Source organism: Pseudovibrio sp. SCP20 (assembly GCF_057774105.1).
On the sequence record NZ_JBYMDH010000001.1, the window covers coordinates 1,840,532 to 1,898,202 of the forward strand.

General features: G+C 52.5%; 55 protein-coding genes (2 of these 55 running past the window's edge). 14 read left to right on the forward strand and 41 right to left on the reverse strand.

The genetic code is table 11. The annotated features are described in order from the left end of the window. The 23 genes from sctN to AC3CB2_RS08235 all read right to left on the reverse strand — a co-directional run. Positions 1–877 carry the 5' portion of a type III secretion system ATPase SctN gene (gene sctN, locus AC3CB2_RS08125; protein WP_352929344.1) on the reverse strand. It extends 500 nt beyond the left edge of the window, so 877 of the gene's 1,377 nt are visible here — the first part of the coding sequence; its start codon is at positions 875–877; the stop codon falls past the left edge of the window. Next, the gene (gene sctL, locus AC3CB2_RS08130) at positions 877–1,524 is read right to left on the reverse strand and encodes a type III secretion system stator protein SctL (protein WP_352929341.1); all 648 of its coding nucleotides are present in this window, start codon (positions 1,522–1,524) and stop codon (positions 877–879) included. Before sctL ends, sctN begins: the two co-directional genes overlap by 1 nt. After that, complete coding sequence (locus AC3CB2_RS08135; RefSeq protein WP_352929339.1) at positions 1,503–2,231, reverse strand: hypothetical protein; 729 nt, start codon at positions 2,229–2,231, stop codon at positions 1,503–1,505. The genes sctL and AC3CB2_RS08135 overlap by 22 nt, the downstream gene beginning before the upstream one ends. A 13-nt stretch (positions 2,232–2,244) precedes the next feature. After that, positions 2,245–3,048 (reverse strand): type III secretion system inner membrane ring lipoprotein SctJ, encoded by an 804-nt coding sequence (gene sctJ / locus AC3CB2_RS08140; protein WP_352929336.1) that lies wholly within the window; start codon positions 3,046–3,048, stop codon positions 2,245–2,247. A 38-nt stretch (positions 3,049–3,086) separates the two neighbouring features. Next, complete coding sequence (locus tag AC3CB2_RS08145; RefSeq protein WP_054783331.1) at positions 3,087–3,575, reverse strand: EscF/YscF/HrpA family type III secretion system needle major subunit; 489 nt, start codon at positions 3,573–3,575, stop codon at positions 3,087–3,089. Positions 3,576–3,626: 51 nt separating this feature from the next. Beyond that, the gene (locus tag AC3CB2_RS08150; protein ID WP_008546421.1) at positions 3,627–4,031 is read right to left on the reverse strand and encodes a hypothetical protein; all 405 of its coding nucleotides are present in this window, start codon (positions 4,029–4,031) and stop codon (positions 3,627–3,629) included. A gap of 103 nt (positions 4,032–4,134) precedes the next feature. Then, on the reverse strand, positions 4,135–5,229 hold the full coding sequence (locus AC3CB2_RS08155) for a hypothetical protein (protein WP_352929332.1): 1,095 nt from the start codon (positions 5,227–5,229) through the stop codon (positions 4,135–4,137). Positions 5,230–5,477: 248 nt separating this feature from the next. Beyond that, positions 5,478–6,212: a hypothetical protein gene (locus AC3CB2_RS08160; RefSeq protein WP_352929330.1), complete on the reverse strand. Its 735-nt coding sequence runs from the start codon at positions 6,210–6,212 to the stop codon at positions 5,478–5,480. A gap of 24 nt (positions 6,213–6,236) precedes the next feature. Next, positions 6,237–7,406 carry a hypothetical protein gene (locus AC3CB2_RS08165; protein WP_352929327.1) on the reverse strand — a complete coding sequence of 390 codons (1,170 nt, stop codon included), beginning with the start codon at positions 7,404–7,406 and terminating at the stop codon, positions 6,237–6,239. A 113-nt stretch (positions 7,407–7,519) separates the two neighbouring features. Continuing rightward, positions 7,520–7,978 carry a type III secretion system chaperone gene (locus tag AC3CB2_RS08170; RefSeq protein ID WP_014286160.1) on the reverse strand — a complete coding sequence of 153 codons (459 nt, stop codon included), beginning with the start codon at positions 7,976–7,978 and terminating at the stop codon, positions 7,520–7,522. Positions 7,979–8,220: 242 nt separating this feature from the next. Beyond that, positions 8,221–10,494, reverse strand: a complete 2,274-nt coding sequence (gspD, locus tag AC3CB2_RS08175; protein WP_352929325.1) for a type II secretion system secretin GspD — start codon at positions 10,492–10,494, stop codon at positions 8,221–8,223. A gap of 100 nt (positions 10,495–10,594) precedes the next feature. After that, positions 10,595–11,590, reverse strand: a complete 996-nt coding sequence (locus AC3CB2_RS08180) for a hypothetical protein (RefSeq protein ID WP_352929322.1) — start codon at positions 11,588–11,590, stop codon at positions 10,595–10,597. A 235-nt stretch (positions 11,591–11,825) separates the two neighbouring features. Continuing rightward, the gene (locus AC3CB2_RS08185; protein WP_352929319.1) at positions 11,826–12,503 is read right to left on the reverse strand and encodes a hypothetical protein; all 678 of its coding nucleotides are present in this window, start codon (positions 12,501–12,503) and stop codon (positions 11,826–11,828) included. Further along, entirely contained in the window at positions 12,500–13,084 is a 585-nt protein-coding gene (locus AC3CB2_RS08190; protein ID WP_352929316.1) for a hypothetical protein, read from the reverse strand. Before AC3CB2_RS08190 ends, AC3CB2_RS08185 begins: the two co-directional genes overlap by 4 nt. Positions 13,085–13,132: 48 nt before the next feature. Continuing rightward, positions 13,133–13,600, reverse strand: coding sequence for a tetratricopeptide repeat protein (locus tag AC3CB2_RS08195; protein WP_014286165.1), 468 nt, complete (start codon positions 13,598–13,600; stop codon positions 13,133–13,135). Between the two features lie 54 nt (positions 13,601–13,654). Continuing rightward, positions 13,655–14,035 (reverse strand): hypothetical protein, encoded by a 381-nt coding sequence (locus AC3CB2_RS08200; protein WP_488390221.1) that lies wholly within the window; start codon positions 14,033–14,035, stop codon positions 13,655–13,657. Positions 14,036–14,252: 217 nt separating this feature from the next. Beyond that, the gene (locus AC3CB2_RS08205) at positions 14,253–15,239 is read right to left on the reverse strand and encodes a hypothetical protein (protein ID WP_352929311.1); all 987 of its coding nucleotides are present in this window, start codon (positions 15,237–15,239) and stop codon (positions 14,253–14,255) included. 12 nt (positions 15,240–15,251) lie between these two features. Continuing rightward, positions 15,252–16,316 carry a type III secretion system translocon subunit SseC family protein gene (sctE, locus tag AC3CB2_RS08210; protein WP_008546475.1) on the reverse strand — a complete coding sequence of 355 codons (1,065 nt, stop codon included), beginning with the start codon at positions 16,314–16,316 and terminating at the stop codon, positions 15,252–15,254. 41 nt (positions 16,317–16,357) lie between these two features. After that, positions 16,358–16,909: a hypothetical protein gene (locus AC3CB2_RS08215; RefSeq protein WP_008546676.1), complete on the reverse strand. Its 552-nt coding sequence runs from the start codon at positions 16,907–16,909 to the stop codon at positions 16,358–16,360. Between the two features lie 233 nt (positions 16,910–17,142). Next, positions 17,143–17,517 (reverse strand): hypothetical protein, encoded by a 375-nt coding sequence (locus tag AC3CB2_RS08220; RefSeq protein ID WP_014286168.1) that lies wholly within the window; start codon positions 17,515–17,517, stop codon positions 17,143–17,145. Between the two features lie 5 nt (positions 17,518–17,522). Next, on the reverse strand, positions 17,523–17,903 hold the full coding sequence (gene sctX / locus AC3CB2_RS08225) for a type III secretion apparatus assembly protein SctX (RefSeq protein ID WP_008546577.1): 381 nt from the start codon (positions 17,901–17,903) through the stop codon (positions 17,523–17,525). A 77-nt stretch (positions 17,904–17,980) separates the two neighbouring features. Then, on the reverse strand, positions 17,981–19,627 hold the full coding sequence (locus AC3CB2_RS08230; RefSeq protein WP_352929306.1) for a hypothetical protein: 1,647 nt from the start codon (positions 19,625–19,627) through the stop codon (positions 17,981–17,983). A 15-nt stretch (positions 19,628–19,642) separates the two neighbouring features. Further along, the gene (locus AC3CB2_RS08235) at positions 19,643–20,041 is read right to left on the reverse strand and encodes a hypothetical protein (protein ID WP_352929303.1); all 399 of its coding nucleotides are present in this window, start codon (positions 20,039–20,041) and stop codon (positions 19,643–19,645) included. A gap of 212 nt (positions 20,042–20,253) precedes the next feature. Between AC3CB2_RS08235 and AC3CB2_RS08240 the strand changes: the two genes are divergently transcribed. The 6 genes from AC3CB2_RS08240 (at position 20,254) to AC3CB2_RS08265 (ending at position 26,076) form a co-directional block, all read left to right on the forward strand. Continuing rightward, positions 20,254–21,540, forward strand: coding sequence for an HrpJ domain-containing protein (locus AC3CB2_RS08240; RefSeq protein WP_352929301.1), 1,287 nt, complete (start codon positions 20,254–20,256; stop codon positions 21,538–21,540). A 66-nt stretch (positions 21,541–21,606) separates the two neighbouring features. Beyond that, on the forward strand, positions 21,607–21,981 hold the full coding sequence (locus AC3CB2_RS08245) for a CesT family type III secretion system chaperone (protein ID WP_014286173.1): 375 nt from the start codon (positions 21,607–21,609) through the stop codon (positions 21,979–21,981). Between the two features lie 372 nt (positions 21,982–22,353). Further along, entirely contained in the window at positions 22,354–23,139 is a 786-nt protein-coding gene (locus tag AC3CB2_RS08250) for a Crp/Fnr family transcriptional regulator (RefSeq protein WP_352929297.1), read from the forward strand. A 34-nt stretch (positions 23,140–23,173) separates the two neighbouring features. Beyond that, positions 23,174–23,413 (forward strand): EscE/YscE/SsaE family type III secretion system needle protein co-chaperone, encoded by a 240-nt coding sequence (locus AC3CB2_RS08255; protein ID WP_352929294.1) that lies wholly within the window; start codon positions 23,174–23,176, stop codon positions 23,411–23,413. Between the two features lie 27 nt (positions 23,414–23,440). Continuing rightward, positions 23,441–23,731 carry an EscF/YscF/HrpA family type III secretion system needle major subunit gene (locus AC3CB2_RS08260; protein WP_352929292.1) on the forward strand — a complete coding sequence of 97 codons (291 nt, stop codon included), beginning with the start codon at positions 23,441–23,443 and terminating at the stop codon, positions 23,729–23,731. A 179-nt stretch (positions 23,732–23,910) separates the two neighbouring features. Then, entirely contained in the window at positions 23,911–26,076 is a 2,166-nt protein-coding gene (locus AC3CB2_RS08265) for an FHA domain-containing protein (protein WP_352929289.1), read from the forward strand. A gap of 401 nt (positions 26,077–26,477) precedes the next feature. Here AC3CB2_RS08265 and AC3CB2_RS08270 read toward each other — a convergent pair whose 3' ends face one another. The 3 genes from AC3CB2_RS08270 to dctP all read right to left on the reverse strand — a co-directional run bounded on the left by AC3CB2_RS08270 (position 26,478) and on the right by dctP (position 29,482). Next, the gene (locus AC3CB2_RS08270; protein ID WP_008546510.1) at positions 26,478–27,767 is read right to left on the reverse strand and encodes a TRAP transporter large permease; all 1,290 of its coding nucleotides are present in this window, start codon (positions 27,765–27,767) and stop codon (positions 26,478–26,480) included. Further along, on the reverse strand, positions 27,764–28,366 hold the full coding sequence (locus tag AC3CB2_RS08275; RefSeq protein WP_008546401.1) for a TRAP transporter small permease: 603 nt from the start codon (positions 28,364–28,366) through the stop codon (positions 27,764–27,766). Before AC3CB2_RS08275 ends, AC3CB2_RS08270 begins: the two co-directional genes overlap by 4 nt. 81 nt (positions 28,367–28,447) lie before the next feature. Continuing rightward, complete coding sequence (dctP, locus tag AC3CB2_RS08280) at positions 28,448–29,482, reverse strand: TRAP transporter substrate-binding protein DctP (RefSeq protein WP_352929285.1); 1,035 nt, start codon at positions 29,480–29,482, stop codon at positions 28,448–28,450. A 605-nt stretch (positions 29,483–30,087) separates the two neighbouring features. On the opposite strand from dctP, the gene AC3CB2_RS08285 reads away from it, so the two are divergent. The 3 genes from AC3CB2_RS08285 (at position 30,088) to AC3CB2_RS08295 (ending at position 32,778) form a co-directional block, all read left to right on the forward strand. Further along, positions 30,088–30,966: a MurR/RpiR family transcriptional regulator gene (locus tag AC3CB2_RS08285; protein WP_008547237.1), complete on the forward strand. Its 879-nt coding sequence runs from the start codon at positions 30,088–30,090 to the stop codon at positions 30,964–30,966. 24 nt (positions 30,967–30,990) lie between these two features. After that, a complete protein-coding gene (locus AC3CB2_RS08290) occupies positions 30,991–31,842 on the forward strand; it encodes a carbon-nitrogen hydrolase family protein (protein WP_352929281.1) in 852 nt (283 codons plus the stop codon). 138 nt (positions 31,843–31,980) lie between these two features. Next, positions 31,981–32,778, forward strand: a complete 798-nt coding sequence (locus tag AC3CB2_RS08295; protein ID WP_352929278.1) for an enoyl-CoA hydratase-related protein — start codon at positions 31,981–31,983, stop codon at positions 32,776–32,778. Positions 32,779–32,852: 74 nt separating this feature from the next. Here AC3CB2_RS08295 and AC3CB2_RS08300 read toward each other — a convergent pair whose 3' ends face one another. The 7 genes from AC3CB2_RS08300 to AC3CB2_RS08330 all read right to left on the reverse strand — a co-directional run bounded on the left by AC3CB2_RS08300 (position 32,853) and on the right by AC3CB2_RS08330 (position 41,055). Beyond that, positions 32,853–33,071 carry a formate dehydrogenase subunit delta gene (locus AC3CB2_RS08300; protein ID WP_352929275.1) on the reverse strand — a complete coding sequence of 73 codons (219 nt, stop codon included), beginning with the start codon at positions 33,069–33,071 and terminating at the stop codon, positions 32,853–32,855. Positions 33,072–33,171: 100 nt separating this feature from the next. Further along, positions 33,172–36,042, reverse strand: a complete 2,871-nt coding sequence (gene fdhF / locus AC3CB2_RS08305) for a formate dehydrogenase subunit alpha (protein ID WP_352929272.1) — start codon at positions 36,040–36,042, stop codon at positions 33,172–33,174. A 4-nt stretch (positions 36,043–36,046) separates the two neighbouring features. Further along, positions 36,047–37,603 carry a formate dehydrogenase beta subunit gene (locus AC3CB2_RS08310; protein ID WP_352929269.1) on the reverse strand — a complete coding sequence of 519 codons (1,557 nt, stop codon included), beginning with the start codon at positions 37,601–37,603 and terminating at the stop codon, positions 36,047–36,049. Next, positions 37,603–38,079: a formate dehydrogenase subunit gamma gene (locus AC3CB2_RS08315; protein WP_008546629.1), complete on the reverse strand. Its 477-nt coding sequence runs from the start codon at positions 38,077–38,079 to the stop codon at positions 37,603–37,605. The genes AC3CB2_RS08310 and AC3CB2_RS08315 overlap by 1 nt, the downstream gene beginning before the upstream one ends. A 104-nt stretch (positions 38,080–38,183) precedes the next feature. Next, the gene (locus tag AC3CB2_RS08320; RefSeq protein WP_054783308.1) at positions 38,184–39,080 is read right to left on the reverse strand and encodes a LysR family transcriptional regulator; all 897 of its coding nucleotides are present in this window, start codon (positions 39,078–39,080) and stop codon (positions 38,184–38,186) included. Between the two features lie 184 nt (positions 39,081–39,264). Then, a complete protein-coding gene (locus AC3CB2_RS08325) occupies positions 39,265–40,104 on the reverse strand; it encodes an EamA family transporter (RefSeq protein ID WP_174519183.1) in 840 nt (279 codons plus the stop codon). Between the two features lie 177 nt (positions 40,105–40,281). Continuing rightward, positions 40,282–41,055: a DeoR/GlpR family DNA-binding transcription regulator gene (locus AC3CB2_RS08330; RefSeq protein WP_352929264.1), complete on the reverse strand. Its 774-nt coding sequence runs from the start codon at positions 41,053–41,055 to the stop codon at positions 40,282–40,284. A gap of 214 nt (positions 41,056–41,269) precedes the next feature. On the opposite strand from AC3CB2_RS08330, the gene AC3CB2_RS08335 reads away from it, so the two are divergent. Further along, the gene (locus AC3CB2_RS08335; RefSeq protein ID WP_352929261.1) at positions 41,270–42,784 is read left to right on the forward strand and encodes an alkaline phosphatase family protein; all 1,515 of its coding nucleotides are present in this window, start codon (positions 41,270–41,272) and stop codon (positions 42,782–42,784) included. Between the two features lie 60 nt (positions 42,785–42,844). Here the strand turns inward: AC3CB2_RS08335 and blaPSV are convergent, their stop codons facing one another. Further along, the gene (gene blaPSV, locus AC3CB2_RS08340) at positions 42,845–43,711 is read right to left on the reverse strand and encodes a PSV family class A beta-lactamase (protein WP_425328932.1); all 867 of its coding nucleotides are present in this window, start codon (positions 43,709–43,711) and stop codon (positions 42,845–42,847) included. Between the two features lie 266 nt (positions 43,712–43,977). Here blaPSV and AC3CB2_RS08345 point away from each other — a divergent pair, with 266 nt between their 5' ends. The 4 genes from AC3CB2_RS08345 (at position 43,978) to AC3CB2_RS08360 (ending at position 48,490) form a co-directional block, all read left to right on the forward strand. Further along, positions 43,978–44,862 (forward strand): LysR family transcriptional regulator, encoded by an 885-nt coding sequence (locus AC3CB2_RS08345; protein ID WP_352929255.1) that lies wholly within the window; start codon positions 43,978–43,980, stop codon positions 44,860–44,862. A gap of 109 nt (positions 44,863–44,971) precedes the next feature. After that, entirely contained in the window at positions 44,972–47,122 is a 2,151-nt protein-coding gene (locus AC3CB2_RS08350) for an FUSC family protein (RefSeq protein WP_352929253.1), read from the forward strand. 13 nt (positions 47,123–47,135) lie between these two features. Beyond that, positions 47,136–47,348, forward strand: a complete 213-nt coding sequence (locus tag AC3CB2_RS08355; protein ID WP_014286195.1) for a DUF1656 domain-containing protein — start codon at positions 47,136–47,138, stop codon at positions 47,346–47,348. Then, a complete protein-coding gene (locus AC3CB2_RS08360) occupies positions 47,345–48,490 on the forward strand; it encodes an HlyD family secretion protein (protein ID WP_352929251.1) in 1,146 nt (381 codons plus the stop codon). Before AC3CB2_RS08355 ends, AC3CB2_RS08360 begins: the two co-directional genes overlap by 4 nt. 67 nt (positions 48,491–48,557) lie before the next feature. On the opposite strand, the gene AC3CB2_RS08365 is transcribed toward AC3CB2_RS08360, so the two are convergent. The 7 genes from AC3CB2_RS08365 to AC3CB2_RS08395 form a co-directional block, all read right to left on the reverse strand. Further along, positions 48,558–49,643: a glycerol dehydrogenase gene (locus tag AC3CB2_RS08365; protein ID WP_352929248.1), complete on the reverse strand. Its 1,086-nt coding sequence runs from the start codon at positions 49,641–49,643 to the stop codon at positions 48,558–48,560. Positions 49,644–49,944: 301 nt separating this feature from the next. Beyond that, positions 49,945–52,341 (reverse strand): phosphoenolpyruvate--protein phosphotransferase, encoded by a 2,397-nt coding sequence (gene ptsP, locus AC3CB2_RS08370; protein WP_352929246.1) that lies wholly within the window; start codon positions 52,339–52,341, stop codon positions 49,945–49,947. Between the two features lie 5 nt (positions 52,342–52,346). Beyond that, the gene (gene dhaL, locus AC3CB2_RS08375; RefSeq protein ID WP_352929244.1) at positions 52,347–52,970 is read right to left on the reverse strand and encodes a dihydroxyacetone kinase subunit DhaL; all 624 of its coding nucleotides are present in this window, start codon (positions 52,968–52,970) and stop codon (positions 52,347–52,349) included. An 11-nt stretch (positions 52,971–52,981) separates the two neighbouring features. After that, a complete protein-coding gene (gene dhaK, locus AC3CB2_RS08380; RefSeq protein WP_352929242.1) occupies positions 52,982–54,046 on the reverse strand; it encodes a dihydroxyacetone kinase subunit DhaK in 1,065 nt (354 codons plus the stop codon). A 284-nt stretch (positions 54,047–54,330) separates the two neighbouring features. Beyond that, complete coding sequence (locus AC3CB2_RS08385; protein ID WP_352929240.1) at positions 54,331–56,346, reverse strand: alpha-glucosidase; 2,016 nt, start codon at positions 56,344–56,346, stop codon at positions 54,331–54,333. A 127-nt stretch (positions 56,347–56,473) separates the two neighbouring features. Continuing rightward, on the reverse strand, positions 56,474–57,529 hold the full coding sequence (locus AC3CB2_RS08390) for a TRAP transporter substrate-binding protein (protein WP_008547109.1): 1,056 nt from the start codon (positions 57,527–57,529) through the stop codon (positions 56,474–56,476). 72 nt (positions 57,530–57,601) lie between these two features. Continuing rightward, on the reverse strand, positions 57,602–57,671 hold the final stretch of the coding sequence (locus AC3CB2_RS08395) for a TRAP transporter large permease (protein ID WP_352929237.1). It continues 1,220 nt past the right edge of the window; the window shows 70 of its 1,290 coding nt (coding positions 1,221–1,290); the start codon falls outside the window, past its right edge; the stop codon is at positions 57,602–57,604.

Here is a 57,671-nt window from a genome sequence, read left to right on the forward strand (position 1 = left end):
CAAGACCGATCTCACGTTGAGCACGGGCAAAACGGGTCACAGAATCCATGAGCAGCAACACACGCTTGCCCTGATCGCGGAAGTACTCTGCAATCGAAGTCGCAACAAACGCCGCTTTAGATCGCTCCAGCGAACTCTTGTCTGACGTTGCTACTACAACAACAGACTTCTTCATGCCCTCAGGTCCAAGATCATGCTCAATGAACTCGCGCACCTCACGGCCACGTTCACCAATCAGCGCCAGCACGGTCACATCTACAGCTGCGCCCTTCACCAGCATCGCCATCAGCGTGGACTTACCGCCACCCGCCGACGCAAAGATGCCCATACGCTGGCCTTCACCAGTGGTGAGCATCCCATCAATGGCCCGCACACCCATTGGCAAAGGTTTGTCGATGATCTGACGCTGCATAGGATCTGGCGGATCCTGATTAACCGGATAATGGGTTTCCGGCACGAACTCCTGATCAACCCCATCAATGAAGTTGCCCATGCCATCCAGCACGCGGCCCAGCAGTCCCTCACCTACGGCAACAGTTTGCACATGCCCGGTTGGGCGCACCTCGGTATCAGGCCCAACACCATAAAGCTCACCAATTGGAGACAGCAGCGCTTCATCATCATGAAACCCAACCACTTCGGCCATGAGCCTGCGACCGGTTGAACGAGTGTAAAGCTCTGCAATCTCGCCAATTTCCACCTTGGGTACGACTGCATGGATGAGCGTACCCACCACTTTGCGCACCCGGCCAGTCAGCGGATAGGGCTCCACATCCGTTGACGCTTTAACCAATGCACGACCAAGCCCCGGCAACCGGGAGCTGATCTGCTTGCTGCGTTCTTCAACATGCTCTGCAGGTTCAATGATGGAGGCCATTATCCCTCCGCGAGCTTGTTGGAGGACACTTGGCCAGACGATGTTCTGCGCAGGATCTCTTCAATCTCTTCCAGCCGAACCTGCAAGTTGCCATCCACACGGCCAACAGGCGCATCCAGCGCGATATGCGCACCTTGAAGTTCACCATCCTCAACGATCTCAAGAAACTCAATCTGCTTGAAACCATCGGTGATCGCACGGGTCATCGCCGTAGCCTTGGCGTACATCTCCGGCGCCACATGCAAGCGAACACGCTTTTCAGCGCGCAAGGACTTCAGCATGCTGCGCGCCATCAAGCGCACACGCTCTGCATCATCAAACTCATCCAGCAAACGACGCAGCAGAGTAATAGTGACGGTGACAACATCGTGTTCCACCTCACGCAGGCGCGTATCCAGCAAAGCTTGCTCCGCTATAATACGTTCACACGCCTCCGACTGCGCTTTGCGAACGCCGTCTTCGTATCCCTGCTTTTTCTGCTCTTCATAAACACACGTCGCATCCTGCAGAATTTCCTCTGCCCTGCGCTGCGCTGTTGCGATGATCTGATCAGCCGTTTCAACAGAAGCGAACTCAGCTTCCTTGATAATGTGAGTGCCTGGCGTCAGCTGAGCGCCCAGCTCTTTCAGTCTATAAATGCTCGCCATTGTGGCAATCTCCGACGTAAATACTGGACAAAATGCTCTTGCTGCTCTGCTCGCATCACCTGCAAGCGAGCGCTGAGTTTCTCGTTAAGCTCATTGGAAAAACGTAGGCGCACCAACGGCTCAAGCTTCTCATCAACCGCACTGACAAAAGCCAGGATACCTTCAGCACCAATCAAAGTGAGAGCCTGCAAAGCCTCCTCATCACTGCCGCTACACAGCTGATCAAACGCATCATCTTCTTCAGCCGAATATCCAAGAGTGCCGAAGAAAAACGCCACATCACGGATGGCGATATCAAACACATCCTCACCGAACAGAGCTTCCATCCGTTGGCAATGGCTCTTGAGCACAAGACGCCCTATCATGTCATGCACGCGGGCAATCGCGATGATGCGCAGCACGCCGCCAAAATCCTCAGCTCCCAGACTACACAGCATCAATGCCAGTCGCGCCTGATCAGAAACCGAAAGCTTGTCAGTTGCAGCAATATCAACAGCAAGGCCGTTGAGCCCAAGCAAACGTGATACATGTGTGTTTAAGGGGCGGCGGAAATCATCATGCCCGGAAAGGCCACGCAACACGCCAAGCTCCAATCCGGTTGCAGCCAGATGGTCATCATGCGCAAAGGCGAGAGGGTTCAGCAAAGATGCAGCAAGTCTGGCCTGTAAAGGCCAGACTGCAGAGTGATGTGGAGTACCCGTCATCATGCCCTACCCTGCACTAAGCAAGTTCTTCAGGCAGAAGCTCGTCGTCTTCTCCACCTTTGGCTTTTTTACCGCCAGAGCTAAACTGCTTGAACAGCAGGAAGCCAACGCCACCAATCAGCAGCAGCAGCACAACACCAACCCCGCCAAGGATCTGCCAGAAGACACCGGCATCATCACGGGCAATGCGCAGTCCAGGAAGCACAGCTTCATACTCTTGTGCAGTACGCTGAGAAACAGGCTTCAACTCACGAGCTGGTACAAGCGCAACCGAGACACTGGCGTACTCAACGCCCTCAATCGCATTGCTGACCAGACGCTTGATCTGCGGGATCAGAAATTCGATATCAAATTCAGGACGATGCTTGATGAAGATCGCAGCAGAAGACGGCTTCACCTCTTCACCCAGATCTGCCTTTTCCGGCAAAACGATGTGAACACGCGCAGAAACGATACCGTCAATCTCGGTAATGGTCTCCGAAACTTCCTCACTCAGCGCATAGATAAAGCGAATGCGCTCCTCAAATGGGGAGGAAATAATGCCAGACTTTTGGAAGACCTGACCCAGCGTATCACGCGCACGCTTTGGCAACCCGTTTGCATTCAGGATTGTGACCGCACGCTGAATATCGTCGTCATCCACCTGCAGGGTCACGAGCCCGTCACCCAGACCAACTTTCTGAGCAGACACACCATTTTCCAAAAGCAGGCTCAGCATGGTGTTTGCTTCCTGTTCGGACAAGTTGGTGTACAGATCCGTGTTGCAGGCGGCCAAACCAATCACCATGCCTACAATTGTAATAAAACGCCGAATATTCATTTAGACTTTCACTATACCTATTGAATGCGCAGTCTTAATCAACGCATCAAAGCGTCCATACCTTGCGTGGTTTTGCCCGCAATCTTCGAGCTCACATCAACCAGCAAAGAATAGTTCGCCACTTCAATCTGCATGTTGATCAGCTTGTCGAACTGGCTGAGCTGCCCACCTTCAGAAATCGCATTGATGCTGTCGCTGGTCTCAGCAAAAACACCCCTCACCTTGGCAAGGCCATCAATGAGGAAGTTGCTGTCCGTTGGATTGACAGAAGCAACCTGAGTAGGCGCCTGAACCGCAGCCACGTTTTGCGCTGCGTTCACCTGATCCACACCACCAATAACCACATTGCCATTGACGATCTGGCCTGAAACCGGCGCTTGCACACCACCAGCAGCACTCAGCGCTGTCTGAAACTGATCTTCAAGACCCGTCACGTCGCCCGCTGCTGCGGCGCCAGTCGATCCTGCCCCACCCTGCAGCGCCTGCTGCAGCTGAGAGGTGAGTGAACTGTCCAAAAATGTTGTCATGAATGCTCCTCACTGTTTGCTGAAACTCGTTTCGCCTGAGGTCAACGCTTCTTAGCGGACCATCATCGCACTGACAGGATTGGCAAGCTCATCCCTGGAGGAAAGCGCCTGAGCCGCGATCTCCGCACACGGCGTGCCCGCAGCCATCTCGCAAACTTCACTCAGGATTTCGCAGGCCGTATCAATCTCGCCCTTCCGCAACAGCGCAAGACCGCGATACGTCTGGATCGTGTCAGTTGGCGGCGCATTTTCAAGGCAAGCAAGCGCCTCATCAACATTGCCACGCGTCATAGCAGCAAGGCTACGACCCAAGGGACCAGCCTCCTGATCAGGGCGCATCACCTGAAACGCCTTGAAGATGGAGTCAGCATGCTCGGCAAGACCATAGGAGACAGCGATAAAGCCCAGCTCTGCCAGCATCTTGACGGTTTCACTATCAAAATCTTCTGCGTTCATTCCACCCTCATTCCAAAGCCTGCATGCGACTTGCTCCAATCATTAAGCAAGCCGCATACGAATTCTTGTTCTCAGTCGACCAAGCAGGTCTCCCTACTCAAACCTAACGATTTTCCCAACGCGCACCCTTATGGGCCGGCACTGGCGGAGGAGTTTCCCCTAAAGGTGTTCCATCCCTCGAGATGTTCCCATAAATCGGCTGATCATCACCAAGAAGCACATCAGGATAATCGCCGCTGTTCTCTACAGCACTCTCTGCCTCTGAATTTGCGTAGAGAGGTTCATTGTTCACAGTGCCACCGGTCTCCAACCTCGCGTAGGTTGGATCAAGCAGGAAGCTCCCCGGCTCAGCCAACTGCCCATTGTTATGGTCCAATCTGCTGTAAGGGTTCTCATTCTCAATGACCTGGCGATCAATATCAGCCAGCACCCGTGCGGCTTCCTTACGCTCATTTGCTTCTGCAGCACGTTGCTGATTTGGCGTGAAATGCCGAAGGATCGGAGCACCTTCTTTATCGCCGCCGCGCTTGTTAACTTCTGCGTACAGTTGCTGACCAAGTTCTGGCGTATTCTGCTCACCTTCAGAACGAACAGACGCCCCCTCTTTGCCGCCCGGCAGCTCTGAATATGCCAAGCCGTAAATAGAGTTCGGCAGAACCACTGCACCGTCCCTATCAATGAAGCGGCCACCTGTTGGGTTGATAGACACCTCTTCGTAGGCAGCGTCAGACAAAGCTTCATTCACCAGCTCATTGATTGTGGTGCCAAGCTCCTTCAGCGCACCAAAACGCACGTCATTGTCATGAAATGTCGGATTTTTCTGAATACGCTCAAACGCAGCACTAAGAACCTCATCAGTCTTTGCCTGATGGTTTTGAACGCCACCCTGTTGTAAGCCCGCCGAAATTTCATTCTTCGCCAGCTGGGTAAACACAGGCCAGTTGTTCAGCTTCTTATCGTGAGTTTGCAACGCATTGCCAAACAGCTTACCGCCTGTTAGCTTCGCGACAGATGCTTTGGAAACCTTACTGTTTCCATCCTTTGTATCTGCCTGATAAATCGTTTCACCGCCTTCGGTCCTTTGACCTCCAATACGAACCTGCGCATTATCTTTAACAAAATCTTTGTTGGCTTGATGATCGATACGATCCAAAACAGCTGACAAGTGATCTGTGCTGGAAAAGCTAACTCCGGTCATGATTGCCTCGCCTTCCTTTTAGCCTCAAACGGCTAGTGATTTGATATCTCTTGAGTTTAGAATGCACGCTTAAGGCGATGAGGTGAGTGCCGTTGATTACAGGCAGAAGAGATTCTTTCAAAAAAAAAGCAAAACACGAATTGGTTATTCTTCGTGATCTCAATGACTTAAGCTCAGATATCAAACAGCACAAAGGCCGGTCCGTTCAGAACCGGCCTTGCTGACACAGCATGATTTCCGCTCAAGATCTAAGCAACCGCCATCTGACGAGCAATCGCTCGCATCTCCAGCTCATCCCAGGCCTTCATCTGTTCTTTGAAGCTTCGCATCTGATCATTGGATGCCGAGATACTCCCCCGATCTGCCGACCCGAACGCTTTGAGCATGATCTCTGCCAGAACCTCTTCCGCAGTCTCGTCCTGAACACAGCCACTGGTCCGGGCCAGATAAATGAGCCCCAGCTCAATCGTCTCTTCCGCAACATCAAACATCTTTGTGGCAATAGAAAAGACCGGTGCCGGTGGCAGCACATCTTTGACGATGTCATTGATGCGCGTCAGTTCACCAAAACTCAAAGGCACATCTGATGGATCTCCTTCACCAAACAGCTCTTTGAGGATCAGCTCCCTGTACTCCACAACATCACAGTCATGCGCTTTGATCTGGTTTTCAATCAACACCACAAAATCGAACCAGCTACCAGCATCCTCAAGATCAAGCTTTTGCTGCTCAAGTGCTTCAATTTTGCGGGTCACAAATGAGCCTTTAAGCCCAAGCTTCCAAAGCGGAGTGAACCAACTGAATGTACGTGGTTTCACCAGCTTGGTTTGAAAGACAAGCTCATCCTCACTGCGGGCACGTGCCTTCTTCAGCGGTGGGATAAGCAGATCGGACTTCTTGATTTTCAGATTCAACTCACTGCTGAGAAGTCCACTCAGCAAGTCGTCCAGTGTTGGCCTTGATGGAAGAACAAGGTCAATCATAAAGCATCATTCCAGTTGTTTTTGTTATTGAGTAGGTGCGGTTTGTGAGCTGCTCACAGTGCGAACCGCATGCGCATTTTTGCTTTGATATGCCCGGTCAAAAGCATGCACTTTCACCCGGCGCTCAGCACGTTTTTCTTCCTCGCTCTGGCGCTCCAGAGCATCTTCTTCAGCACCAGCAAACGGATCCTCAACCTGCACTTCCATGCCGCCTTCGCTTGCAGGATCACTCTCCTCTCCAAGCGGAGTGATCTTGGCAGCTTTGGTTTTCAGCTTGTCGCGGCTGTAGGCTTTGTCCCGCACCGCCTCATCCTCATCAGAACCACCCGTCTCGACCTCGCCCTTCTCATCAAGAAGGTCACGGGATTGCTGTAGGGAAAGCTCTGATGCAGCAGCTTCATTCATGCTGTTGAAGACAGCCTCATAAGTCGGCTGCTCCTCATGCGGCATTTCAGGTTGAGAACCATCCATCGGATGAACCTCATCACCATGGCCCTGATCACCAGTTGGCTGCACAGTGTCGTCCAGCGAAGGACGTGTATCCAGATAGTCATCCAGGTCCCGCTTTCCCACGCCAGCATACGCAAAGCGGAAATTGTCATCGCTGACATACCGCATTTGGTCCCCGGCAAGCTGAAAACCGAGAGATGACATCAACAACGCACTGGAAACACCAACGGTTGCCTTCGGCTCCTCTTTGATTGACTGCGGCAAGGACACCACAGAGCTCTGGCCTTTGAGGTAAGAACTCAGATTCCTCAACGAAGAAAACTTCAGACCTCTTGGATCGCTCTTTTCTTCCTCATAGACAAACTGAGAAATATAGCTGATGGCCTCCTCAAAACGATCCTGCCGCTGCTCACGCGCATGCTCATAAAGGCTCTGCGCCGCTTCATTCCGGAGCAGCTGATAGAACACATTCCAGTTGGAGACCTTTTGCTCAGGCCTTTCAGCTTTGTTCTGCAAAAACCGGGTGTGCCGCGTCACCGCGCGGCAAAGGCCAAGCACCTTTTCGCTCAAGCCATCTTTATTGTCCTGAGACACAGTTGCCTTGTAGAGCACCTCACCATTCTTGCTGGCGCTCTTGGTCAGGCTCACCCGCGCATCCTGAACCGATTTGCCGGAAATCGCAGCTTCAAGACGCGCAATAACGTTGGTGTAACGATCATTTTGAGAAAAGAGAATTTCTGTCATGGTGGCCCGCCCGGTACAGGCAATCGCCTCTGACCCTCCTCGGTATCAGATGAATGGCGTTGCCTTATGTTTTGAAAAGGAAATTGCGGCCCGATGGGGATGGGCCGACACGCTTAAAGGCTGATCAGTGTTGCTGGTTCAAATGTGTCCTGAGACAGATCATCAGATGAGGCTTCAGCCTGAGCACCCATCTCACGCACGATCTTCAGCCAACCAGCGGAAACATCAGCAAACGCCAGCACAAACTTGGCCAGCTTTTCAGCATCCCAGGCCACAGCCCGCAGATCGTTATGCATCACGAGAGCATCATTTTCGATGAGAACCAGACGCATCCCGCCTGACTGGAAGCTTTGAGTATTGTAGACGAGAACAAGCTCAAGAATACGGTCTCGTTGAACTGGTGTCAGCTCGCACAGACAGGCAGAAACACAGATGCGATCACTGTCCGGAACGAGTTTGAATTTCAGAGAAAAAGCATCCAGATCAACAATACGAATAGATTGATCCTGTTCATCTTCTTTTGGCTCAACACCTAATATCTGACATGCATCACTGAGCAATTTCTCGAGCATGATGGGACTCCGCTTCCTTACTTTCTTAGCCATGACATTGCCAGAAAGCGGAGCAACCTAAAGTGTCAAACGATACAGTTTGAGTAAGATACAATCGCAATTAGCATTTATTTTTCCGCCGGTTATGGAAGCACTTACAAGCGCGCGAAAATGAATTTCCCTCACCTGTCTGCAACTTAAAAAAGAAATCCCCCAGAACGCAGAAGCACTCCGGGGGATAGGTGTTGCAGCTGTCGCTAACCTTAGAAAGCTGAAAGCTCGCGGCGCAGTTTCTGCGTAATGTTCTGCAGCTCAGACTGCTTGCGAACAACACGCGGTGTGATCATCACCAGCAGTTCCGTCCGCCGTGTATCGTTTGTAGTGTTCTCTTTGAACAACTCACCAAACACTGGGATCTTACGCAGGATCGGCACACCAGACTCACCATTTTCTTTACGTTCCTGAATGAGGCCGCCCAGCAAAATGGTACGGCCGGATTCAACCACGATGTCCGAGTTGATGGTACGTGTTGCAATCGTTGGCGTCAGCGAACCTTCTTCGGTCTTGTTCTGTACAACGTTACTCACCTCCTGCTGGATCTGCAGCAGAACGGAGTTGTTGGAACGAATATTCGGCTCAACCTGCAAAACAATACCAGTGTCTTTCACGTCCACTTCATTGGTCACAGTCACATTACCATCATTGCTGGAAGACTGACTGCGGGACGCAAACGGCACCTGATCACCAATCACAAGACGCGCCTTACGACCATCCAGAACAGTCAGGTAAGGAGAAGAGATCACCTTAACTTTCGTAATGTTCTGCAGTGCCTTCAACACCACATCAACACCAACAGTGTTCAGAGAAAGCGCTCCACCAGCCGCTTTGGTTGGACGAGACGCACCATCGGCCACAGCACCAATGCCACCTGCAAAGTTGCCCTTGGCCAGATACCACTGCACACCGTAGGACAGGTTATCGTTGATGTTCACTTCCGCGATGGTCGCTTCAATCACCACCTGAGACAGCGGCAAATCAAGCGCCTGCACCACATCCCGGATGTGCTTGAACTCTTTATAGGTAGAGTTCACCAGCAAAGCATTGTTACGGCTGTCAGCCACGATGCCGACTTTACTGCCCACTGCAACGCGATTGCTAGGAGCATCAGTCAGACCATCAAACAGCTTATTTGCATTACTGAAACGATTGCTGATGGAATCCTCTGCTGGCCCGACAGACTCACCATTTGCTGAAACCGGGAACTTACGTGCAGAAGAACCATTCCCACGAGAAGCCTGCTGACGCTGCTCTACTGGCGGCGCTGCAACACCACTACCGCCCTCACCTTCAAGGATCTGCGTCAGCTGTGTCGCAATCTCATTTGCAGGCAGGTACTTCAGAGTGATGATACGAACCTTCGGAGTATCCAGCAGGTTGTAGTCAACTTCCTTCGTAATCCGGCGCACACGCTGCAACATCTCACGGCTCTGCACCGCGACTAACAATGACTGCTGCGTTTCCAGCGGAATGATCGTCAGCGGTGAGGTCAGCTGATTAGGATAAAGCTGCTGGAACAGAGTGGTAATCTGCTTCGCCACCTGGCTCGCAGAGCTCTGCTGCAGACGCAACACAGAAACAATCGTCTTGTCATTGTCACGGTTGTAAAGGCTGTTCACCAGCTCCTCAGCCGCTCCAATATCTTCCGGACGAGCGCGAATAGCGATCTTGTTGGACCCTTCCACAGCAACAGCAGAGGCACCAGCTGGCAGAATAGCCTGCAAAACCTTCGCTGCATCATCAGAGGATGCAGAACGGACAGGCAGAATGCGCAGCTTCAGATCACCAGCAGAACCAACACCGGAAAACTGCTCAATCGCCTGGATGGTCTCAGGACGACCAATATGGAAGATCTGGTCAATCAGCTTTAGAATGTAACCATTACGTCCAAGCAGGACACGCACCAAAGACAACATCTGATCTTTGGCGATAGGATTTTCTGTCTGGAAAGTAACCGTGCCTTCCAGCGGCTCATCAATCACATAGTTGACCTGAAGAATGCCACCCAGCGTCTGCTGAATGAAATACTCCAGCGATTCACCGCGGAAGTTCAGGCGCACCACATCAGAGGTTGCCTTGGCATCACTGGCCTGAGCAACACGGATCTCTTGACGGTTGGTACTGTTAAGACGAGCATCAGCCAGCAGAACCTTGGCTTCTTCATCATTGAAGTAGAACGCCGTACCCGGTCTGCCCTGCGCCGCATTTTCACTGTTCACCCAGCGGGTGTTGATCGAACGGCCCAGAGTGCCGCGTGAGTGAGATGCCAGTCGCGGTTGGCCTGAAAGGGCAAGATGAACATCACGCTGGTTCTCTTCTGAGAAGAAGTATTGCAGCTGTTCTGTAAGCCCCGCTGGCGGAGCTGTGTCTTCCCATTCCTGATCAGCCGGCTGGGTCGTTGTACAGCCCAGCAGGATCACGGAAATTGAAAATACGCCTGCTGTCTTGCGCAGCATTGAACTTAGTTTAGCACCAATCATTTCAAACCTATGCGTTCAGCACATGCGCCCAACACGAACCCCGGGGCTAAACGAACCCGGGGCAATCGCACCTGTGCTGCCCGAACTTTCTTCGATTAAGTTAGACGCGGCCGTTATCCAAAAGCAGCTGAACTCTGCCAGCAGCGTCTGATGCATCCTGACCACCCACTGACTGCTCTGCCACAGAAAGCGATTTGGAGATGGAATTGGATACAAAGCCAACCAGACGCAGCGCATATTCCGCTTCAAGAAGGGTCATGAGTGCCTTCTCGTCTTTCACGCGTTCATCAGCCAGCTCACGCACTTCTTTGCGCAGCTCTTCAATGATGGTGTGGCGCTGATCAAACTCAGGCTTGGCTGCATTGAGCTTAGTCGCTGCATCCGTCAAAACGCCTTCCAGAGTAGATTGACCGCTCTCATCCATCTCGCCAGTCTTTGGTGCACCAGCCATCTCTTCAAGCGCAGTGCGCAGCAAGGACTGCACGGCATCACTCTCGCTGAGGTCTTCCAGCTTCACGTCAAGCTGCGCAACAGTGTCAGCAATCGCTGTTTCCACTTCGCCGATGGATGTGTTGATCTGCGCAATCTCACCATTCAGACGTGCAACCTCTTTCGGATCCTGAATCAGTTCGCTGTCTGGGTCATCAGGGTCGCTCGGCACAGTCGCTGGCAGGTTCGCCAACTCGTCCTGCTTGGAGGCAAGGCTAGTTTGCAGATCAGACAACTGACCTTCCTGTTCCTGCTGTTGCAGATCCAGCGCCTCAATGTCGGCAGCAATATCTTCCTGCAGCGCCAGCGATTGCAGCAGTTCAGTGCGTGCAGAGCGAACCTTTTCAGATTGCCCAATCAGGTTTTGCTCTTTCAAAGAAGTCTGAATTTCTTCAAAGCGCGCAACGACCTGCCCTACGAGCACTTCAAGGTTTGCTGTGTCTGGCGGGGGCTGCAAACCAAACGCTGCTGAAACGCCAACTGAAAGGAGCTGACTGGCAGACGGAATAGCTTCAACACTCTTGGCCGCCACCGGACGATCAAGCTGGATATTGCCATCTATTGCGTTGGATGCAGGTGTAGAACCAATCGATGATACTGCAGTCATGTCAGACTCCTTGAATTATCTCCACCTATATGTCGCAGATAACCCAGCGGTCATGTTGTGCCTTAAAACACAGAGCCCGCCCTCTAATGGACATTATTGGGGTAATTACGGAGTGAAATAATCGTTACTGTCATGTGTGTGCTGAACGTACAACACCTGCAGCATCCAACTGATGCAAAACAAAGAATAAGATCGGCTACAGATCAAAGGAACAACTTCCCCTTAGATGATCAGGTCACACCGGCCCATCATCTCCAGTGGTCGCATCCTGCTTCGCAAGCGCCGCTCTCAGGGCTGACAAAACACCATCCGTGAGCAACATGAAAGCATAGGCATACCCAGGTCGCCGCTTGTGCTCACTCAACCTTGGCAACTGCGTGTATAGCCGTTGCAGCAGGTGATACCGGTTTTCAATCTGTGCAATCAGTTCATGAAGGTCAGTCGGAGAGGAAGACCCGACCGAAAACGCCTCCAAGCCAACCCGCGTTTCATCCGAGAACGTCAGGCTCGGTTTTTCATAGGCAAACCAACGGGATAAATCAAACTGCGCGCTGTATTTCAGATAAAGATGTTCAGCATCCCGCAAACGATTGACCGTCTGGACAGCCCGCTGAGAATACTCAAAACTATGATCTTTGGGCAGTACTCTGGTGCGCGCCAGCTCAGTGCCATATTGCAGCGCCAACTGCCGCTCGACCGACATGCTACCCGAACCGCGCGGCTTCACAGCCTCAATCCTGCGCGCAGATTTCAGCAAGCCCGCAGTAAATGACAGATCCCGATACAGGATCCCGATATCGCCGGAAATCTTGGAATATTTCTCTGCCTGCGCAGGAGCTGTCAGCTCAACAATCCCGTTCTCATCCTCACCCAGCTCATAGGGCAGATGCAGATATCCAGAGGTTGCGATCATGACGCATCGCTGTCGCGCACCGCGGCTTTCTTCTGCGCCTCCAGCGCGTAGGCAAGGCGCTTGGAATAGTCGATCAGGCTAGGCACAGGCCGCGTCTTCATCAGTTTATAGAAGCGCACCAACTCAGAGGTCGCCTCATCCAGCTTGCGGGACCATAACCAATGCTCGGCCAACCGCAGAGCAACAGCGGGATTGGCCTCATCAACCTGCTTTGCCTGACGAAGCGAGGTCTCAACCTCATCACCACCCAGCGGCCAACTCGAATGACTCAAAGCCAATCCCAGCCAGTACTCAGCATTCTTAGGATTGAGCAAGCAAAGTACCTTGAACTGCTCTTCAGCAGAAGCCTTCTGCTGCAAATGCAAGGCTTGATACGCAAACTGGTAAAGTACCTTCTCCAGCTTACCATCTGCGTTGAGAGCTGCCGAAAGCCCCTGCCCTGAGCGCAGAGCATCAAGCACAGCACGTGCGCTTACATCGCCGCCGCCAAGCGCTCGGAAGACCGCATCAAGATCAACCTCAACATCGGCTGGCAGCTCGTCAGAAGCCGGAGCATTTTGTGTAGCAGGTGCTTGTGACATCGTTTGTCCCCGGCCTCAGATTTTTATGAAAATATCAGCGCAAAGACGCTAGGCGTTGTTCAGACCAGACAGCAGCTTCTGCGCCGCCTGATGGATCTCAGCATCCTTACGTTCCAGAGCGTACTTCAGAGTATCTTCCAGATCTTCTTTCGCCTCAGTGATATGACCGAGAGCAAGACAGGCAACGCCAGAGAAGTAGTATGGACGCGGATTGGTCGGATCGAGCACCATAGCAGCAGAGGCTGCCTGAACTGCCAGCGTGTACTGCTGCAGCTGCACCGCGCAGTTTGCCAGACCAAGCTGAACATCAACGTTGATCGGCTCAAGCAAAACCAGACCAGTGTAGATCTCAAGAGCCTTCTCTGTTCGGCCTGTATCCATCAATCCCTTGGCCATCACCAGCCCCGGATTGATATCGTCTTTTGTCAGCCCCAAACTCCGGCCAATCGCGCCCTTTGCAATTGCCTTAATGTCTTCTTCTGGAGATTTGCCCAGTTCTGGAACAAGCTCAGTCATAACGTGCCTCTTTGCGGCTCTAAAATTAGTTTGATTTGAAGGATATCGGCGAGCTTAAAGGTGAAACACCATAGCGCCATCCAGCTCATCAGAGAGCGTCGTCTGCCCCGCGCCCAACAAAGGATTGCTGGCATACCCACCTGCATCTGCTGAAACCAGCGGCTGATAAAGACTCACAACCGACAGCAACTCTTCAACCAGCACTGTCAACTTGTCCAAATCCGTGTAGCCACGGCAGCTCACGGAAAGCACCAGTTCCTCTGCGCCTTCGCTCGTCTTGCGCAGGTTTGCCAGACACCGGAATTGAGAAAGACAAGCCAGATTGAGATGCAGGATCTCTTCGATCTGCCGGTTTCGCGTTCCAACCGTTTCACTCAGCACACCAATCACAGTGGTGACATCTATGCCCCCGCCATCAAGCGCGTCTGAAAACACAAGTTGAACCCCGTCAACATTCATTGAAGCGGTGTTCTGCTCGGAGAATATCGGAGCACCCAACCCCAGCTTTCGCCAGAGCTTATCCAAGCACCCTGAGTAGTTTATGGCGAACACGAGCAATCCTCTCTGAGATGCGCAAGATCAGCAGCCAATCAGCAAACGCAGAAAAACAGGTGTGCGTTGAGGGTAATAAACGCACACCTGCTTTTTCGGCTTAACCGCGAGTAATCGCAGCCGCCCGTTCGTTTTCGATTTCCCGGGATTCTTTCAGGAACTGAATGATCGCACGGATGATGTCATCCAGAGCTTTCTGGATGGATTCAGCCTGATCATTCTCCTTACGAACCTCTTCTGCCGCAGCAGCCAGTTCCTGAGAAATCGCTTCATCTTCTTTTGCATTCGCCTGAGTAAACGCACTCGCAGCCTGCGAAGTCGTGTTACCCAGAGTGTTCGCAACACCACCGATTGTGGCGATGGACTGTGCACGGGAACCAGATGCACTTGCAACAGCATCAAAGCCTTTTGCCTGAGAGCGGAAGTCACCTGCACGCTGAGAGTAGAAGTCACCCAGCTTGCCGCCTTTACCAGGCGCAACATCCGCAGCTTTGGCATCCATCTTCGCTGCCTGCGAGTTCGCATTGGCTGAGTTCTTTGCAGCACCCAGACCTTTAGCAGCACTACCAATCGCAACAGCAGACATCACGATGGAAACAGCGGAAGAAACAACAGTCACAACAAGACTGATGATCGCACCCGTACGGGTCTCTTCAGCTGCATCACGGCTTTTGCCAGCCTGTGCATGCATCTGCGTCTTCACGGTTTCACGCGCAATCAGACGAGACTCAAGCTCATTGTTACGCTGGTTGATGGCTGACTTGAACAGCGCCTGAGCAATCAGACGGGACAGATTACCAGTGCTGTCGATCTTATCCAAAGAACCGATTGCAACAGTCGCAGCTTCCAAACGCCCCAGAACTTCATCAGTGGTCGCCTGATCAAAATCTGCACTTGCAGCAAACTGCGGCAAGGAGACGAGAGACAGGAAAGTACCGTGATGCTCTGGAGGCAAAGTTGCCAGACGCGCTTCTATGCTTTTCTGAAACTTAGTTGCACGCTCTTCAGAAACAGCAAGTTTGCCGTCCTGAAAGAAACTGGGCGGCAGATAGTCACGATTGTAATTAGTACCTACAGTTGCGTTCATAAATACCTCCTCTTAACCTGCAAACTTGGTTCTGCTCAGCGTGTCAGCACGCTCATTCATGGAGCTCACTGTTCCATCCAGCGCATCTGCAAACTGCTCACCAGCCTTCGTCAGAATTGCCAGCAACTGGTCAATGATCTGACTGAGCAACTGGATGAATGCATCAAGATCTGCGGCATCTGCCTGCAGCTCTTTCGCCTGCGCAGCATCCTGACTTGCGGTGTAAGAAACCGCACCAGCTGCGATGGAACCAGCACTACTACCGATCTGAATGATCGCGGAGGTGATGGAAGAGATCGCCTGGATCATCGCACCAACACTGCCTGCCTGTGCACCAGGAATGAAGAAGGACGCAGCAGCCATAACGATACCAACAACGGCACCAACCACCTTCATCGCAATGTCCACCTTCATGATGGTATCTTCATCAGCTCCGGCGGCGGCAGCTATGTGCCCGGCGATACTTCGTCCCGTGGCCGCTTGCACCGTGGCATCAATGGCCATAGCAAGCTGCACCACCCCGGCAGCAATCATAAACGCCCCGACAACCTGAAGCCCTGGAATAACCGCCAGAATACTACCCGCCACAATGGAAATCGCCGCAGCAATCCACTGGAACGCCAGAGAGATCTTCTGCCAGATGCTGAGACCCTTCTGCTTCTTCTCAGCTTCTTCCTGCTTACGGATGGATTCTTCGAGCTTGATCGCCTTATCCTGCAAAGCACCTTTCTGCTTCGCCTGAGTGAGGTTCACCTTATTCTTCTCAACCGCTTCCTGGGTGCCCTGCATTTTGTCCAGAACGGACGCAACAAGCACTTCAATATCCTGGAAGCTGGAAGTCGTCAGAGGTGTGTCAGAACCAACCTGAGTGAGGCTGTTTGAAAGACGCGTAATGTGCTGCGCAAACGCAATGGTCGCAATCATTGGCGTACCACCAACAGACGCCAGTGCACCCGGACCAACTTTACCCGCACCTTTTACATCACCAGCCTTGCCGGTCATCTCAGAGGTCGTATCAAAAATATCGCCCAGACTGTTGCTGTTCAGACCCAGGCCCAGACCTTTAGGAAGCTCCATATCTATTCTCCATACTTAAATTATTGGGATAAAAGCTAATGTCAGACCAGCTTCTGGCGCGCGCTCTTCATCATGGTTTGCGCATACTTTTTGTCATCGTAATTTTTGACAGGGTCATCAAACATACGCAGCGCAGCCTCAAAAGCATCACCAGCTTCTTGATACTCTTTCGCAGCCATCAGGCACTCACCAAGACGCAGGTAACCCTGAGGGTTCGTTGCATCCATGCTGATGAAGTGCAGATAGAGCTTCACAGCCATGCGAACATCGCCCTGAATCTGATAGGTCATTGCAAGGCCATAGGTGTACTGCTCTTCCATCGGCGCGATCTGCACCAGCATGATGAACAGTGACTTCGCCTTCTCGACCTGACCGACAGAGATATTGCGGCGCGCCATTTCATAAACAGCACCAAGCTCCTCCTTGGAGAGATCAAGCATCTCAGAGATGGAAACACCCTGCTTCAGCAACTGGTAAAATTGCTCATCTTTGAAGCCCAGTGAATCAACATGCTCGATGAGCGGCTCAGCGATCTCTTTAATCGTTTCGACAAAGAGTTCCGGTGATTGTTTAGGCATATCCAGAAGTGACATGGCGCTCTTTCTTTATCTCTGACTAATTCAGCATTTAAGAAAACAATAGAGCGCAATCAGAAGGTGTTCTGTGCCAAACAGAACACAAGAATAGGCAATACACATTGTGCAGTGATTTTTTATGCGTCACGAATATGTGAGCGAAGACAACACACTGCCGAACCACAGTTCGCAACAGCGCATTTCAATCAAAAAGAGAGGAACTCTGCCCCCTCCTTGATCTCAACCCAATTTTATTGAGAGAGTTTTTGCCGTCGATTGCCCAAATAGATGTCAATTGCATCCTTGGCTTTGTCAGCATCATGGAGCGTGTAAAGACAGCGCGCCCGAATATAGTGGCGCATGGATTGCTCATCGGAGCGTGTATACTTTCCAAACTGCTCAAGCGGATCCAACAGGTCCAGCTCACGCAAACTTTCAAGCGCCAGATCAAACCGATTGAGCAAGAAGAGAAGGATGGTGCGAGCAAGTAAAACCTCTTTGGAATCATCCTCCATCACCATCATGCCCTGCACCATGGTCAAAGCTTCTGCATACTTGCAGTTCTGCGTCATGATGTAGACGCTCAAGAGCAGAAAATCTCGCTGCCGACTGTTAAGAGCTGCCATAACCTCTACCCCTGCAACAACATGGCGAGCGCAGCTTGCAAATCTTCATCAAGCAGAACATCACCCATCAGCAGATCAGCGACACTTTTAAGGATGCGCTTTCTTTCCCCCTGTTCCCGCAGAGCAGCAGCAGCAAACAGGCGCTGAAGCTCCTTGCGCATTTCACTCAGCTCAGTCGGAAGAAGAATGTCTGTCTCTGACAGATCCGGCAACAACAGGGCCGGCAACCGCTCATCCAAAGTTGGACGATGAAGCACTTCATGCAAAGGCCGGACTTCAGGTAAGAATACGGGAGCAAGCTTCTTGCCCTCAGGCAACTGAACCTGATCTTCAACCTTCCAGTTGGAGACCTCGTTCACCCCAATTGTAATTGATGCAACCCGCATTCCGAATTCCGTGTTCAGTTAAAGCAAAAGGCAGCCCTGACCACGATAGCCAGAACCGCCAACTCTATAAATGTATCCTAGGAGAAGCCGCGTGCGATCTGAATGTTCAGGTCAAAGCTACGACGCACTGTACCTGTCGCCTGCTCATAAGAACGGTTCTGTTCACGATTATCCTGGTTGATATCGTTGGTCAGCAGCTGCGGATTCAACAAAGTCACCGCATCACTCAACTGCGTAGAAAACCGCTCCCACTGCGTTCGCTTGAACTTGTTCTTATTACCACTACCACTGGGACTATTACTCAGGATGTCGTGAGTTGGCCGAGTGATGTTATACTCTTTTTCAACGGGATGCGGGCCAGATGACGCCCAATCTTCAAACATTAAAACGACGGCCGTTGTATAGCTACTGGACGAACCCAGATTCTCCTGAAGATTCCAGGTTTCCTTATCCGCATCCTTACCCGTATCTTTAAACTCCTTCAGCGTCTGGTTCACAATCCGCTGCATCTCAGCATACACTTGAGACAACTGATTAAGCTGCGTCAATTGTTCCGTTCGCATTGTGATGACCGCCTGCTGTTTAAGGCTTGCCTGATTTTGGATCAAAGCAACCAATGTAGGCAAGTCCAAGCGAGAAACAGTACCATCTGCGTTGGTAATTCCTCCTGCTGACAACATCTGCTGCTCAGCTTGCTTGATTGCTAGGATACGCTGCTCTTGCTCAATGAAAACCGCATAGCCACGATCAATCGAAGCATTGTTATCAGGCGTAATGAAATTGTTGGCTAGCTTTAAAGTACTATGGCGATTAGGTGATTTGACATCAAAGTAAGCATGGGCTCGCTCAAAGCGCTTGACGATCTCTTGCATTTCAGCGCCAAGATCTGAAGGCGCATAAATTCCACTTTTCGGAACATTCTCCAGCAACATTTCAAGTTGCTTTATGTACGCCTGCTTATCCGTATTGAACTTGGTTTGATCTTCCCCTCCAGTCTTATTGGTCAGAGGCTTGTTCTTGACTGCATCAATCTGGTCATTAATCTGCTTTCTGATGACAGCACGGCTTGACTCCAAATCCGTACCGGACTTGGGCAACAAATCCAGCAATGGTGCGATCCTATTCAAAAAGACCGGATTATTTGCCAATCTCTCCTGCTCAGTCTTGGTGTGCTGGAAGATCCGGGATTTGGTCAGTTCATTCACAACAGTGATGCTGCGCTTATCGTCAGAACGAATGACACCCACCTGATTGTCACCAGTACCAATAACAGTGCGACCGGCCTGAATATCAGCCTCAGAAAAGTTGTCGCGCAGATAGCGCAGCTGAACAGCTGGGTGCCAGGACAAGAACTGCTGCGGTGTCGGATTGTTGTAGTTCGCAGGTAGATCCTCATCTGCAACGGTATCAGCAGGATCTATCAGAACACTATCGACATACGCGTTGTATTTACTTGGATCTGTCGCGTGAGCAGTCGTCCCCGGAATCGACAGCAACGGATTCTCATAATCCGGATCATTCTCAGGTAAATTGGAAAGAAAACTATCCCAAACACTCGTCTGCGTCTCCGCAGCCTGCAATGTGCCGGACTGAGCAGCAGCTTTTTCCTGCGCACCATCACCTGCACCACCAGAAGCAGCCTTGGATGCATCATCATCTTTAGGAGTGACAAGAGTATTCGGATCGACAGGTGTAGAGGAACCTGAACCTACATTATTTATCATTTTCATCTCCTCACTTCACAAAATCAGACGAGTACGACCCGCATTTCGTTGGGGCTTAATGGCTTGGGAACGAACACCTCCAGTCTCATTTTCATGATCTTTCAGACGCTTCGTAAAATGCTCAGCAATCGCATCATAACCCTGCAAAAAATCTTCAAAACTTCTTGAGGAAAGCAAGCCACCGATCAAACGCTGCGCAGCTGGATCTTTTTGAACTGCAGGCAGGTCCACCAGCTCCTGAAGGCTTGCGGCCATCTGAAAAGAGACATCCTGCCATTCACCTTCTGAAGGCCAGTTCCTACCAGTATTACAAGCGCTTAAGGCCTCATCCAGATAGGAGCACAAATCACCCGCATCACCAGTGACAGTGAACTGGGGAAGCAACTCATCTTTGCTGGATCCGGTCTTCGCCATACAACATTCCCATCAAAACACGATCTTCCCTCTATAGCTGTGAGGCTGAAGACCCTGCTGTTCCGATCGACACACCCAAAAATCGAAACCACAGGAAAGGCAGAATTAGCAAAATGGGTGACACCGCTTGTGCCGCCCGACACAAAGCAATTCCACTAAAAGAAGTATGAGAAAGACATATACCTATTCATATTATCAGCGGGGGACTTGCCATGAGCTTAGAGGTCTTAAGATCAACCATTGCTACTCACAATGCTGAGTCGCCTGTCGGCGCGCCGCTGGTAGCAGAAGCAACCGGTCAACGCCGCGCTGAACGCGTTATGCAGCTTAACAATCCATCCAAGCTGACGGATGCCGCAGAAGAGCTGGGACAGGCCGTCTCCTCTCGCTTGGATAAGAGATCACTGGAGAGCCGCTCAATCCGTCAGGGTCAGGGTGCAAACATCGAAGCGATCACCCGGATTGCCGACTACTACGACAAACTGCCAGACATGCCTTCGCAGGAAAAACTGCAAGGTTTGGTTCAGTTGCTGCAAGACTATCAGAACAACTACAGTTCTGGCGGCGGCTCCAGTCAATTGACACCTCAGGATGTCTTCGCATTTTTGCAGCAGTTTGACGGCGATGTCACACACCAATACGCTGCCCTGCAAATTGCCATTGAGCATTTCGAGAACACTGGCGCAAATGATGCGTTACTGGGTGCTCTGCTCAATGCACGCGAGTACATGGAAAGCGGAGAGACCGGCAGAGATGTACGCGCTGGCTTCGCGGTGGCCGAACTGGCCCATGACAAGGCCGAGGATCTTGGAACAGACCCAGCCGTCATCCGTGAACATTACCGTGACATGCTGCGCAGTGAGGCAAACTTCGGCATCATCTTCGACAAGTTCAATGATCTGATCGCCCGACATCACGCCTTGCACCAGGACGTCAACGGAAACAAAGGCTCACCCCTCACCTCATTTGACGATGTCGTAGAGCTGTTCACTACAGCAGCGAGCCAGGGACTGGAGATTGCAGATACTCAGGACGAGCCAGCTCACCTGGAAGCTGTGCTGACCGAACTCGGCAAACTAAAAAGCCTGCGGACCGTTTATGAAGGTGTCCATGTCGCGACTAAGCTGACAGGCCGCAACTTCGCTGAGTTCAACCGCGTGATCGATGAGCTGGGCACAGACTCACTCGCCAGCTCCCTGTTCCACTATCTGGGTAAGGCAGTAACCTCACCAGCGGATGCGCAAGGCCTCGTTGCTCCACTGGCTCCGGCAGGTGTGAGCGCATCCCTGAACTACACCAACAATCTGCTAGCACTACACCGCGAGGTTCCGGACACAATTCTCACCAATGAGAACATCCGCAATCAACAGCTCGAAACGCTTCTGGTTCTGTCAGAACAGCTGACGATACTGGAAGAAGAGCAGTATCAGACAGCATCCGACACCGTAACGTTCGAAAACGCCAACCTGATCACTGCTGGATCCACCAGTGTTCATTGAGCCTTCATTGCCAGCAAAATAACAGCAACACAAACGACGTTCAGAAAAAGCAAAGGAGAGATTTGAATGCAGTTTTCAAGTGCTATCCAGTCAAGTCTGGAAGCGTTCGCAAACAATATGAAAATCCCTTTTTCTCCTCAAGCGGATGGGAGTCTGAGTTACCTCCTATCACAATCTGGAGAGCTGACGTTTACTCCTGTCGAGAACGGCAACAGCATCGTTGTGAGCCTCGGCCGCGCTATGACAGGTGATCAAAATTCAGCAAATGAAGCGCTTTTGACCAAAGCTGGCTTCAGGCCTGAAATCGGAACCAACCTGCATGCGGGAAAATCAAAAGATGGAACGTTACACCTAGCAGTCCTTTACGAAGCAGGACAACTTAGCCCTGCAAAACTAGAACAAACGGTCGACTATCTAATAGGTGAATTGAGTTCACTTTAATTACTACGACTACTGCGTGCAGGTATACACCAGCTTCAATCATATAATGACTCACACTTGTTCACATTACGGAGGGAAATCGTGACTTTTTCGCACTTAAAATCACAATCCCGAGGGATACGAACAATATCCATTAAAATATAAGTTAGATGATGACAGTCAGACTTGACTCGCCTATTAGCTGTCTTAATTATAGTTTTAACCGTGTTCTGAAGCACAATTCTTTGCAATTGTGTACAAGTGAGATTGGGGTGGAATATTGGTAGAGTATAATAAAAACAAGACGAAGTATATTTGCTCTACGGAGAACAGTATATCTTCAAACTCTGAAATAGCTGCACTTATTTAAGTAAGAGGTCACGGTACATTTCTATGGAAAAGGCAGTATATGATGCAAGCCTGGGTAGAGGCGCATCACAAGCTCATAATACTGGCACCTCATCCTCAGGTGAAAGCAGCTGGAAAGAGAATGCAGCGCTATTTCAAGAGCTGAATGATGAATTATGTGCATCTTTAGAGCAGTCAGCGATCCGTCAAACCTACTCAAATGGCGAAAACATCTATCTTCAGGAAGATGAAGCTGAATTTCTCTACATCATCGAAAGCGGCCACGTTCGCTTGAGCCACTTGCGTGAAGATGGATCTACCTTCCTTTATGCCATCATCACTGCAGGCCAAAGCTTCGGCGAACTGGGTGTATTTCAGCGATCTGTACATGCCGACACAGCATGCGCATTGGGAGATGTTGTCGTTCATAAGATCAGACGTTCTGCATTTCATGTCATCAACGAACAGAGTGCAGAGATCTGCCGCGCGCTGGCTGTAGTCGTAGCGAAACACTATCGCTCCTACATCGAATCAACCCGCTGCCTGTCATTGCCGAGCCTTTCAGCTCGTCTGGCTCACGCTCTGCTCAGCTTGCTGGAGTCTATTGGCACTCCAGCTGGTACTGATCCGAAGGATAAGTCTGTCATCTCTGGTGCAATCGTCACTCAGAGCGACTTGGGCGCGATGGCTCGCGGCACACGCAGCAACATCAATCGCCGTCTGAAAGAATGGGAACGCGCAGGCATCATAAAAATTCAGGATCGTTCTATCACTGTGCTGAATAGGACAATGCTGGAGCGGAACTTGCTCAATAATGAATCAAACTTTTAAGAAGCTGGTAAGCGTTGAAACAAAGGACTGACGCGTGCAGGAAGAAAACACCAATAACGAGATGTATGTCACCGATCTGGAAGAGGCTTTAAAAAGCCCACAAGGATCAGATCATGCGCAACTCCTCGGAGAAAAATTGGAAGACCTTTCTGCTCAGATGCGTCGCAAGTCCGAGGAACCTCAGACCGAGGCTGACTATCAACGCATTCAGACAGTGATAAACGGCATCACTGCTGCTCAGGACGTCCTGCGCAAATTTCCAGTACAGAGTTAGAGCCGCGCAAATATTAGGAGAGTCAACATGACGTCTTTTACTCAAGGCATTACAGCGTCCTACACGTCAGATGCTCCCGAAGCATTGCAAAACAAAGCGGGCATGAACGCACTCGACATCAGCGTCCGCTTTCAGACCGAGATGGATAAGATCAATGACAAGATCATTGAAGCTCAGAACTCCAACTTGGCTGAAACAGAAAAGATGTTCACTCTGCAGCTGCTCGTGAACACATATACCACCATGGGTCAGACACGTACCAGCATGGTGAAGGCGCACGCAGACATGGTGAAGTCCTGCGCACGTAACATTTCCTAAGTCATTGAAAGGCTCTCTTCTGCCTGCGTGAGCACGTGCATAAGAGAGCCTTTTTCTTATTCAGGCACATGAGACAAGCCCGGTTATACCGAGCCTGAACAACTCATGGCATTTTCTCGTTCGCGATTGGCAACACAGCCACAACTGCGAACTCCAGCGCTTGTTAGGTGGGACGGCGAATGGGTAAACTCATCCTCAAAATACTTGTAGGCCAACAGGCAGGCGCCGAAGTAATGCTCGAGCCGGGTGAGTATACACTTGGCTCTGACAGAAACGATGACCTGCAGATTGCTGACCTCAGCGTCGCCGCAGGCCACATGCAACTGCGCTTGCAAGACAATAAAATTGAAATCTCCGCTAAAGCTGGCGATATCCGCACTGAAAACGGCGTTTCCCTTAACAGTGGGGATGATGAGTGGATCGAAATTGAACCACTGGATGTCATAAACATTGGTGTCGTCAAGATCGCACTAGGCGCGAAAAACGCCCAATGGGCGACACTCAGCAAAGCACTAAATGCAGCCGGTGAAAGTGAAAACGAGAAAAACGAGAACTCTGCAGCTAACTCGCTGCTAGGTGAAAACTCAAAGCACGTCGACGCGGTTATGGCGCCGCTCACAAAACATCGCAAACGCATCGCTCTTACTACGGTTGCAAGTGCAGTCGTCCTTGGCGGGTTCTATCTCGTAGGCTCTGGCAAGATTTCCCCTCGCACTGCAAGCGCTCTCCCGAACGGTGGAATTGAAGCTGTGCGCGTAGCATTGGCTGACCTCCCCTTCGCAGAGAGCCTGAACTTGCGCCAGGACGTGGATGATCAAATTTACCTGACCGGATATGTCAGTGAGCCTGTTCAACGCCGCGCAATCACAGAAGCAGTGGAACGCACAGCTGTTCCTGTACGCCTACGCGTCCGCGTCATCGAAACACTGAAGAAGGACATCGCCGGTTATCTGCAATCCCGCGGTTCAAACGTGAGCTTTGCACTCGCGGATGACGGTGAACTGACCCTCAGTGGTTCTGTGCTGGATAAAGCCGAAGCTGACCAGTTGATTGCTGATCTGCGCGGCCTGAATGGTATTTCCAGCGTAACTTCCAAAATTAAGACCGCAGATGATTATCTTCTGGATGTCCGCAAACTTGCCAAACGGGCACTGATTGATGACACCATCATCTTCCGCCTTGACGACAAAACACTGGAAGTAAGCGGCATAATCGCCAGCCAGGACATAGATCGGTGGTCAGGTTTCCTGCGCTCTTACTCCCGCCAATACGCATCTGCCATCCCTCTGCGTTCTCTGGTCAAATTGGTTCAGGAGAACGGTCAGGTTGTTGATCTCAAAGCCAACTTTGACGGCGGCATTGAGCCTCTGCTTGCAGCAGTAGATCCGAAGACCAATGAGCCAGTAGAAGAACGCCAAACGAAGGTGCTTGAGCTCGCACGCGCGATCAAACAACAGGATGGCTTTGCCGCAGAACCTCGCAAAACGAAGTCTACTAGTCGTGTGGCAAAGAGCAACACAGAAGCAAAATCGGCAAAAGCAGAAGCATCTCCATTACAAGAAGCAACTGAACGTTTGTTGAGTAGTATCGGCATAGGCGCCGCAAACGCATCAACGCCTCCATCGGGTATCTCTGATAACCTGGAGAAAGAAGAGCCTGAAGGAGTTACCTCCCAAAGTGAGGCCGATGCACGGTTCCAACAGATTGCCTTGGACGATCCGGAGTTAAATGAAGCAGCAGAGGTCGTCTTCCTTGCTTGGATGGAATCTGCTGAGGCGAAAACTGTACCGGACGATCTGAAGAAGAACTTCCTGCCACTTTTGGTAACACCTCCATCTGAGGGACCACTCTGCTCTAAGAACCTGTCAGTGCCAGTCTCCCAGATCCCGGTAACTGTGCTTTGGCTCGATATTCTCAGCAGCAGTGAAAGTCTGGCGATCACCACATTCCCAGAAGATCGCCAGCGCTACATTCTGGAAGCAGCCGTTAACCCGGCAGCCACTCGTGATTGCTTGATTAAGGCGGAACAGAGCAGCAAAATCGATCTGGTGCCCTACTCCAACTTCATTCGTGAAAGCCTGCGTAATCCAGAGTTCATCAGCTTCCTGACAAGAGATCTGAACACACCGTCGCTGACGGTTTCCGGTGCAAGTCTGATTGGAGAACGCTACGTTCTGAGCGACACCAATAAACGCTACAAAAAAGGCCAGTCCATCGACCAAAGCAGCCGCTTGGTAGCTGTGGGTGAACTGGGAGCGTTGGTCCGCGAATACGAAGGATACTCCGTCGCAATTTATGGAGACCAAACGGCCTGGGTCGTCCGCGAAGCAAACGCAAAACCTTAAGCGAAGAAACCCAAGTAGCTCTCATGACAAAAGCAAAAAGCCCGGGCTGATATCAGCCCGGTTTTTTTTTTACTAAGCGACAACATTCGGAAACCTGCGTCTCAAGGAAGCACTAAAATGTTCCCATGACGATTAACTCAGCTCTCAGCCTATAACGAGATGATGCGCTTAATCAAAAATGTGCATTGCGAAGTAAATAACAGAAAAGCCTAATATGAACGTATCAGTACACCGGTAAGCTGCCCGAAAGTCATAAACACCTGCTTAAGGTGTTTTGTCGACCCTATATAATGTGCAGGCTTTACAAGCCCTCCCCCTCATTTCTCAAGGAACAAGCAAAGAAAAAGGCGGGCGCCTGTGGCACCCGCCTTGTATTGATCAGCTCGCTAATTCCGGAACACTTAGTTCAGCAGCAGGTCTGGCACGAAGAGCGCCAGTTGTGGGATGAAAGTGGTTAGGATCAGCGTTGGCAGCCACGCGAAGAAGATGAACATCAGCGTCGGCTTCAGCATCTTATCGACGGAAGTGTCTGTCACCTTAGAACCCAGATACAGCAGCGGTGCAGTTGGCGGTGTAATGTTCGCCATGCCCAGGTTCACACCCAGAACAGCTGCAAAGTGGATCGGGTCCATACCAACGCCCTGCACGATTGGCAGCAGCAGAGGTGTTGAGAGCAGAATACCGGAGATGTCATCCATCAGCATACCGATGATGATCATCACTAGGTTCACCATCAGCAGGATCATAATCGGATCTTCAGAGACGGAGTAGACGAACTCCTCTGCAATCGCAGGGATGTCTTCAAAGATCAGGAAGCGACTGACGATCAGAACCATGAAGATCATCGCCATCACCACACCAATGGTAATACCGGAGCTCAGCACAGTTTCACGGAAGGTCTTCCAGGTCAAACCACGGTAGACGTAGATCGCAACAGGGATCGCGTAGATCACAGCCACACCAGCAGCTTCTGTTGGCGTCATCACACCACCGTAGATACCACCAAGAATGATAACCGGCATCATCAGTGCGGGAAACGCTTTCAGACCACGTTTCTTGAACTCGAAATTGAAGTTCTCAGGGCGCTCTTCCAGCTTGATGTCTTTATACTTGCGCAGCATGATCTGGTTCACCACGATCAGCAAAGTGATCAGGATCAGACCCGGAATAACAGTAGACAAGAATGCGCGCAGCACGGACTGCTGAGCAACCCAGGCATAAAGAATGTGAGAAGCACTCGGTGGGATCAGCAGACCCAGCGGCGCCGCGCTCACGATCAGCGCAGCAGACTGGCCTTGCGGATAGTTCGCCTTGCGCAGGTGCGGCATCATGATGCCACCGATGCAAGTCAGCGTCGCGTTTGCACTGCCGGAAATGGAACCGAACACGCCGGAAGCCAGAACAGTTGCCGCAGACAAACCGCCTTTAATGTGCCCGATAAACAGCTCAGCAAGTGCCACGAGAGGCGCAGCGATGCGGCCCTTCTCCATGATACCGCCAGCCATGATGAACAGCGGAATAGCCAGCAGCACCACATTGTTCATCTTCCAATGACCGGTTGGCAGATAACCAGCCACATCGTGCCCGCCCATATAGGCGAGGAAAATTAGAATTGCGCCAAACGCCAGATGCACGCTGACACCAAGCAGCAGCAGGCCGCAAAGAATGGCGATAGATCCTACAATAATCATTGCGCAGCCCCTTGTGCTTTTACTTGTTCTTCTTCAGGGTCAACACTCTCCGCGATCTCACGCGGTTCACGCTCCGGCCATTTAGGACCGTTTCTGAGCAGCAGGTAGAAGTGCAGCACAGCAAACAGGGTCATAAACAGGAAGCCGAGGAAAATGCCGAGACGCGGCACGAAGAATGGGATCTTCAGCGCAACGGTAGTCTGCCAGATTGGATAGGAAGCAACCTCTTCCTGAAGCATCAGGAAGCCCCAATACGTCACAGCGGACAGCACACCAATCTCGATGATTTCTACAGCAACCTCACGCCACCAGATGATGCGTGGGTTCTTGATAAGAAAGCCAAGCACGTCTGCGTTCACGTGCTCTTTGCGTGCCGAGGCGACAGCAGCAGCCATGAAGAACATCCAGAAACTGATGGTCATCAGCCATTCTTCATAGGCGAATAGGTTACCACCAAAGCCATAACGGACGATCACCACCATAAAGAATGTGAGCGCCATGATTACACCGCCTGCTGTAATCATGAGGTTCATCAGTTTAATGACGCCGTTCAGCGGTTTAGCCACTGGTCTTGGAAGTTCGCTTGTCAGAATACTCATCTGATATGCCCTTCGTTATAAAAACAAAAAACTCATAGAAAAGGCCGACGCAGGGTATGCGTCGGCCTCGAAGAGAAGGGCTTATTTGAAGTCTTTCTTCAGACGGTCAATGGTTTCCTGACCAACAACTTCAGCCATTGCAGGCCAAACCTGCTCACGAACACGCTCAGCCAGAGCCTGTTCCTGTTCTGGGGTGAAGCTCAGGATTTCATAACCAGAGTCTACGAGTTTCTGCTTGAAGTTCGCATCGTTCTCTTTGTTGAACTGGAAGTACTGCTTGGAAGCTTTGTCAAACGCAGCTTTCACAACAGCTTTCTGCTCGTCGTTCATCTTGTTCCAGGTCTTCATGGAACCGTAGAAAGAGTTGATTTCAGAGATCGCGTTGTACTCTACGAAGTACTTACCAACGTTGGATTTTGCGAAGATGGTGTAAGCAGCCTGCTTGGTGCAGCACAGGGTGCCGTCAACAATACCGGACTGCATCGCTGGGAACATGTCACCCCAAGCCATGGTGGTGGTGTTGTAGCCCAGTGTTTCAGCCATGTCTTTAACAACAGCAGAAGACCAAACGCGGATGTTCATGCCTTTGTCGCCAAAGCCAGCGTAGTCTTCAGGCTTCTTGTTCGCAACAACGCCAACAAAACCTTCTGGGTTGTGGTTGAACAGCTTCAGGCCGAGTTTTTCAAGACGCTCGTTGATGATCTTGTTGTACTCGGACTCTGGGTTCAACATCACGTTTTCCAGATCGTCCCAGCTGGTGAACAGGTAAGGCATGGACATGATGTCGAGCACTGGGTCTTTGTGGGAGTAGATGAACGCCATCACAAAGTCCACGTTACCGCGGATGGTATCTTCAACCAGAGACTCACCGGAACCGAGCTGGCTTGCAGGGAAGACAGAAACTTTCAGTCCAACATCTGCAGCCTCAATTTCCTTCTCGATCTGCTTCAGCATTTTGGTGCCTTCGTGATCGACAGGAACCGTACCAGCAATTTTCAAACGAAGGTCAGCTGCGTAAACTGAAGAAGCCAGTGTCAAAGCAACTGCGCTTGCTGCACCTACGCTCAGAACGCGACGGAAACCCTTTGATACAGATTTAAGGCTAGGTTTGTTCATTCTTGTCTCCCTAATAACCATCCAGATATGCATCTATTGCTTATCATTGGCTCCCGGATGGCCGATTACGCCTCTCGCGACACGACGATTTGCACCGGACCGGATCGCTTAAGATTTTTTAGATTGCTACAGCTCAGGGGCCGCGACCGAAAACATCTTTCATTGTTCTTGATGAGTGATGTCCTCGTAAGTGCTTGTCCCCTTTTGCCCGAATAGATGCGAAGAACTGGCAATAAAGCGCAGTGCGTTTCGCATGCATACTTTTACTAACTCGGGAAACATACTAGATATAATTCAAATGATCCATATTTTTTTCACTATTGACCATTTGTCACCTTATGAACTAGTCATATCTACTGAATTTGAAGAAATTTTGGGCGGAAAGCTCTTCAAATTATAGGGTTTTAGGCAAACCAAATGGCAGCAGCAATTTTCTGCATGAAAAAAAGACACTGATATATCAAATTTATATCGGTTCAAAATCGAGAGGAACATCGCAATTGCAGAAGCGCTCTACACAAAAAACGATAATTCAGAGCGGCTGATACATTTGATCCATTTGGGTCGAAATTTTTGAAACAATGATTCGTTTGGGAGGGGAAACTATGACGAAAAGCTATCAGGAGACGATCGATCAACTCACGAAGGCCTATCCGAATTTAAGCAAGCAGCTCAAGAAGAGCGCGGCTTATGTGCTGGAGTATCCAAGTGACGTTGCAACACTCTCCATGCGTCAGGTCGCAGCCCGCGCGGAAGTCCCTCCCCCAACAATGAACCGGCTTGCAAAGTCATTGGAGTTCGACACCTACAACGCGATGCGCGATGTCTATCGCGGCGGGTTTGAGGATTTCTCCTCCAATTACCCGTCCCGCGCAGGTGAACTTCAGGCCACACACGGCACCTCCGACATTGAAGCCTCACTACAAAGCTTCAAAAGCGCTGCCATCGGCAACTTGAAACACCTCTTTGACACCATCGATCGCGACCACCTGCAGCAGATCATCTCATCTCTGGCGACCGCGCGAAACGTGGTTGTCGTGGGCATGCACGCCTCTCATTCACTGGCGAACTACCTCCATTACGTCGCCTCCATGTGCTTTCGCAACTGGCGCCTTATCAATCGCAGAAACGGCGAGATCGCAGATCAGGTTGAGTACATCAACGCCGACGACGTGGTCGTTGCAATCTCCCTGAACCCGTGCGCCGCAGACACCGTACTCGTGGCAAAGCGAGCCTATGAAGTGGGCGCAAAAGTCATCGGGATCACCGACACCCGCACCTCACCACTTGCCACATATTCAACCGACCTCCTGCTCACACCAGTCCAGAGCCCGCATTTCTTTGAAAGTTATGTTGCAACGGCAGCCCTGCTTGAAATGATCCTCGGCTTTCTGGTGGCAGACAGCGGACAGGTCGTCATCGACAACATCACAAGGCTGGAACGCTGCCGCAATGAACTCGGCGAATACTGGCCAGACCAATAAGCCAATAAGAACTCGGAATACTATATGACAAAGCTCAGTCTCCTTGCCGGACAGATCAACATCCCTGCGATGACAACAGCAGAGGAAAGAGATGCGCATCTACGCGTCGTGACCGCCAAGTTGCATCAGCAACTCACCGCAAAACCACATGATCTGGTTGTTTTGCCTGAGCTTTCCACCGTCGACTACTCCAGAGCCGCCTTTGCAGAACTCAGCGTATTAGCGGAAGACCTGAATGGTCCATCTGTCAAAGCATTCGGCGCTCTGGCGAAAGAACACAACACCACCATCGTCTTTGGCATGCCGCGCAAGGCAGAGGATCACTTCAAGATCTCTCAGGTAGCAGTTGGGCCAGATGGCTCTGTGATCGGGTATTACGACAAGCTCCACATCTGCCAGTATGGCGCCTCCATGGAGAAAGAGTATTTCGGGAAAGGTGATCACCTTTTCTCCTTCTCCGTAAAGGGTGTGAAAGTCGCGCCAATCATCTGCTACGACATCCGCATTCCTGAGCTGAGCCGCACGCTGGCCCTGCAGCATGGCGTAGATCTGATCCTGCACAGCGGCGCTTATGCCCGTGATGAAAGCTTCTTCAGCTGGCACGATTTTGTAGTCACCAGAGCTTTGGAAAGCCAGATCTTCTTCCTCAGCCTTAACCGCGCTGGCGAGAACTTTGGCAACTCCACCTTTTGCCCACCATGGACAGACGAGAACACACCACGTGTCTCCTTCCCGCAAACGGACGAGCATTTTGCAAGCATCGAGCTGGACACAGCAACGCTGTATCAGGTGCGCGAAGATTACACCTTCCGCAAAGACCTACTGAAGGACTACGCCGGGTTGCAGCATCAGGAGCCTGAGCTCCTCAACCAATAGCTATCTCTGCTCCCGCAAGTTTTCCCTCTAGTATCACCCGCAAGAATGCGAAGCACAGCGATTTCCTTTGAATTTCAGTTGATTGGAAATCGCATTCAAAGGCTCGCAGAACCGCATTTTTCTGGAGGGGAAAACATTATGACAGATCTGCCAAGTCTCACCGATGCAACTCTGACGCTTGAAAACCGCGTCGCGACATTGACCATGAACCGTCACGACCTGCGCAACGCGCTGACAGGATCTGCCCTCATCGACGACATTGTTGCAACTGCAGAGTGGGTGAACACCTGCCCTGACGTCTCCGTCCTCCTCCTCACAGGTGCAGGATCTGCTTTCTCTTCCGGTGGCAACATCAAAGACATGGCCGAGCGCGGTGGCGATTTTGCAGGCGATGTTGCGACCGTTGAAAATCACTACCGCCGTGGCATCCAGCGCATCCCACTCGCTCTGCAAAATGTGGAAGTGCCCATCATTGCAGCCGTCAATGGCCCTGCCATCGGTGCTGGCTTTGATCTTGCCAACATGTGCGACATTCGCCTGGCCTCCACCAAAGCCAAGTTTGGCGAAACCTTCCTCAATCTCGGCATCATTCCAGGCGACGGCGGCGCATGGTTCATGCAACGTTTGATCGGCTACCAGCGCGCAGCTGAACTCACCTTGTCAGGCCGTGTGATCAATGCCGAGCAAGCCAAAGAATATGGCCTCGTGCTGGATGTTTATGAACCAGAGGAACTGATGAATGAGGCCAACAAGATGGCCATTCAGTTCGCTTCTCAGCCACCAAAGGCCACCCGCCTCACCAAGCGCCTCCTGAAGATGGCCCAGCGCACAGAACTTAAAGACTTCCTCGATCTCTCCGCCTGTTTCCAGGGCATGAGCCACAATGAGCCAGAGCATCTGGAAGCCGTGCACGCCTTCATGGCGAAGATGAAGTAAGCAAACAAAAAGCGCTGCACGCGCTCGGAAACATCCGGCAGCGTGCAGCGCTTAATTCTAAGAAACCCAATTACTTACTGTGCAGGCCTGCGAATGGACGGTTCGGCTTCAACCACTAGCGGATTGAGCCCCTCTCCGCCATCCCTCACAATATCAAACAGCTGCAACCGCATCCGCGGCTCCCAGAAATCATTAATATGATTGGCAATGCCTTCAACGGCTTCATCATGCGGTTTGTGCTTGAAGAAGCTTGCGATCTGGTTTGCCATATAGGTGAGCTTTTCCGGCGCCATGCTCCAGCTCTCCTCCCTTTTAAATCTTTGTTCCCATGAGCATGGGCTGCATAAACGCCAGATAAATCACCAGCGCTCATATAGCCCAGCGTCGGCCCGTTTATTCAGCAGCCTCAATCCGCCGTGAGCGCGCAGCATGCTCCTGATACTCCTCCTGCCAGTCCGTCTGACCATTGGAAAGAGAAACCTGAACCGCTGTCACCTTGTACTCCGGACAGTTGGTAGCCCAGTCAGAGTAATCGGTGGTCACCACGTTGGCCTGTGTCGTTGGATGGTGGAACGTGGTGTAAACAACACCCGTCGACACACGGTCCGTCACATTCGCCCGCAAGCTGGTTTCACCGGAACGGCTCATAAGCTTGATCCAGTCCCCGTCCTTAATACCGCGCAGTTCAGCATCATGTGGATGGATCTCAAGCAGATCTTCCTCGTGCCAAACCACATTGTCCGTACGCCGTGTCTGTGCACCCACATTGTACTGGCTCAGGATACGGCCAGTGGTCAGCAGAAGCGGGAAACGAGGTCCGGTTCGCTCATCCGTCGCCACATAATCGGTACGAATGAAACGGCCCTTACCACGAACAAACCCATCAAGGTGCATCGTTGGCGTACCTTCCGGCTTCGCTTCGTTACATGGCCACTGAACAGATCCCTTCTCTTCCAGAAGGTCATAGGTCACATTGGCAAAGCTTGGAGTAGTCGCCGCAATCTCTTCCATAATCTGCGAAGGATGAGTGTAGGTCCAGTTCGCACCCATAGCATTGGCCAGCAGCTGCGTAACTTCCCAATCCGCATAGCCATTGCGCGGTGCCATCACCTTACGCACCCGGTTGATCCGGCGCTCAGCGTTTGTGAACGTGCCATCCTTCTCAAGGAAAGTGGACCCCGGCAAGAACACATGCGCATAGTTCGCGGTCTCGTTCAAAAACAGATCATGAACGATCACGCATTCCATGGCTGCAAGACCAGCCGCAACATGCTTGGTGTCCGGATCAGACTGCAGGATATCTTCACCCTGAACGTAAAGCCCCTTAAACGTGCCCTCAACAGCCGCATCCAGCATATTCGGAATACGCAGGCCCGGCTCGTCGGAGATAGTCACGCCCCACTGCTTTTCATAGATATCGCGAACATCAGCGTTCTTCACATGGCGATAGCCCGGCAGCTCGTGCGGGAAGGATCCCATGTCACAGGAACCCTGCACGTTGTTCTGACCGCGCAGCGGGTTAACCCCCACACCCTTCTTACCAATGTTGCCAGTCAACATCGCAAGGTTGGCAATGCCGATCACAGTGGTGGAACCCTGACTGTGCTCCGTCACACCAAGACCGTAATAGATCGCACCATTACCACCACGTGCATAAAGCCGTGCCGCGCCGCGCACTTCCTCAGCAGGAACGCCGGTCAGCAGCTCAACCGCTTCTGGACTGTTGGCAGGGTCAGAAACGAACTCAACGTAGTCCTGAAACTCATCCCACTCACAACGCTCTTGAATGAAGGCTTCATCAAACAGGCCCTCAGTCACAATCACATGCGCCAATGCTGTCACAATGGCAACGTTTGTGCCCGGACGCAGTGCCAGATGATGCGAGGCTTTGATATGCGGAGACTTCACCAGATCAGTCCGGCGAGGATCAATCACGATCAGCTTGGCGCCCTGACGCAAACGCTTCTTCAGGCGAGAGCCAAACACCGGGTGTCCGTCAGTCGGATTCGCCCCGATCACCATCACCACGTCGGAGTGCTCAACACTGTCAAAGTCCTGCGTTCCCGCAGATGTGCCAAAGGTCTGCCCCAAACCATAACCGGTTGGAGAGTGACAAACGCGTGCACAGGTGTCTGTGTTGTTGTTCTCAAACACAGCACGGGTCAGCTTCTGAACCAGGTACGTCTCTTCATTGGTGCAACGAGAAGACGTGATCACACCAACAGCTTCTTTACCGTACTGCTGCTGAATGCCTTTCATCTTGGTCGCCGCAAAGTTCAGCGCCTCATCCCAGGAAACTTCCCGCCAAGGCTGATCAATGCTGTCACGAACCATCGGATTCAAAATACGGTCTTGGTGAGCAGCATACCCGTAGGCAAAGCGCCCCTTCACACAGGAATGACCTCGGTTCGCTTTACCGTCTTTGTACGGCACCATACGCACCAGCTCATCGCCGCGCATCTCCGCTTTGAACGAGCAGCCAACACCACAATAAGCACAGGTCGTCACAACAGAGCGTTCCGGCTGACCGATATCGATCACGGACTTCTCCTGAAGCGTCCCTGTCGGACAGGCCTGAACACAGGCACCGCAAGACACACATTCAGAATCCAGGAAACTCTCAGACATGCCCGCAGTCACACGGGAGTCAAAACCACGCCCCGTGATGGTCAGCGCAAAAGTGCCCTGCACCTCTTCACAAGCACGTACACAGCGTGAGCAAACAATGCACTTGGCTGGATCATAGGTGAAGTATGGATTGCTTTCGTCCTTCGGCTTCCAGCAGGCATTCACCTCACCACCACCATCGCGCATCTTGAAGTGGTTCTGTCCATCCGCTTCATAGCGCACGTCACGCAGACCAACAGCGCCAGCCATATCCTGCAGTTCGCAATCACCATTGGCAGCACAGGTCAGGCAGTCCAGCGGGTGGTCAGAGATATAAAGCTCCATCACACCGCGGCGCAGGCCTTTCAGACGATCGGTCTGCGTGCGAACCTTCATCCCCTCTTCCACCAGCGTGGTACAGGAGGCAGGCGTTCCACGGCGGCCTTCAATCTCCACCAGACACAGACGGCAAGAGCCGAATGCATCAACCATATCGGTTGCACAAAGCTTCGGAACCTGAATGCCAGCTTCCATGGAAGCACGCATCACCGAGGTTCCTTCAGGCACAGTAACATCGAAGCCGTCAACGTTGATGGTAACGTTCTTTTCAGAAGTCGATTGAGGAGTGCCGTAATCTGTTTCTTTAATCAGGGTCATGGGTTCACTCCGCAGCGTCTGTTAATGGCTTTACATGAAAATCCTGCGGAAAATGCGTCAAAGAGCTCATCACAGGATAAGGAGCGAACCCGCCAAGAGCACAAAGCGAGCCCATCTTCATCGTGTCGCAAAGATCGGTCAGCAGCTCAACTTGCTGCTCCGGTTGATCACCTCTGGCAATCCGGTCAAGCACCTCTACACCGCGCACAGAACCGATGCGGCATGGCGTACACTTGCCGCAGCTTTCAATGGCGCAGAACTCCATGGCAAACCGAGCCTGCTTGAGCATGTCGACAGTATCGTCAAACACCACGATCCCCGCATGACCTATCATGCCATTGCGCTCAACAAACGCCTCATAATCAAAGATCGTGTCAAACAAAGACGGCGGGAAGTAAGCACCCAGCGGTCCACCAACCTGAACCGCCTTCACCGGACGGCCACTCAAGGTACCTCCGCCGATGTCATAGATCAGCTCATTCAGCGTCAGGCCAAAGGCCGTCTCGAACAGACCACTGTTCTTGATGTTACCAGTCAACTGAATTGGGATTGTGCCGTGGGAGTACCCAACACCATAGTCACGATAGAACCGTGCACCTCGATCCATGATGATCGGCACGGACGCCAAGGACATCACGTTATTGACTACAGTCGGCTTGCCAAACAGGCCTTCAATCGCCGGAAGCGGAGGCTTGGCACGCACGATACCGCGTTTGCCTTCAAGGCTGTTCAGCAGTGACGTTTCCTCGCCACACACATAAGCGCCAGCCCCTTCACGCACTTCCATATCGAAAGCGTGTTCAGAGCCCATGACGGAAGGCCCAAGAATACCGGCCTTGCGCGCAATCTGAATCGCATCATGCAAAATAGCGATCGCATGCGGATACTCTGAGCGGGTGTAGATATACCCCTTCGTCGCCCCAACAGCGATCCCGGCAATGGCCATCCCTTCGATCAGGACGAAAGGATCGCCCTCCATGATCATCCGGTCTGAGAACGTGCCACTGTCACCTTCATCAGCATTACAGACAATGTACTTCTGATCGCCTTGCGCCTTCAGCACGGTGTTCCACTTGATACCAGTCGGGAACCCCGCACCACCACGACCACGCAGACCACTATCGGTCACTTCCTGCACGATCTCGGCAGGTGTCATCGCAAGAGCCCGCTTCAAGCCGAGGAAGCCGTGATGCGCTTCGTAATGCTCAAGAGAAAGCGGATCAGTGATACCACAGCGAGAGAAGGTCAGACGCGTCTGCCGCTTCAAAAACGGCATCTCTTCAGTCAGACCATGGCACAAAGCATGGTCAGCACCTTCCAAAAGCCCAGCATCCAGCAGGCCAGCAACATCAGCCGGGGTCACCGGGCCGTAAGCAATGCGGCCGCGCTCAGTCTCAACTTCAACCAGCGGCTCCAGCCAATGCATACCGCGTGATCCATTGCGGACAATCTGCGCATCAACACCGCGCGCGCTCAGCTCTTCTGCAAGCGTATCGGCGACCCGGTCAGCACCAACAGCGAGTGCCGCAGCATCACAAGGAACATAAAGGACAGCACCCATCACTTCACCTCCTCAACCAGCTTCAGCACAGCAGCTTCATCAAGGCGACCGTGCAGGTTGCCATCCATCATTGCAGCCGGTGCACAGGAGCACAGGCCAAGGCAATAAACCGGCTCCAGCGTCACTTTTCCGTCTGGGGTGGTTTCATGCCACTTGATGCCAAGATCTCTTTGAATGTCTTCAGCAAGTTTCTCACCGCCAAGAGACTGGCAGGCTTCCGCACGACAAACCTTCAGCACATGGCGCCCGGCGGGCTCCGTGCGAAAGTCGTGGTAAAAACTCATTGTTCCATGAACTTCGGCGCGGCTCAGGTTCAACCGATCTGCAATCTGCAACAGCGCATCTTCGGGAACATAACCAAATTTCGCCTGCACATCGTGCAGGATAGGCAGGAGCGGCCCTTCCTGATGTTCGTGGACATCAATAATCGCGGCCGTGTCTTTTTCTATATCCTGCGATTGCGTCTGCAAGGCCATAAGTTCCTCCCTCCTCGCACGTCAATGCTTCGTGTTGGCACAATATGTCGCAGGCAATCAATATGATATATCCGTTGGGCGATTGCACATCCCTATCGTTGAAATCACGTAGAGAGCTCTTGCCCCTGCGAAATTCTGCTTACACGCTTGAGGAAGGCATCCAGAAGTGGCGCGCGCGGCTCCCTCTGGGTCGCAATCAGTCCAACCATGATGCTGGCATATGGATCTGAAATTGGAATGATCTCCAGATGATCGGAGGCAATCGTCTGCGCCACGGCCTGTGGGATAATCGTCCCCCACCGCCCGGTACGCACATGCGCCAGCAGGCACATGATGGAATCTGACTGCAAAACAGGCTTGGGCTCCACCTCCACATCATGAAGGATATTGTTGATGATACGCCGACACTGCATGTCACTGGTCAGCAGACACAGTGGCACACGGCTTACATCCTGCAAAGTGGCATGCTCACTACCGGAAAGAGGCCCACCCTCAGCGACAACAAAGCAGTAGCGCTCGCGATATAGTGGAATTTGCAGAACCCGGCCCAAAGGCTCGTTGTCCAGATAGGTCAGCCCCACATCGATCTCCAGATTTTCCAGCTGCGCCAGAATTTCCGAAGACGGACGCGAGAACACCTTGAAGTCAACGCCCGGGTTCTCCTCGCTAAAGCATGTGGTGATTTCAGGAACATACGTCAGGGCTGTGGGAATAGAGGCAATCCGCAAGGTGCCGGACTGGCCGTCGCTGACCGCCTTCAGCTCCTGCTTCATGGTCCGCGTATCAGCCACCAGCTTGCGCGCCCACTCCAGCACGCGCTCGCCCTCAGGCGTCAGCCCCTGAAAGCGCGAGCCACGCAACACCAGCAGAACACCCAGTTGCTCTTCAAGCTGTTTGATGTTGGCTGACAGCGTTGGCTGCGTCACACCGCACTCATCCGCCGCCTTCCCAAAATGCTTCTCACGCGCCAGCGCAATAAACATCTCCAGCTTGTCGATCATGGCTCTCCCTCTCAAACAATCTTGCAATGACCAATCAGATCATGACCAACGGGACTGCCCATAACCTCCCTATGAGCAATCCCTTAGATGTTTTTTCTTAGCTCTGAAATGAACTAGCATATTCAGAGCCAGAACCATAACGGCGAAAGTCAAGAAGACCGGCGGACTTGGATAAAGTAGCGGATCAGACGTTCATGCCGATGAAGCTAACACCCGCAACCATCAGCACGGCTGCCAGCAAGCGGCGCACCCAATTGCCCTCACCCAACAGCACGAAGCCAATCAGGGCCGCGAAGATAACGGAGGTTTCCCGCAGCGCGGACACTGCACCCAGCGGGGCGAAGTTCTTGGCATAAAGAACCAGGCCATATGCAATCATGGAAACCACACCACCTGTCAGCCCCAACACCCACGTCTTCTTGGAAAGCGTTGGCAGCATGGACCAGCGGCGGATGCCGATGAAGGCAGCGATAAACACCTGCAAAAACGCACCCCACGCCCAATAGCTGAGCGTATTGCCGGAAAGCCGAACACCAACACCATCCACCAGCGAGTAGGCAGAGATACAAACACCCGTGGCAATGGCAAAGCCAAGCGCGGCACCACCAACCCCCTGACGCAAGGCAGACCAGCTGGAGATCTGAATACCAAACGCAATCAGGCCAATGCCAAACCAGGCCCAAAACGGCAAAACTTCGCCCACGAACAGCATGGCCCAAAGAGAAACCAGCGCAGGCACAATCCCGCGGGCAATCGGGTAAACCACACTCAGATCACCATGACGATACGCCTGCCCCAACGTGTAATAGTAGGCAAAGTGAATGCAGGTGGAGAGCAACACATAGCCAAAGCTCTCAGGTTCCGGCAGCGGCAACACGGCAATCATCACCGCAGCGGGGATCACATGCCCAAAGGCCACAAGGCCCAGCGTGATTGTGCGGTCACCCGCCGTTTTTACAATCGCATTCCAGATTGCATGCAGCATAGCCGCAGCAAGGATAATCATTATGATGGAAACGCTCATCAATCAAAACCATTCGTAATCGGAAGCACCCAATGTTTCGGCTCGTTCTGAGCTCTGTCCTCCAGCCCGCAACTGACCTTGCAAGCGCTGGAACACGGGGCTTCCTTTGAGTTCTTGTTTATTCTTTAAAATGCTGGAATTTCGAAGGTTTTCGATTTCTGCACTTTATTCCGGTAGTCAGCTTATTCGTGAAGCAATCAGGGTCTGGATGCCCCACTCAGCAAAGGCTGAGGCAAACGGCTCTTCAGGCGCTCTGTCCGTCACCACATAATCCACACTGTCAGCAGCTGGCCCCACATACGGTGCTGTTTCACCCAGCTTGCCATGGTCAAAGGCGATCAACACCTGATCCGCACTTTCAGCAATCGCAGCACTCAACTGAGATTCCACGCTGCTTTGATAGAGAAAGCCCTTGCTGGCAGAGACCGCATCCAGGCTGAAGATCGCCATATCCAGCGCAAACCGCTGCACTTGGGTGTAAGTGTCGTGCCCAAAGGTGCCCCGGTCATCCTCCTGCATTTCACCGCCAAGCAAATGCACCCGGTTGCCATTCACGCTGACCAGCGTCTGCGCGACACCGATGGAGTTGGTCACAACCGTCAGGTTCTTTCGCAGCCTCAGATCTTCCGCCACATAAGCCGTGGTTGACCCCACATCCAGATAAAGGGTCATGCCATCTTCCACCACATCACACACCACAGAAGCAATCAGGCGCTTCTCATCCGTGCGCTGTGAAATCCGGCGGAAGAAGCTTGGGTCATTCTGCGTACCAGCCAGATAAGCCCCACCCCGCACACGCTCGACATCAGAGGTCTGCGAGAGAGTTTTCACCGTACGCCGAACCGTCTCTTCAGACACATCCAGCGCCTTTGCCAGATCGGAATTGCGCGCAGATCCGCCGAGCCGTTTCAGAACGTCCAGCAGTTCAAGTTCGCGATGGCTATGAGACATCTGCCCCTCGTGCTTTTGCATCTTTGCTACTCTGGCACTGCTTTACTCCACAATTACTGTCAAATTCCAACACATATGTCGATTTATGTTGGAATTTGTGCGCAGTTGTGGATTATTCGCTGGCAAACAACCGCAGTTACATCTCTCTTTCATATTGCGGGAGTATCGGTCTGTCGGATTGCGCCACGAACCGTGGCATTGGGGGATCAGGACTATGCAGAACAAGCGCAACGTGCTTTTCATCATCATCGACCAGCTGCGCGCAGACTGCGTCCTCGGGGATCTGGCAGATCATGTGGACCTGCCAAACCTGCGGGCATTCATGGAAGACAGTGTCACGTTCACCCGGCACTTCTCAGTCACCAATCCCTGCGGCCCGTCCAGAGCATCCCTGCTCACCGGCCAGTACGCCATGAATCACCGTTCTGTGCGCAATGGCACACCTCTGCGCCACGACACGCCAAACATCGCAACAGAAATGCGCAAGGCGGGCTATCTGCCAATGCTGTTTGGTTACACCGACACTTCACAGGATCCCCGGGCTTTCCACCCCAATGATCCGGCGGTCAGAACCTACGAATACCCGATGAACGGCTTCCACGAGATGATGGAAATGCGACTGGAAATGTCGTTTCCATGGCAATCCCATCTCATGAACCGGGGCTACACCTTTGAAAATTACTGGGACGTCTACAAACCAGTCTCACCGGACGGCCAGCAACCGCGCCTGAACGATCCTGCGCTCTATGCCGCTGAAGACAGTGACACAGCTTTCCTCACCAACGCCTTCCTGGAGATGATGCCAGCCTACCGTCAGCAAAGCTGGTTCGCGCACCTGACCTACATCCGCCCACATCCACCGCTCGTCGCCCCTGCTCCGTACAACACCATGTACGACCCGCAGTCCCTGCCGCTGCCTACGCGTCTGGAGCAACCGGAAGATGAACAGGCCCTCCACCCGTTCTTCACTCCCACCATGCAAAACAACAGCGCAGCCAGCTTCGTTGAGGGCTTCGCTGACTTGGAACCAACCGACGAGAACATCCGCATCCTGCGTGCCATCTATCTGGGGCTCGCCACTGAGGTGGATCACCATGTAGGCCGTGTAGTCCAGTTCCTCAAAGACACCGGTCAGTATGACAACACCATGGTGGTAATCACTGCAGATCACGGCGAAATGCTGGGTGACCGGCACAGCTGGGGGAAGATGACCGTTTATGATGCGGCCTACCACACCCCGCTCATTATCCGCATGCCAGACGGAGAACGCGGAACGCAGGTCACCAAAGTCACCGAGTCCATCGATATTATGCCAACCATTCTGGAATGGGTCGGACAAGACTTGCCAAGCTCAGTGGATGGCAAATCACTGCTGCCATTCCTGGAAGGGAAAACGCGTGAAGACTGGCGCACATTCTCCATGTCAGAGCTGGACTTCGCTGATCCTCTGGAACCAACTCTATGGCAGCAGCAACTGGGAACCAAGCTGGACAACTCCTGCCTGAGCATCCTGCGCGATGACCGCTTCACGCTGGTCGAGTTCGCCGCTGACTTGCCGCCCATGCTGTTCGATGCAGAAGGCACCGGCGAGATGGAAAACCTTGCCGACAAACCCGAGTATGCCCCAACATTGGCCCGCATGACCCGCGAGCTCCTGCGTCACCGCATGAAGAACATGGACAAAACCCTGTCCAACTGGATGATCACCACAGACGGCCCAAAGCACTAACAAAAAAGCGGAGCAACCACCACTGCTCCGCTCTCCATAATCAGCTCACAGCAAGCACTCCTAGCGCTGTTGGATTTCCTTAATGATCGCCTTCCCGATTTCAGCGATCACAGCATTGCGTTTTTTGAAGTTTGCATCGCTACCCGTCATGTAAACAGCTGCGAGATACGGTTCGCCTGTCTCAGGCCAGATGGCAGCGATGATCCCACGAGAGCCATTGTGACCGGCACCGGACTTGTCTGCGATGCGCCAATCAGATGGCAGGTGTTTGCGGATCAAAGCATCGGCCACCTTGTCATCCACCATCCATTGCTGCAGTTGCGCACGAGAGGACGGCTGCAATACTTCCTCAAACAACAACCGGTCCAGCGTTTGAACGACAGCCCTTGGCGAGGTGGTATCACGTGCATCGCCGGGTTTCGCCTCGTTCATCTCCGGCTCCCGTCGGTCCAGACGTGTCACACGGTCTCCGAGCCCACGTAAAAACCTCGTCAGCCCTTTGGGTCCATCAACACGCTTCAGCAGAAGGTTGGCAGCCGTGTTGTCGCTCATTGTGACCGTCGCTTCACAAAGTTCCCCAACACGCATTCCCTCTGCCACATGGTTCTTCGTGACAGGTGAGTAAGAAACCAGCTCCACTTTTGAGTAGGCAACAACCTCTCTCAGCCGCTCCTCACCACGATCAACCCGCGCCAGAACAGCCCCGCACAGCAAAGCCTTGAACGTGCTGGCCATGGGAAACCGCTCATCAGCTCGGCTCTCAATAGCCCAATCAGAACCGGTGTGCTGCAACACCACACCAATCCGGCCGCCAACTTCATTCTCTAATTGGTTGACCGTGTCCAGAAGCTCTCCGGCAGCTCCCACAGCAGGCACACCACAGGCAACAACCAATGCGAAAGAAACACGCTTAAAAGGCACGGCTATATGGTCAAAACAACGCCACATACTCAAACTCCTTGAATGACGAAACATGTGCCCGGCAACAAATAAATCTCATGAAACAGGTACAGCTTGTCCCCTGCCGCAAAGCATAACACTCAGCAGCACAAAATCGCCAATAACTGCGCTTAAACACGAAATATCTTGATGGTGGGCACCATCTTAATCAGATGCATCCTTAGGACTAAACACTTTAAGGTGGAGCCACAAACGACTAATTCTCGACTTGAATATTAGAAAAACTAATAGCGATGGACAGACCCAACATTCCTCTCAATGCCCTGCGCGCTTTCGAGGTCGCCGCCCGGCAAGGCAGTTTCACCCGCGCTGCTATTGAGCTGCGCGTCACACAAGCCGCTGTCAGCCACCAACTCATTGCCTTGGAAGAGCTGCTCGGCACAACGCTGTTCCTGCGCACCCCAAAAGGCCTTGTGCTGACAGATGAAGGCACCGCCCTGCATCCCGTCCTGACTCAAAGCTTCGACAGGATCGGCTCCGTACTCGATCGCTTCCTCGATGGCCGCTATCAGGAAACACTCAACCTTGGTGTCGTCACCACGTTCGCCACCGGTTACCTGATTGAACGCTTACCGGACTTTCAGGCCAAACACCCCGGCGTGAACCTGCGCCTCTTCACCAACAACAACCGCGTTGATATCGCCAAGGAAGGCCTCGATGTTGCCATCCGGTTTGGAGAAGGCCTGTGGCCGGGCTTGCATGCAGCCCCCTTGCTCACCACACCACTCACCCCGCTCTGCTCACCTGAAGTCGCACAGCTCCTCAAAACCCCACAGGATCTGGCAGATCACCCCTTATTCAGATCCTACCGCTCTGATGAGTGGGAACTCTGGTTCCAGCAAGCTGCAGCTCCGTGCCCCAAAATCGAAGGCCCCGTCTTTGACTCATCCGTTGCCATGGCAGATATGGTCGAGGCTGGCCTCGGCATCGCTTTGCTGCCCTACCACATGTTCGCACGGCGACTGGCGACCGGACGGCTCATCAGACCGTTCCCTACCGAGATCACAACCGGCAAATACTGGCTCACCCACCTCAAATCCAAACCAGCCACCCCAGCTCTCACCCTCTTCAAAAACTGGTTGCTCGCTCAGGAACCAGTTACCTCTGCCCAGGAATGATGAAACAACGCAGCGAATTGAAAGGAAAACCAAAACCTCTCCCATACGCCTTCCCCCTATCCTGATCTGACCGCCCGCAAATGTGGGTAACGGAACTCAGGTGCGAGGAATGCTTCTCAGCGACAGAGCAAAGGACGCCATAAAAGTTGCACTGGCCATGGTGATCGCCTATGCCATCGCACTCTATATGGACTGGGACCGCCCGTACTGGGCCGGCCTTGCCGTTGCTTTCATATCGCTGGAAACCTCAGGACAATCCTTTCACAAGGGCCTTCAACGCCTCGGCGGCACATTGCTTGCCGCAGTCATGGCCCTCACCTTGCTTTCGCTGTTCCCACAGCAGCGCTGGATGTTCATGATTGCCCTGTCCATCTATGTGTTTTTCTGCACCTACATGATGAAATCCAAGCACAATCCATACTTCTGGAATGTTGCCGCCTTCGTCACCATCATTGTTGCCGTGGATGCAGCTGCCAGCAACCAGCCTGCCTTCTACACCGCTGTCTTGCGCATTCAGGAAACCGCTCTGGGCGTAATCACATACAGCATGGTCTCAGTCATCCTCTGGCCCAGAACCTCATCAAAGACCCTCGTCAGAACCTCAAAGAACCTGACCAAAAGCGGTCTTGCTCTTTTTCAAAGCACAATAGACCGGGAGTTCGCCAGCAACCCGCACAAGTACCTGCAGCAACAAGGTGAGTTTTCAGCCTTACAAGCCAAGTTCGCAGACCTCTCCAACATCGCGGAACTGGAAAGCTACGAAGTCTGGGAGGTCAGCAAGCAATGGAAGGACACAGGCAGTCTCTGGACCCAATATGAGCGTGCACTGGAAGTCTGGCGGCAAAGCTTCAACGAGGTCGACGATCTGGAGCTGGAAACCCGCATCCCGTGGCTCACCAGATATGAGGCAGAAATCACCAGGCGCTTCAAAACCATCATAGATCTCACAGAAGGCAAAGACGTCAAACCCAAACAGCTCTTTAGAGACTTTCACATCAAAGAGATCGACATATCCGGTCTGCAATATTTCCAGAAAGCCGCCCTGTCTCTGTACATCCATCAGTTGGATGAGATCGAGCGCATCACCTATCAGCTTCATGAACTCACCACGGTCATCTTCAGCGAGAACACCAGCAATCAGCTGGACTTTCACGTCAAAGAAAGCACGCAACCAGATGTGATCAACATGGGTCAACTGAAGGGCGCTCTGCGCGCTTTCCTTTGCCTGTGGGTCGCGTACCTCTCTTACATCTACTTCCCCAACCTTCCAGCAGGAACGGTGCTGGTCATTCTGGCGGGAGTTTACAGCGTCACCCTCTCCAGCAATCCCTACCTGAAGCCCGTCTCCATCCTTGTTCCGGGTATTCTGTCTTCTGCCTTTGGGGCTGTCATCTATCTGCTGATCATGCCCCATCTGCACAGCTTCTGGTCTTTGGGAATTATCATTTTTCTTTCAGTGTTCTCCATCGCCTACCTCTTCCACACGCCTCAACTCATTTTGGGCAGAATGTTTGGTCTGGCGAACTTCGTGATGATGACCAACATCGCCAACCATCAAAGTTACAGTTTCAATTTCGTCGCAGATCAGCTTCTGGTCTTTCTGATCGTCATCGCTATCTACGCAGCCATATCCATCTTCACCTTCAACCTGCGCCCGGAAGTGCAATATCTCAACCTGCTGCGCCGCTTCTTCGCCAGTACCAATTTCCTGCTGACCGAGCACCAAAAAGAACCACATCTGGAACCCACAAAACTGCGCCAATACATCAGACGCCATCACCTCAATGAGATTGAGAGCATCCCTCACAAAATGACAGGGTGGATCGCGGGCACCTCTCCAGGGCTCGACAAGCACCAGCTACGCAGAACAGTGATCATTCTCGAAGCCCTGTCCATCCGCCTGTCCGTGCTCATCAACGAACTCAAAATCGCTCAGAGCTCCCAGCTCTATGCAGCTCTGCGAAAAGACATCCACGACTGGAGTGCTCAGCTGAAAACAGACTTTGCTGAACTGGTCAAAGACCCAACAGGCGCAACCATCGGAGAAGCCGTCAGACAATGCGCCCTCAGCATGCCAGAGATGGAAACCACCATCGCCAAAGTGCTGGAAGAGCGCGGCAAAGACGGCATTGATCTGGAGGAACGATTAAATATCTATCGCATTCTTGGAGGTATTCGCAGTGTTTGTCGGGCATTAGAGGACTATGAGGATCAATCCCTCAAGATGGATTGGCCTCAACTGCAAGAAGCCCGGTTTTAAAGGAGGAGCGCTGATGAATGGTTTTCCAAGCGAATGGGCCATCGGTACAGTGTACCTCCCTCCCTTTCTGGTTGCTGCTGCCCTTGGCCTGCTTCTCAGCTGGCTCACCGCCCGGTTGATGAACAGATATCGCCTCTCCCGATTTCTGCTCTATCCTCCAGGCGTTTTCGTTGCTTTGGCCGTCATCTACACCGTCATTCTTGGGAGCTGGGTTATTCCGATATGAAAGCACTTAAACCCATCCATAAACTTGCAATCACTGGCACAATTATCGGCGTGGCTGTTCTGGCCTTCGCCTTCAAGTATTACCAATACCTGCAAAACCCATGGACCCGCGACGGTCAGGTCCGCGCCAACGTCATCCAGATCGCCACCCGTGTCTCCGGCCCCATCGTGGAACTGCCCATTGTAGACAACCAGAAGGTTGAGGCAGGTGAACTGCTCTTCATCATTGACCCCCGCACATTCCAGGCCACTTACGCGCAAAAGAAGGCAGACCTCGACCAGACTGTCGACCAGCTCAACGCGCTGGAAAAAGAGCGTGAAGCCGCAGAAGCCAACGTCGCCCAGTATCGCTCCAATGTGGAGCAAGCCAGCTCAGAACTCCGCTCTTCCATCGCAACCCTGAAGAACATCAAGGGCAATCTGGACAGAAACGCCAAGCTTTTAAAAGACGGCTACGTCACCCAGCGCACCTACGATCAGATTGAAAAAAGCTACATCGTCGCTCTGGCTGATACAGAGCAAGCCCAGTCCGGTCTGGCACAGGCCGAAGCCGCTCTGGTCGAAGCACAGGCAAGTCTTGCGAAAGTCGTGGCGAGTTTAGGAGCAAAAGGAAAAGACAACGCCCAGCTCCGCTCCGCAATGGCCGCCCTGCAAACCGCTGAACTGGATCTGGGCTTCACGCAGGTCGCCGCTCCTGTCTCCGGTTACGTCACCAACCTCAACTTGCGACTGGGCAGCCAGACCGTAGAGAACCAGCCTGCCCTTGCACTCGTGGATTCCTCAAGCTTCTGGATTGACGCCTACTTCCCGGAAACCAAGATCAGCCGGATCGACATCGGCGATAAGGTGGTCATGACCCTCATGGCCTACCCCGATCAGGTGGTCCATGGAGAAGTAGAAAGCATCGGCTGGGGAATCTCCCAATCTGACGGCAGCACCGGCTCCGACCTCCTGCCCAACATCAATCCCACCTTCGAATGGATCCGCCTCGCCCAACGCATCCCCGTCCGCGTAAAAATCACAGACCTCCCCCAAAACATCCTCCTCCGCGTCGGCACCACAGTCTCCGTCCTGGTCCTAACCGACACCGCCACAGAAGACACGAGTTTAAACGCCCCACCAGCACCGCTGGTGTTTCAGTAGGAAAACTCCGCCTTTACCCAAGAGTACAGGCGGAGTTTAATACCTTGAGCTCATATTATGCTGATTGTCACTTCAGCCCGATCTGGTGGGCGGAGAGCATGGCGGCGTAGACCATTTCTGGGGTGACGGAGAAAGGCATGTTGTGGATGGTTTCGCCTTCTGCGCAGGAGGCTTCTGCGACTTCCATGAGTTTGGCGTGGTCCAGTTCTTTGACGCCCATGTCGAACAGGTTGGTTGGGAGGCCGACGGAGCGGCAAAGGGTGAGGACTTCTTGGATTTCTTCCATTGGTGCATTTTCAAGAAGCAGCTGGGTCAATGTACCGAAAGCAACTTTCTCGCCATGATAGAGATGATGGCATTCTTCCAGTTTTGTCAGGCCATTGTGGATGGCGTGAGCAGCAGCCAGACCAGAGCTTTCGAAGCCGAGACCGGAAAGTAAGGTGTTGGCTTCAATGATGTTTTTCACTGCTGTTGAGGATACTCCGTTTTCTACTGCAACCTTGGCCTTGTAACCATCAGACAGCAGGGTTTCGTAGCAGAGCTTGGCGAGAGTTTGGGCGGCTTTGGTTGGGAGGCCGCCTGCCATGGTGGCTTTGCCGGAAAGACCGTTGGCGCGGGCCTCAAAGTAGGTGGATAACGCATCACCGATACCAGCGACCAGGAGGCGAACCGGAGCCCCTGCGATGATCTTTGTGTCCATGATGACCAGGTTCGGATTGGACGGGAACAACAGATATTCTGAGAACTCGCCTTCAGGAGTATAGATCACAGCAAGTGCAGAAGTTGGTGCATCAGTTGAGGCAATTGTTGGCACCACGACCACGGGAATTTTGTGATAAAAGCCAATAGCTTTGGCCGTATCGAGCGTTTTACCGCCACCGATACCGACGACCACATCGGAGCCTTCTGCCTTGAAGATCTCCATCAGACGATCAATTTCGGCGCGGGAACATTCACCGCCAAACTCTTCCATACGCTGCTCGATCCCAGCGTCCGCACAGCTCTTTTTGACAGTGTCTCCAACAAGGCCAGTCACGAAGCTGTCAGCGAGGATAGCTGCTTTTTGGCCCAGGGGTTTTATGTAGTCACCGATTTTGGCGATGGTGTCTTCGCCCTGAACGTATTTGCTCGGAGAAATGATGATCTGGTCCATGGTGTAATCTCACTGTTGGAGTTTGCCGCTTATCCCCGGACAGAGCGTACCGAAGCGGGTGTACAGGCACCCTGAAAGCGTCGTCATTCAGTGAAATACTAGGTGTCACTTTTTGGAGATACCATTCGGATAAATCCGTAAATAATCAAAAATATACATTATTTGTCATATTAAAATCTCATAATGTAATAATTCAATCAAATCCGTCATCAAGTATCGAATGCACAGTGGACTGCTGGATATGCCAAAACACCCGCTTGCCGAGGGGGCAAGCGGGCATGGTTATCCGACACTTATGAGATCAACTCAGGGAGGTTTGTCTGATCTGTTCTTTCAGTGCCGGCAGCAGTGAGGCGCTGGCTGAGAGCTTGGAGATACCTGCTTTGAGCAGCAACTCGGTGACCTGGGTGTCTCCTGCCATTTCACCACACATGCTCACGGGTATCCCCGCGCGTTTCCCCGCCTCGCAAGTCATGTGGATAGCCCTGAGCACTGCAGGCTGGGTATAGTCAACCAACTCAGAAACCTTAGGATTTCCGCGATCAGCAGCCATCACATACTGGGTCAGATCATTGGTACCGATGGAGAAGAAGTCTACCTCCGCTGCCAGGTTATCCGCATCCAGCACAGCAGAAGGCACCTCAATCATGATCCCAACGTTCATCGGTGCATTGCTATGTGAAAGCCCGAGCTCCTCACGCGCTTCCTCGACCAGTTCTTTGCAGTTTTTCAACTCAGAAACCGTTGAAATCATTGGGATCATCATCTGAATGTTGGGCTGTTCAGCGGCTGCGCGAATGAGTGCGCGAATTTGCGTTGAAAAGAGTTTTTTGTCCGCAAGGCACATTCGCACCCCGCGATGCCCCAGAAACGGGTTCTCTTCCGTCTCCATCGGGTAGCTTTCCAGTGGCTTATCCCCGCCAACATCAAGCGTGCGGATGGTGATCGGATACTCTCCAAAGGCAGCTGCAATGCGCTTGTACTCTTCGTACTGAGATTGCTCATCCGGCAACTCGGCGCGTGACTGAAACAGAAACTCCGTCCGCAACAGGCCGACGCCTTCTGCTCCAGCTGCAATTGCCTTCTCAGCGTCTTCAAAACTACCGATGTTGGCTTGTACCGGAAAATGAACACCATCGAGCGTGATGGCTGGTTCCATGGCCTTGGATGCGGCTTCTACCTGTTCTGCTTTCCATGCTTCATGCTGAGCAACCAGATCCGCTTCCACCGCTTCAGAAGGATCCGTCCAGAGCAGCCCTTCAAAGCCATCAAGCACGACCTGTTGACCATCTTCCAACAGATCAAACGCGCCAGCTGCACGAACAATTGCTGGGATGCCCATGGCTCTGGCGATGATCGCACTGTGAGAGGTTTTGCCGCCACCTGTCAGGCAGATGCCGAGTACGTGTTCTTTATCCAGCTTCGCTGTGTCAGTTGGCGTCAGATCCTCAGCAATCAGGATTGAGTTGGCAGGCACAGAGGCGCCCCCGCCTTCTGATCCGGTCAACTGAACCATGACCTGCCGCGTGATGTCCCAGATGTCGACAGCCCGTTGACGCATGTAGTTACTGTCAGCGGCTTCATACTGAGCCTTGAGCTCAAACATGACCGAGATCCAGGCCTGTTCGGCAATCGCATTTTCGTCCGCAATGTAACCACGCAGTTTCGGTTCCAGTTCTGGATCCATTAACATGGCAACATGAGCAGTGAAGATGCCGGACTGGTCTGCATCTTTCGCAGCCTTTGCGTTGCGTTGCATTTCGCTGGCGATGGAACCGATTGCTGCAAACAGGCGGTCACTTTCTTCATCGACACCAGCAAAGGCCCGATCCGGCACAGCTGGCATAACAGATTGGAAGAAGGTAACACGGCCAAAGGCAATGCCTTGCGACGCTGGAAGACCTGCGATCGCGCCTTCAACACTTTGCAATGGGGCAGGAGCTGGTTCCGCTTCCGCAACCACAGGCTCTGCGCTTACATCTTCACCAAACCCATTTTCAGCCAGGGCTTTGAAAGCCGCCAAAGCTTGTTCTGCCTGCCTGCCACTGGCAATAAATGTGATTTCATCATCGCGGCGCACGGAGAGCCCAGCAATGGCATTGAGGCTTTTGGCATTGGCCCGTTCTTCTGCTTTTTCAATTTGAAGAACAGCATCGAAACCAGCAAGCGCACCAACGATGGCAGCCGCAGGGCGCGCGTGTAGGCCGTGAGGATTAAGCACAGTCCAGCTGAACCGAAGCCCCTCTCCAACCGGGGCCTCAGGCACCGCAGTGACGACCACCTCTTCTTCAACACCCAGATGCTTTTTCTTGGCACTCAGCGCGCCAAGCGCTTCCTCTTTTACGGCAGCCAGTGGCAAACCAGAGCCAGCAGCAACAGCAGCAGCCATGGTGCCTTCCACAATGGGAGCAGCGCAGAGTTCGACGGAGGATGCAACTTCATCCCCCAGCAACTCCAGAGCCATCTCGGCACTCAGCAGTGCACTACCGAGGTCCATAAGAACCAAAACACCATCATCATCCATTACGGTTTCGATGGCGGTCATCACTTGAACGGGGTCTGTGCCGATTGGGTTGGCGGGATCATCAATCCCGCCCGCCACTGCAAGGGCACACTTGTTCTGTGTCATCTGCTGCGCCAGCTCAGCAACACCTTCTGCCAGCTTGGCGCTGTGAGACACAACGACGATGCCTACCACTTTGCTTAACTCCCAACGACAGCGCGGGAGAGCGCCTTGACCATGAACATGGTTGAGGTTGCGCCGGCATCCTGATGACCGATGGAACGTTCACCCAGATAGCTCGCACGCCCCTTCTTTGCCCGCATATCAACCGTGGAGGCAACGCCAGCATCTACTGCTGTTACCATGGAAGGCAAAGCAATCTCCAGGCTCTCTGCTGCTTTGGCCGCATCAAGCACAGGCCACCAGGCATCACACATGGTTTTATCGCCCGGCTCAGCCTTGCCACGTGCAACGATGCCAGCAACACCAGCCTCCAGCACAGCTGTCAGGTCTGCCAGATCCAGCTCATCCTTGCCTTTTGCGGCCGCTGCTGCACGAATGAAGAAGGTGCCATAGAGCGGACCGGAAGCCCCGCCAATGGAAGACATGAGTGTCATACCAGTGGTTTTGAGGATCATCTCAATGGACATGGCATCCATGGTCGGCAGCTTTTCCAGCACCTTCTCAAAACCGCGGTTCATGTTGATGCCATGGTCAGCATCACCAATGTCTGCATCAAGCTGCGTGAGGTAATCACGCTGTTCGGCAAACACCGCTGCACAGTCTTTAAGCCATTCCAGGAGTTGTTCTTTTTTTACTGTCATAGCCGTACTCCTTAAACTCCCCAGCACAAGGCTGGTGCATTGACCGGAACATCCCAAAGCTTTAGAGTTTCTTCATCAGCCTTCAGCAAGGTGATGGAGAAGCCTTCCATATCCAGCGCAGTGCAGTAGTTGCCGACAAGGTTGCGGGACAGCTTGTAGCCAGCTTTGTCAAAGCATTCTGCCATTTTGCCGTAAACGCCATACAGCTCGCCCTGAGTGGTGCCGCCAAGGCCATTCACCATTACGATGTATTGGTCACCCTGCTTGAACTCTTCTGTAGTGATGTCCTGCTCTTTCCATTCACCTGACTCACGGTCCCATGTACGAACGGTGCGGGTGTAAGCCGGTGTGTTGATGATCTCATCACACATCTGCTCAACCAGTGTGTTAAGGTCACTGTAAGAGCGGCGTTCGATACCCGGCTCGCCGTGAATACCGACACCAAACTCGATTTCATTATCTGCCAGTTCAAAAGATGGCTTGCCGTTGGCAGGGACAGTGCAGGCAGACAATGCGACACCAAAGGAACGAGCGCGATTGTTAAGGCGTAAGGTTAGTTCTTCACACTGAGCCAAATCATATCCAGCTTCAGCAGCAGCACCCACGATCTTTTCAATCAATACGGTGGCACCTACGCCACGGCGGCCTGCTGTGTAGAGGCTGTCTTTCACGGCCACATCATCATCAATGGTGATAGAGCCCACTGGGATGTCATCAAAATGAAGAAGCTCAACAGCGGATTCAAAATTGAGGACGTCGCCGGTGTAGTTCTTGATGAAGAACAGAACGCCCTTGCCGTTGTTTACCTCCTTACCGCATTCGTACATCTGGTCAGGTGTTGGAGAGGTGAACACTTCACCCGGGCAAGCGGCAGTCAGCATACCTTTGCCGATGTATCCAGCATGAAGGGGTTCGTGACCGCTGCCACCACCAGAAACAAGAGAGACTTTGTCTGTGTTGTCCTCCCGCCAGATATAACGCGGCTCCTCGGAGAACTTCAGTTCCGGTCGTGCTGCACGCATGCCAGCCAGCTGTTCAGCAACGACATCTTCAACGCGGTTGATCAGTTTCTTCATTGTTTTTGCTTAACTCCCGAGCAGCAAATCCGGACCTGATTATTCCGTTGGTTCAAAGAGCCTTCACGAACTTAAACTCTCTAACATTTCACCTTGTTGCTCAGGGGCCAGAAGGCATCTGATTGACGAAGGCGCATCCCATGCCAAGATTGTGCAAGTTCCGTGTTCTCTGAATACCTGCGGAATATCGTCCTCTTCATTTGGTAGGTTGAAATCTGACAGTGATCGGCATTGCACCGAGGGTGGTTTTCGCAGGCCAAGCAACCTGCGAAAACCGAAGAGTATTAGGCTTTTGCGACCTGAGGCAGAGCTGCAAACAGGTCTGCATATTCGCTGGATTTACGATAGAAAACAGGCGGCTCACCAAGCGGTGCATCCACGGTGACCCAGCCACCTTTGAACGCCTGCCCCGACCACGCATGCACCCAGTCATCTTCCGGCAGGTACAGCTTCCACACCGTCTCTTCCTTATTGTAGACCGGTGCAACCATCACATCGCGGCCCAGCAGGTATTGGAACTGAATATCGTAGGCCGTTTCATCCTGCTCATAATGCATGAACAGCGGGCGCATAACCGGAATGCCAGCCTTTGTGTTTTCCGCAATTTCCGCTTTTAGATAAGGCTTCATGCTAGCAAACACGCGGGACATCCGACCCAGATGGAAGAGCGTTTCATCATCAGTGTCGAACTGGTGGTTGTCACCCGGACGATTGCCTTCATGAGAGCGCATCATTGGTGTGAAGGCGCAGAAATCAATCCAACGCATCATCAGCTCTTTGGTACGCTTCATGCCATGCAAAGTGGTGTAACCACCCACATCCGAGTGGTGGATACCGTTGCCCATCAGGCCAGCCGACAGAGCACCCGGAATGACCGAGGCCAGACCATCTTCAAGGCACCAGTCCACGCATTGGTCACCCGCCCAAAGCACATGGCAGTACCGCTGGAAGCCTGTGCCACCTGCCCGCATGAAGAACAGGATGTCATCGGTCTTGCCGCATTCCTCAATGGCTTCGTGGTTGATCTTCGCCCAACGGCGTGGCCAGTCGTTATGCTCCAGCTCAGCTGAACGCCCATTAGACAGTGTGCAGTCGGTTGGCAGGTACTCACTGAAGTCAGCCATCCAACCATCAAGGCCAAAGCCGATCAGATTTTCCTTGATGACGCCCTTGTACCATTCGCAGGCCTCATCATTGGTGAAGTCCACCACACCGCAATAGAACTCGCCGAAATCAACCAGATAGTCACCACCATCAGCCTTGGTGGCCAGATAGCCTTTTTCCTTGGCGATTTTGTAAAGGGACTGACCTTCCAGCACATACGGATTGATGTAGCCGAGGAAACGGACACCGTCTTCTTTGAGTTCATGGATCTTGGTATCAAGGCCCGGATACAGCTCAGGGCTCCATTCCCAGTTCCAATGCAAGCGCTTGCCGAAGGACGTCATCTTGATGCCCTGCCAGTCCTGGTTCCAGACGCCCGCGACTTTGACGCCCGCCTTTCTGGCCCGCTCAATCTTCTCAAGAGTGATATCGGTGCCGCCCTGAATGCCCAAGATCACGCCATCCAGCACCCAATCCGGCAGTTCTGGCTGCGTGCCGAAAACATCGGAGATGTTGCCAACGAGCGCGGTGAAGCTGTCTTCCCGGTCAAACAGCAGATAGTCTGGGATGTTCCAGGCTTGCAGCTCATGGAAGTCATCATGGCGGAAGTCAAAATCCGCGTAGGCTGTTGTCTGCAAGTGGCAGAAGTACTTGTCGTTGGAGACGAAGGTCGGCTGCGGGTAGTTGGTGTTGTAGTAATCACCACCCGCTTTATCCTTTGTGTCTGCCAGCCATGTCACGTAGTTGTTCTTGTTGCGGCCAACGCCCGGCTCGGACGTCCAGAGCGGGAAGTTCTTGCCACGCAGATTGAAGTAGGTCAGCTGCTCGCCGCAACCGTAGACCTTCTCTTCCGGTGTTGCATGGACGCGCATCCAGAAACGGTTCACCTCATCTTTCAGGCTGTTGAAGTCCACTTTCAGGCGGCCTTCTTCCGTCTCATAGATGGTTAGCGTGAGATAGTCCTCACCCTCAGCCCCAAGTGTGATGCTTGTCTTGTCGCCTTCCTCGTCAATCCTGAAAGCACGCATTGGCAGGCGGGATTCGACATAGTCTTTGATGTCAAAGTTCCCACGATACATATCGAAGGTGCCTTGACCACTTCCCAGAAAGATTGCCGGTTTGTCCAAGCTGTGCGTAAAAACGGTGCGGTCTTTATGCAGAACAGTGAAGCCATTTTCTTGTTTAACAATGTTCATTTGAGTGCCTGCGGAGTTGGTGCGACACCGGCCTGTTCTGGCGGATCGGTCTGTCAGCACCGGGCTATCGAAAATCTGGAACGGATAGAAAAAGGGCGCGGAAGATATTGCCCGCGCCCCTCTTGTCTTACTTCAGAGAAGCTGCGTAGGACGCATCGATCTTAGCTTCACATGCTTTGATTTCGTTTTCAAAGCGCTCCAGCCAAGCCTTGCCGTCTGCATCGCTGTTTTCGATGAAGTAGTCGCGCACGCCAGCAGTTGCTGCCTTGAATGCTGCGCGGTCTTCTGTGGTTGGGGTGTAGATGGTGCCGCCTGCTTCACGGAACTCTTCAAACGCTGCGAACTCACGCCATTTTGGATAGGAGCGCAGGTACTGGTTCTGAGCTGCTACACCATCAATCACCACTTTACGCAGTTCTTCTGGCATGGAGTTGAACTTGGCGTTGTTCATCACCCAAACACCACCCATGTAAGCGTGACCATCCAGAGCGATGTACTTCAGGCTTTCCTGGAACTTCATCATGGTGATGTCCACGATGCCGTTCTTGGTGCCGTCAACAACACCGGTAGACAGGGCGGTGTAAACTTCCGGCCAAGAGATAGGAGTTGGCGCTGCACCGAGCTGCTTCACCAGTTCCTGCTGGATTGGAGCTGGCACGGTACGCAGTTTCAGGCCCTTCACGTCATCAGGATTTTTCACCTGCTTGTCAGTGGTCGCAATGTTGCGCCAGCCACCGGAGTTGGACACCATCATCAGGCGTAGAGTGTCATTGGTTCTGCCCAGAACGTTGCCGCGAACGTCTGCAAGGAACTCATCGTTGTCATAGACACACTCAGCAACACGGTCGTCGCGCAGCATGTATGGCAGGTCAAATGCGCTCACTGGAGACCAGTAGTTTGCCAGCTCCGGAATGGTGGTCTGGAAGTAATCGAACATACCGTTCTGCACGCCTGCCAGACACTCTTTTGCTGTGCCGCAAAGCTGACCGCCCGGGTAGATCTCGACTTCGATCGCGCCATTGGAGCGGGATTCTACAAAGTTTTTAAACACGAGCAGTGACTGGTGGTTGTAACCATCAAGGTTGGTTACGTGCGGAGCAGTCAGAGTGTAATCCGCTGCCTGTGCCCCCGCAGCCATGAAAACTGAGCTGAGCAATGCGATTGCTGTTTTCTTAAAGTTCATGTTTTCCTCCACATGAGTTTTAAAGTCTGCTGCCCCACTCCCGTTGCAGCACGTTGGTAAGGGTTGGTTCGCCTACATCACGCCCAGTAGTTTCGGGAAACCGATGACGAGCGCAGGGAAGAATGAAATCAGGAAGATGACC

Bases quoted from the DNA above. Each gene is read 5' to 3' on its own strand.
- sctL (WP_352929341.1), bottom strand. From the start codon at position 1,524: ATGGCGAGCATTTATAGACTGAAAGAGCTGGGCGCTCAGCTGACGCCA.
- AC3CB2_RS08135 (WP_352929339.1), bottom strand. From the start codon at position 2,231: ATGATGACGGGTACTCCACATCACTCTGCAGTCTGGCCTTTACAGGCC.
- sctJ (WP_352929336.1), bottom strand. From the start codon at position 3,048: ATGAATATTCGGCGTTTTATTACAATTGTAGGCATGGTGATTGGTTTG.
- AC3CB2_RS08145 (WP_054783331.1), bottom strand. From the start codon at position 3,575: ATGACAACATTTTTGGACAGTTCACTCACCTCTCAGCTGCAGCAGGCG.
- AC3CB2_RS08150 (WP_008546421.1), bottom strand. From the start codon at position 4,031: ATGAACGCAGAAGATTTTGATAGTGAAACCGTCAAGATGCTGGCAGAG.
- AC3CB2_RS08155 (WP_352929332.1), bottom strand. From the start codon at position 5,229: ATGACCGGAGTTAGCTTTTCCAGCACAGATCACTTGTCAGCTGTTTTG.
- AC3CB2_RS08160 (WP_352929330.1), bottom strand. From the start codon at position 6,212: ATGATTGACCTTGTTCTTCCATCAAGGCCAACACTGGACGACTTGCTG.
- AC3CB2_RS08165 (WP_352929327.1), bottom strand. From the start codon at position 7,406: ATGACAGAAATTCTCTTTTCTCAAAATGATCGTTACACCAACGTTATT.
- AC3CB2_RS08170 (WP_014286160.1), bottom strand. From the start codon at position 7,978: ATGCTCGAGAAATTGCTCAGTGATGCATGTCAGATATTAGGTGTTGAG.
- gspD (WP_352929325.1), bottom strand. From the start codon at position 10,494: ATGATTGGTGCTAAACTAAGTTCAATGCTGCGCAAGACAGCAGGCGTA.
- AC3CB2_RS08180 (WP_352929322.1), bottom strand. From the start codon at position 11,590: ATGACTGCAGTATCATCGATTGGTTCTACACCTGCATCCAACGCAATA.
- AC3CB2_RS08185 (WP_352929319.1), bottom strand. From the start codon at position 12,503: ATGATCGCAACCTCTGGATATCTGCATCTGCCCTATGAGCTGGGTGAG.
- AC3CB2_RS08190 (WP_352929316.1), bottom strand. From the start codon at position 13,084: ATGTCACAAGCACCTGCTACACAAAATGCTCCGGCTTCTGACGAGCTG.
- AC3CB2_RS08195 (WP_014286165.1), bottom strand. From the start codon at position 13,600: ATGACTGAGCTTGTTCCAGAACTGGGCAAATCTCCAGAAGAAGACATT.
- AC3CB2_RS08205 (WP_352929311.1), bottom strand. From the start codon at position 15,239: ATGAACGCAACTGTAGGTACTAATTACAATCGTGACTATCTGCCGCCC.
- sctE (WP_008546475.1), bottom strand. From the start codon at position 16,316: ATGGAGCTTCCTAAAGGTCTGGGCCTGGGTCTGAACAGCAACAGTCTG.
- AC3CB2_RS08215 (WP_008546676.1), bottom strand. From the start codon at position 16,909: ATGTCACTTCTGGATATGCCTAAACAATCACCGGAACTCTTTGTCGAA.
- AC3CB2_RS08220 (WP_014286168.1), bottom strand. From the start codon at position 17,517: ATGGCAGCTCTTAACAGTCGGCAGCGAGATTTTCTGCTCTTGAGCGTC.
- sctX (WP_008546577.1), bottom strand. From the start codon at position 17,903: ATGCGGGTTGCATCAATTACAATTGGGGTGAACGAGGTCTCCAACTGG.
- AC3CB2_RS08230 (WP_352929306.1), bottom strand. From the start codon at position 19,627: ATGATAAATAATGTAGGTTCAGGTTCCTCTACACCTGTCGATCCGAAT.
- AC3CB2_RS08235 (WP_352929303.1), bottom strand. From the start codon at position 20,041: ATGGCGAAGACCGGATCCAGCAAAGATGAGTTGCTTCCCCAGTTCACT.
- AC3CB2_RS08240 (WP_352929301.1), top strand. From the start codon at position 20,254: ATGAGCTTAGAGGTCTTAAGATCAACCATTGCTACTCACAATGCTGAG.
- AC3CB2_RS08245 (WP_014286173.1), top strand. From the start codon at position 21,607: ATGCAGTTTTCAAGTGCTATCCAGTCAAGTCTGGAAGCGTTCGCAAAC.
- AC3CB2_RS08250 (WP_352929297.1), top strand. From the start codon at position 22,354: ATGGAAAAGGCAGTATATGATGCAAGCCTGGGTAGAGGCGCATCACAA.
- AC3CB2_RS08260 (WP_352929292.1), top strand. From the start codon at position 23,441: ATGACGTCTTTTACTCAAGGCATTACAGCGTCCTACACGTCAGATGCT.
- AC3CB2_RS08265 (WP_352929289.1), top strand. From the start codon at position 23,911: ATGGGTAAACTCATCCTCAAAATACTTGTAGGCCAACAGGCAGGCGCC.
- AC3CB2_RS08270 (WP_008546510.1), bottom strand. From the start codon at position 27,767: ATGATTATTGTAGGATCTATCGCCATTCTTTGCGGCCTGCTGCTGCTT.
- AC3CB2_RS08275 (WP_008546401.1), bottom strand. From the start codon at position 28,366: ATGAGTATTCTGACAAGCGAACTTCCAAGACCAGTGGCTAAACCGCTG.
- dctP (WP_352929285.1), bottom strand. From the start codon at position 29,482: ATGAACAAACCTAGCCTTAAATCTGTATCAAAGGGTTTCCGTCGCGTT.
- AC3CB2_RS08285 (WP_008547237.1), top strand. From the start codon at position 30,088: ATGACGAAAAGCTATCAGGAGACGATCGATCAACTCACGAAGGCCTAT.
- AC3CB2_RS08290 (WP_352929281.1), top strand. From the start codon at position 30,991: ATGACAAAGCTCAGTCTCCTTGCCGGACAGATCAACATCCCTGCGATG.
- AC3CB2_RS08295 (WP_352929278.1), top strand. From the start codon at position 31,981: ATGACAGATCTGCCAAGTCTCACCGATGCAACTCTGACGCTTGAAAAC.
- AC3CB2_RS08300 (WP_352929275.1), bottom strand. From the start codon at position 33,071: ATGGCGCCGGAAAAGCTCACCTATATGGCAAACCAGATCGCAAGCTTC.
- fdhF (WP_352929272.1), bottom strand. From the start codon at position 36,042: ATGACCCTGATTAAAGAAACAGATTACGGCACTCCTCAATCGACTTCT.
- AC3CB2_RS08310 (WP_352929269.1), bottom strand. From the start codon at position 37,603: ATGGGTGCTGTCCTTTATGTTCCTTGTGATGCTGCGGCACTCGCTGTT.
- AC3CB2_RS08315 (WP_008546629.1), bottom strand. From the start codon at position 38,079: ATGGCCTTGCAGACGCAATCGCAGGATATAGAAAAAGACACGGCCGCG.
- AC3CB2_RS08320 (WP_054783308.1), bottom strand. From the start codon at position 39,080: ATGATCGACAAGCTGGAGATGTTTATTGCGCTGGCGCGTGAGAAGCAT.
- AC3CB2_RS08325 (WP_174519183.1), bottom strand. From the start codon at position 40,104: ATGAGCGTTTCCATCATAATGATTATCCTTGCTGCGGCTATGCTGCAT.
- AC3CB2_RS08330 (WP_352929264.1), bottom strand. From the start codon at position 41,055: ATGTCTCATAGCCATCGCGAACTTGAACTGCTGGACGTTCTGAAACGG.
- AC3CB2_RS08335 (WP_352929261.1), top strand. From the start codon at position 41,270: ATGCAGAACAAGCGCAACGTGCTTTTCATCATCATCGACCAGCTGCGC.
- AC3CB2_RS08345 (WP_352929255.1), top strand. From the start codon at position 43,978: ATGGACAGACCCAACATTCCTCTCAATGCCCTGCGCGCTTTCGAGGTC.
- AC3CB2_RS08350 (WP_352929253.1), top strand. From the start codon at position 44,972: ATGCTTCTCAGCGACAGAGCAAAGGACGCCATAAAAGTTGCACTGGCC.
- AC3CB2_RS08355 (WP_014286195.1), top strand. From the start codon at position 47,136: ATGAATGGTTTTCCAAGCGAATGGGCCATCGGTACAGTGTACCTCCCT.
- AC3CB2_RS08360 (WP_352929251.1), top strand. From the start codon at position 47,345: ATGAAAGCACTTAAACCCATCCATAAACTTGCAATCACTGGCACAATT.
- AC3CB2_RS08365 (WP_352929248.1), bottom strand. From the start codon at position 49,643: ATGGACCAGATCATCATTTCTCCGAGCAAATACGTTCAGGGCGAAGAC.
- dhaL (WP_352929244.1), bottom strand. From the start codon at position 52,970: ATGACAGTAAAAAAAGAACAACTCCTGGAATGGCTTAAAGACTGTGCA.
- dhaK (WP_352929242.1), bottom strand. From the start codon at position 54,046: ATGAAGAAACTGATCAACCGCGTTGAAGATGTCGTTGCTGAACAGCTG.
- AC3CB2_RS08385 (WP_352929240.1), bottom strand. From the start codon at position 56,346: ATGAACATTGTTAAACAAGAAAATGGCTTCACTGTTCTGCATAAAGAC.
- AC3CB2_RS08390 (WP_008547109.1), bottom strand. From the start codon at position 57,529: ATGAACTTTAAGAAAACAGCAATCGCATTGCTCAGCTCAGTTTTCATG.